Source organism: Lactobacillus equicursoris DSM 19284 = JCM 14600 = CIP 110162 (assembly GCF_001434815.1).
GTDB lineage: Bacteria > Bacillota > Bacilli > Lactobacillales > Lactobacillaceae > Lactobacillus > Lactobacillus equicursoris.
Genome location: NZ_AZDU01000011.1, coordinates 1 through 47,051, shown reverse-complemented (window position 1 = coordinate 47,051; position 47,051 = coordinate 1). Strand labels below are relative to the sequence as shown.

The 47,051-nt window shown below is 48.5% G+C and carries 33 protein-coding genes, 20 tRNA genes, 1 riboswitch and 1 other annotated feature; of the genes, 48 read left to right on the top strand and 5 right to left on the bottom strand.

Features of this window, described 5'->3' with window-relative positions; all coding sequences use genetic code 11:
• Positions 1-144 precede the first annotated feature (144 nt).
• The gene (locus tag FC20_RS03570; RefSeq protein WP_008460315.1) at positions 145-1,716 is read left to right on the top strand and encodes an amidohydrolase; all 1,572 of its coding nucleotides are present in this window, start codon (positions 145-147) and stop codon (positions 1,714-1,716) included.
• Between the two features lie 34 nt (positions 1,717-1,750).
• On the opposite strand, the gene FC20_RS03565 is transcribed toward FC20_RS03570, so the two are convergent.
• The gene (locus tag FC20_RS03565) at positions 1,751-2,470 is read right to left on the bottom strand and encodes a B3/B4 domain-containing protein (protein ID WP_008460316.1); all 720 of its coding nucleotides are present in this window, start codon (positions 2,468-2,470) and stop codon (positions 1,751-1,753) included.
• 82 nt (positions 2,471-2,552) lie between these two features.
• A complete protein-coding gene (locus FC20_RS03560; RefSeq protein WP_008460317.1) occupies positions 2,553-3,422 on the bottom strand; it encodes a DNA-binding domain-containing protein in 870 nt (289 codons plus the stop codon).
• 310 nt (positions 3,423-3,732) lie between these two features.
• Here FC20_RS03560 and argF point away from each other — a divergent pair, with 310 nt between their 5' ends.
• The 25 genes from argF to FC20_RS03435 all read left to right on the top strand — a co-directional run bounded on the left by argF (position 3,733) and on the right by FC20_RS03435 (position 13,768).
• Positions 3,733-4,734, top strand: coding sequence for an ornithine carbamoyltransferase (gene argF / locus FC20_RS03555; protein WP_008460318.1), 1,002 nt, complete (start codon positions 3,733-3,735; stop codon positions 4,732-4,734).
• Positions 4,735-4,752: 18 nt separating this feature from the next.
• The gene (gene arcC, locus FC20_RS03550) at positions 4,753-5,682 is read left to right on the top strand and encodes a carbamate kinase (protein WP_008460320.1); all 930 of its coding nucleotides are present in this window, start codon (positions 4,753-4,755) and stop codon (positions 5,680-5,682) included.
• Between the two features lie 178 nt (positions 5,683-5,860).
• Entirely contained in the window at positions 5,861-7,084 is a 1,224-nt protein-coding gene (arcA, locus tag FC20_RS03545; RefSeq protein WP_008460322.1) for an arginine deiminase, read from the top strand.
• A gap of 129 nt (positions 7,085-7,213) precedes the next feature.
• Positions 7,214-8,641 (top strand): basic amino acid/polyamine antiporter, encoded by a 1,428-nt coding sequence (locus FC20_RS03540; protein ID WP_008460323.1) that lies wholly within the window; start codon positions 7,214-7,216, stop codon positions 8,639-8,641.
• Between the two features lie 221 nt (positions 8,642-8,862).
• Positions 8,863-8,935: transfer RNA gene (locus tag FC20_RS03535), tRNA-Val, on the top strand.
• A 2-nt stretch (positions 8,936-8,937) separates the two neighbouring features.
• A tRNA-Lys gene (locus tag FC20_RS03530) sits at positions 8,938-9,010 on the top strand.
• 12 nt (positions 9,011-9,022) lie between these two features.
• A tRNA-Leu gene (locus tag FC20_RS03525) sits at positions 9,023-9,104 on the top strand.
• A gap of 13 nt (positions 9,105-9,117) precedes the next feature.
• Positions 9,118-9,190 (top strand) — tRNA-Thr (locus FC20_RS03520).
• 4 nt (positions 9,191-9,194) lie between these two features.
• A tRNA-Gly gene (locus tag FC20_RS03515) sits at positions 9,195-9,266 on the top strand.
• Between the two features lie 13 nt (positions 9,267-9,279).
• A tRNA-Leu gene (locus FC20_RS03510) sits at positions 9,280-9,365 on the top strand.
• 8 nt (positions 9,366-9,373) lie between these two features.
• Positions 9,374-9,447: transfer RNA gene (locus FC20_RS03505), tRNA-Arg, on the top strand.
• A gap of 6 nt (positions 9,448-9,453) precedes the next feature.
• Positions 9,454-9,527, top strand: a tRNA-Pro gene (locus tag FC20_RS03500).
• A 34-nt stretch (positions 9,528-9,561) separates the two neighbouring features.
• A tRNA-Met gene (locus tag FC20_RS03495) sits at positions 9,562-9,635 on the top strand.
• A 12-nt stretch (positions 9,636-9,647) separates the two neighbouring features.
• Positions 9,648-9,721: transfer RNA gene (locus FC20_RS03490), tRNA-Ile, on the top strand.
• Positions 9,722-9,733: 12 nt separating this feature from the next.
• Positions 9,734-9,807 (top strand) — tRNA-Met (locus FC20_RS03485).
• A 2-nt stretch (positions 9,808-9,809) separates the two neighbouring features.
• Positions 9,810-9,882 (top strand) — tRNA-Phe (locus FC20_RS03480).
• A 17-nt stretch (positions 9,883-9,899) separates the two neighbouring features.
• Positions 9,900-9,970: transfer RNA gene (locus tag FC20_RS03475), tRNA-Gly, on the top strand.
• A gap of 3 nt (positions 9,971-9,973) precedes the next feature.
• Positions 9,974-10,047: transfer RNA gene (locus tag FC20_RS03470), tRNA-Ile, on the top strand.
• Positions 10,048-10,049: 2 nt separating this feature from the next.
• A tRNA-Ser gene (locus FC20_RS03465) sits at positions 10,050-10,137 on the top strand.
• Positions 10,138-10,447: 310 nt separating this feature from the next.
• Positions 10,448-10,538 (top strand) — tRNA-Ser (locus FC20_RS03460).
• A gap of 6 nt (positions 10,539-10,544) precedes the next feature.
• Positions 10,545-10,618: transfer RNA gene (locus FC20_RS03455), tRNA-Met, on the top strand.
• Positions 10,619-10,766: 148 nt separating this feature from the next.
• Positions 10,767-10,838: transfer RNA gene (locus FC20_RS03450), tRNA-Glu, on the top strand.
• A gap of 2 nt (positions 10,839-10,840) precedes the next feature.
• Positions 10,841-10,913 (top strand) — tRNA-Val (locus FC20_RS03445).
• A 70-nt stretch (positions 10,914-10,983) separates the two neighbouring features.
• A riboswitch (SMK box riboswitch) is annotated at positions 10,984-11,071 on the top strand.
• Positions 11,069-12,265: a methionine adenosyltransferase gene (metK, locus tag FC20_RS03440; protein ID WP_054667929.1), complete on the top strand. Its 1,197-nt coding sequence runs from the start codon at positions 11,069-11,071 to the stop codon at positions 12,263-12,265. It overlaps the preceding riboswitch by 3 nt.
• 54 nt (positions 12,266-12,319) lie before the next feature.
• On the top strand, positions 12,320-13,768 hold the full coding sequence (locus FC20_RS03435; RefSeq protein WP_008462283.1) for an MDR family MFS transporter: 1,449 nt from the start codon (positions 12,320-12,322) through the stop codon (positions 13,766-13,768).
• Between the two features lie 59 nt (positions 13,769-13,827).
• Here FC20_RS03435 and FC20_RS03430 read toward each other — a convergent pair whose 3' ends face one another.
• Positions 13,828-14,493, bottom strand: a complete 666-nt coding sequence (locus FC20_RS03430; RefSeq protein ID WP_008462280.1) for a phosphatase PAP2 family protein — start codon at positions 14,491-14,493, stop codon at positions 13,828-13,830.
• A 64-nt stretch (positions 14,494-14,557) separates the two neighbouring features.
• Positions 14,558-14,748: a binding site (T-box leader), on the top strand.
• Between the two features lie 43 nt (positions 14,749-14,791).
• Between FC20_RS03430 and leuS the strand changes: the two genes are divergently transcribed.
• The 4 genes from leuS to FC20_RS03410 all read left to right on the top strand — a co-directional run bounded on the left by leuS (position 14,792) and on the right by FC20_RS03410 (position 23,086).
• Entirely contained in the window at positions 14,792-17,206 is a 2,415-nt protein-coding gene (gene leuS / locus FC20_RS03425) for a leucine--tRNA ligase (protein WP_008462279.1), read from the top strand.
• A 95-nt stretch (positions 17,207-17,301) separates the two neighbouring features.
• Positions 17,302-18,930: a putative polysaccharide biosynthesis protein gene (locus FC20_RS03420; protein WP_008462277.1), complete on the top strand. Its 1,629-nt coding sequence runs from the start codon at positions 17,302-17,304 to the stop codon at positions 18,928-18,930.
• 364 nt (positions 18,931-19,294) lie between these two features.
• Positions 19,295-21,709 (top strand): phosphoenolpyruvate synthase, encoded by a 2,415-nt coding sequence (gene ppsA / locus FC20_RS03415; RefSeq protein WP_008462275.1) that lies wholly within the window; start codon positions 19,295-19,297, stop codon positions 21,707-21,709.
• Positions 21,710-21,859: 150 nt separating this feature from the next.
• Positions 21,860-23,086, top strand: coding sequence for a hypothetical protein (locus FC20_RS03410; protein ID WP_008462274.1), 1,227 nt, complete (start codon positions 21,860-21,862; stop codon positions 23,084-23,086).
• A 161-nt stretch (positions 23,087-23,247) separates the two neighbouring features.
• Here FC20_RS03410 and FC20_RS03405 read toward each other — a convergent pair.
• Positions 23,248-23,331 (bottom strand) — tRNA-Leu (locus tag FC20_RS03405).
• A 107-nt stretch (positions 23,332-23,438) separates the two neighbouring features.
• Between FC20_RS03405 and FC20_RS03400 the strand changes: the two genes are divergently transcribed.
• The 10 genes from FC20_RS03400 to FC20_RS03350 all read left to right on the top strand — a co-directional run bounded on the left by FC20_RS03400 (position 23,439) and on the right by FC20_RS03350 (position 37,626).
• Positions 23,439-24,719, top strand: a complete 1,281-nt coding sequence (locus FC20_RS03400) for a serine hydrolase (RefSeq protein WP_008462271.1) — start codon at positions 23,439-23,441, stop codon at positions 24,717-24,719.
• 26 nt (positions 24,720-24,745) lie between these two features.
• Positions 24,746-25,612, top strand: coding sequence for an NAD(P)H-hydrate dehydratase (locus tag FC20_RS03395; protein WP_008462268.1), 867 nt, complete (start codon positions 24,746-24,748; stop codon positions 25,610-25,612).
• A gap of 11 nt (positions 25,613-25,623) precedes the next feature.
• On the top strand, positions 25,624-27,159 hold the full coding sequence (locus tag FC20_RS03390) for a Rib/alpha-like domain-containing protein (RefSeq protein WP_056945318.1): 1,536 nt from the start codon (positions 25,624-25,626) through the stop codon (positions 27,157-27,159).
• A gap of 458 nt (positions 27,160-27,617) precedes the next feature.
• On the top strand, positions 27,618-31,721 hold the full coding sequence (locus tag FC20_RS03385; RefSeq protein ID WP_008462263.1) for a SpaA isopeptide-forming pilin-related protein: 4,104 nt from the start codon (positions 27,618-27,620) through the stop codon (positions 31,719-31,721).
• 41 nt (positions 31,722-31,762) lie between these two features.
• Complete coding sequence (locus FC20_RS03380; RefSeq protein WP_008462260.1) at positions 31,763-33,391, top strand: isopeptide-forming domain-containing fimbrial protein; 1,629 nt, start codon at positions 31,763-31,765, stop codon at positions 33,389-33,391.
• A 12-nt stretch (positions 33,392-33,403) separates the two neighbouring features.
• Positions 33,404-34,219 carry a class C sortase gene (locus tag FC20_RS03375; RefSeq protein WP_008462258.1) on the top strand — a complete coding sequence of 272 codons (816 nt, stop codon included), beginning with the start codon at positions 33,404-33,406 and terminating at the stop codon, positions 34,217-34,219.
• A 27-nt stretch (positions 34,220-34,246) separates the two neighbouring features.
• A complete protein-coding gene (locus FC20_RS10740; protein WP_008462255.1) occupies positions 34,247-35,059 on the top strand; it encodes a hypothetical protein in 813 nt (270 codons plus the stop codon).
• The gene (locus FC20_RS10025; RefSeq protein ID WP_082610474.1) at positions 35,056-35,628 is read left to right on the top strand and encodes a sortase; all 573 of its coding nucleotides are present in this window, start codon (positions 35,056-35,058) and stop codon (positions 35,626-35,628) included. Before FC20_RS10740 ends, FC20_RS10025 begins: the two co-directional genes overlap by 4 nt.
• A 180-nt stretch (positions 35,629-35,808) precedes the next feature.
• Positions 35,809-36,507 (top strand): L,D-transpeptidase, encoded by a 699-nt coding sequence (locus tag FC20_RS03355; protein WP_056945317.1) that lies wholly within the window; start codon positions 35,809-35,811, stop codon positions 36,505-36,507.
• A gap of 207 nt (positions 36,508-36,714) precedes the next feature.
• A complete protein-coding gene (locus FC20_RS03350) occupies positions 36,715-37,626 on the top strand; it encodes a ketose-bisphosphate aldolase (protein WP_008462245.1) in 912 nt (303 codons plus the stop codon).
• A 478-nt stretch (positions 37,627-38,104) separates the two neighbouring features.
• Here FC20_RS03350 and FC20_RS03345 read toward each other — a convergent pair whose 3' ends face one another.
• Positions 38,105-38,965, bottom strand: coding sequence for an RluA family pseudouridine synthase (locus tag FC20_RS03345; protein WP_008462243.1), 861 nt, complete (start codon positions 38,963-38,965; stop codon positions 38,105-38,107).
• A 129-nt stretch (positions 38,966-39,094) separates the two neighbouring features.
• Here FC20_RS03345 and FC20_RS03340 point away from each other — a divergent pair, with 129 nt between their 5' ends.
• From FC20_RS03340 to FC20_RS10300, 8 genes are all read left to right on the top strand, one after another.
• Positions 39,095-41,179: a transglycosylase domain-containing protein gene (locus FC20_RS03340; protein ID WP_008462241.1), complete on the top strand. Its 2,085-nt coding sequence runs from the start codon at positions 39,095-39,097 to the stop codon at positions 41,177-41,179.
• A 46-nt stretch (positions 41,180-41,225) separates the two neighbouring features.
• Positions 41,226-41,579 carry a YlbF family regulator gene (locus tag FC20_RS03335; protein WP_008462239.1) on the top strand — a complete coding sequence of 118 codons (354 nt, stop codon included), beginning with the start codon at positions 41,226-41,228 and terminating at the stop codon, positions 41,577-41,579.
• Positions 41,579-42,793: a metallophosphoesterase family protein gene (locus FC20_RS03330; protein ID WP_008462237.1), complete on the top strand. Its 1,215-nt coding sequence runs from the start codon at positions 41,579-41,581 to the stop codon at positions 42,791-42,793. The genes FC20_RS03335 and FC20_RS03330 overlap by 1 nt, the downstream gene beginning before the upstream one ends.
• Positions 42,790-45,270 carry an ATP-binding protein gene (locus FC20_RS03325; protein ID WP_008462236.1) on the top strand — a complete coding sequence of 827 codons (2,481 nt, stop codon included), beginning with the start codon at positions 42,790-42,792 and terminating at the stop codon, positions 45,268-45,270. Before FC20_RS03330 ends, FC20_RS03325 begins: the two co-directional genes overlap by 4 nt.
• A complete protein-coding gene (locus tag FC20_RS03320) occupies positions 45,263-46,216 on the top strand; it encodes a 3'-5' exoribonuclease YhaM family protein (RefSeq protein ID WP_008462234.1) in 954 nt (317 codons plus the stop codon). Before FC20_RS03325 ends, FC20_RS03320 begins: the two co-directional genes overlap by 8 nt.
• 29 nt (positions 46,217-46,245) lie before the next feature.
• Positions 46,246-46,389, top strand: coding sequence for a hypothetical protein (locus tag FC20_RS10310; protein WP_154486820.1), 144 nt, complete (start codon positions 46,246-46,248; stop codon positions 46,387-46,389).
• Positions 46,390-46,487: 98 nt separating this feature from the next.
• Positions 46,488-46,694, top strand: coding sequence for a hypothetical protein (locus FC20_RS10305; protein WP_156402949.1), 207 nt, complete (start codon positions 46,488-46,490; stop codon positions 46,692-46,694).
• 3 nt (positions 46,695-46,697) lie between these two features.
• A complete protein-coding gene (locus tag FC20_RS10300; RefSeq protein WP_156402948.1) occupies positions 46,698-46,970 on the top strand; it encodes a hypothetical protein in 273 nt (90 codons plus the stop codon).
• Positions 46,971-47,051 lie beyond the last annotated feature (81 nt).

The following is a 47,051-nucleotide window of genomic DNA, read 5'->3' as shown; positions in this document are numbered from 1 at the left end:
AAAGTTGCCGCGATTATTAAAAAGTCCAGTTTAGTTGAGTCAAATTTGCGGCTGCGCTTATCCTAGTTTCCCAAAAAACACAATTAGCGGTAAAATTGAACCAGGAAAATATGTAAGCGGATTAATAGAAAATAGGTACACAAAATGCACAGCAAACGATTTATTAACGGAAAAGTTTTCCTGGGAACCAACGAAACTGCCTTTGCCGACTCTCTAACGGTGGTCGACGGCAAAATCGCACCTGACAACGCAGTTTCCGAGCCGGACGAAGTCATCGATTTACACGGGTCGACGGTAGTGCCGGGCCTGATCGACAACCACACCCACCCTAAGTATATCGCTGACGCCTTGCACGGCGCAGCCTGCACGCCGCCCCTGGTCAATAGCATCCCTGAAATGCAAGAGGCACTTAGACACACCCCGGAATATGGCAAAGGCGCCGATGTCTGGATCGAGGGCTGGGGCTTTGACGAAAGCAAATTAGCTGAGCACCGCAGCCCAAACCGAGACGATCTGGATCAGGTGTCCACCACCCAGCCGATTTTTTTATATCGCTCCGACTGCCACTCTTCGGTCGGCAATTCCCGGGCCCTGGAACTAGCCGGCATTGACGAAAACACGCCTGACCCAGTTGGCGGCAAGATCGAGAAAGACGAAAACGGCCGGCCAACTGGCTTCATGCGGGAAGTGGCGGCTAGCCAGCTGCTTATCCGGTCCAAGTCAGCCTTGAGCTATGAAAATGACGTAAAAAATCTGGTCAATTCCTCAGGGCACTACCTGGAAAACGGCATCGTGGCCATCGGCGAAATGATGGGCCGCCTCCATCCCTATGTCAGCCTCAAGCTTTATCAAGATGCCTACAAAGCAGGTTTTAAGCCTAAGTCCGCTATCTACTATGTCGCTGATGAAGTAGATGGTCCGCTAGAAATCGCCCAGACTGACCGCCTCCGCGTCGCCGGTCTCAAGGTCTTTATGGACGGCTCGATTTCTGGCGAAACGGCCTATATGAAAGCTGGCTTTCCTTCTGGCAAAAAGGGCGTCTGCCTCACTAGCCAGGCGCGGTTAAAAGAGATCATCGACTACGCAAGAGCTAACCACCTGCAAGTTGCGGTTCACGCCATGGGCGACGAGGCTGTCCAAAACGTGATCGACGTTTGCCAAGACCTTGACCCGTGGCTTGACGGCATGCCATCGGTTCGGATCGAGCACGCCTCCTTAATCAGTGACCAGATGTTTGAGCAGTTAAAAAAGACCAAGATCGGCCTCGGCATTTCCACCCAGCCAATTTTCTTCTTTGCTGAAGAAGACTCCTACCGGCAATTTTTGTCTAAGGACCAGCTAAAGCTGGCCTACCGGATCAAGACCATGGAAAAAGAAGCCCCGATTGTCAGCCTTAGTTCTGACGCCCCATGTACTCCGTGGGCAGAGCCAGACAGTCCATTTTACGGCATGTACGCTGCCGTTACCCGGAAAACGGCTGGGGGCGGAACGATTAACGCAGATGAAGCCATCTCCTTGCCGCAGGCGCTGCTGGCATATACGCGTGACGCAGCCATCATGGGCGGCTTTACTCAAAATGGGACGCTAGAAGCTGGCAAAGACGCGGACTTTGTCGTTTTAAACAAGGACCTGTTCAGCCAAAAAGCTGACGACTTAACTGCCGTGCACGCTGATCAAACCTGGATCGGCGGGGAACTGGTTTACCAAAGAAAATAAGCAAGAAAAAAGAGGACCTAACGGTCCTCTTTTTTTACTCGACAGCAACGGATGGACTGTCTTTAGTTAAAACGACGGCTTTGTCTGGGGTAACGCCGAAGTATTCCTTCAGTAGCTCGGTCAAGTCATTGACAGCCTCGTTAGCCCGGGCTGCTTGGTCTTGGTTGACGGATTCAATAACGATTACGCCCTTGGTTGAAGCTTCGTCCAGCATGGTTCTTTGAGCATCCCGCCAGTTCAGGCAGCGGCAAACCGCGCCATCTTCATCGTACCAGGCCATTTCACCTTCTAGCGTTGGCTCGTCAGTGTCTTTGCCCACGGCTTTAAAGGCCAGGCCTTCATGAACCAGACCCAGGTGCATTTCGCCAGCTAACTTTTCCTGGTCTTCAATCCCGATTGGCACGCCGTGAGACAAGGAAACAGAGTTGTAGACGTCAACTAACGGGGAAATTGGCTGCAAGTCTTCGCCCTTGTCCACTCGCTTGAGCAGGGCTTCAATTGAGGCCCGAACGCCTTTCTTCTTTTTAAACTGCTGGTAGGCCTTGCGCCATTCATCGATGACAGCGTTGCGGTTGAATTGGGCCGCCCCTAAAAAGTCTTCCGCCTTGTCTTCGGCTTCACTTAACAGCTTGCGGCGGGCTGACAGGTTGTCATCAGTGTCGTGGTTGTCAATGCCGCTGACCAGCATGATGTTGACTTGGGCATTTGGAAAGAGTTCCCAGAAACTAGGATCAACAGTTACTTTTGTTAACATTTTTGACCTTTCTATTTAAATTTTTTAGGAAAAAATGGACTTTTACTTACAATGTTAATTTTAGTTGAAAGCGCCGTCAATGTCAATTGGGTCGATTGGGTGCCAGCCGCTTGGCGCGGTAGCTCTCTTGGAGCAGGCCGTCAAAGAAGTGTTGAAGGGAGATTTGCCCTCTTTCGATCTCAGTGCCGTTTTGGTGGAGGATTTCCGCATGGACGTTTTGGTATTCAAAGAGGTTGTTAGCATAGTCCAGCAACATGTCGTTGTCCGGGTAGTCGATGCACATGGTAGCCAGGCTGACGATCCCAATATGGAGGGCCCGGCGGATGCGCTGGTAGATCACCTTCTTTTCCTTAGGATTGATGCCCAGGCAGTTTTCTAGGTCCACTTGGTCGAAGTTTTGGTCCTTGTCCACCATCAAGCGAATAATCCGCATGATATCGTCATAGCCCTTTTCGGCGGCAATGCCCAAAAAGCGGAGGGTGTCAGTGACAAAGTCGATCTGCTGGCGGTGAACTGTTTGCTGGCGGGCATAGGGGCTGTTCAAGCTGCCAGAGAGCTCGCTGATGACCCGCATGTTGCTAAGGAGGCGCAGCTGCGTGCTAAGGACCTTTGACACATGGGCAATCTCCAGGGCATTTAAAGGATGGTGCAGGAAAAAGTCGCAGCCCTTTTCGTAGGCGGCCGTCACCAAGGCATCAGAAGGCGTGTTGGCCGTCATGATGATTCGGGGCAGGATGTTGGCTTTTTTCAGCTTTTGGAGCAGTTCCAAGCCATCAAAGGGCGCCAAATCGTAGTCAGTTATTAATACGTCGACCCGCAATTGCCTGAGGTCATCATAGGCTCTCTGCGCATCGCTGGTCTGGCCTACGATGATGTTTTCGAAGTTGCTTTCTAGAGCATTACTGATAAATTGTATGTTCTTGTTGCTCTTATTGACGATATAATAGTACATTTTTGGTCATTTTCCTTCATTTTTGATGCTTATTGAAGTTTTGTGATTCTCAAAATCTATTTTAGCATTTTGAGGTCAAAATATAAAATAATGCATAATCTCCTTGAAACCGCTTCAGAAGATGCATAAGCACCTTTCTATGCATGGAAAGAATTCAATTATGCACTTAGGCGAAAAATAATAAAATAATTTCCGTCATCTTTTTTTAAATCTTTCCGGTTTTTGTTGTGGTTGCCTGTAAGCGCTTTCTATAATAATAATCGTAAACAAGTGAAAAACCAAAACATAAATGAATTAGGAGGAAGCTATCATGGCTTTTAATTTACGTAACCGCAGCTACTTGACTTTAGCAGACTTTAACACCCGTGAAATGGAATACTTGCTTGACTTGGCAGAACAACTCAAGAAGGACAAGTATGCCGGCGTTGAAAGGCCTCGTTTGAAGGGCAAGAACATTGCTTTGATCTTCGAAAAGGACTCAACCAGAACTCGTTGCTCATTTGAAGTTGGTGCCCACGACCAAGGCGCTCACGTAACTTACCTTGGGCCAAGCGGCTCACACTTTGGCCACAAGGAATCAGTTAAGGACACTGCTCGCGTATTGGGCGGGATGTTTGATGGTATCGAATTCCGTGGCTTCTCACAAGAAGCAGCTGAAACCTTGGCTAAGTACTCAGGTGTTCCAGTATGGAACGGTTTGACTGACGCTGACCACCCAACTCAAGTTTTGGCTGACTTCTTGACTGCTAAGGAAGTTTTGAAGAAGGAATACAAGGACATTAAGTTTGCCTTTGTTGGCGACGGCCACGACAACGTTTCAAACGCTTTGATGCTGGGCGCAGCCGTTATGGGTATGGAATACCACGTAGTAACTCCTCCAGAACTTAACCCAAGCGAAGAAACTTTGGCAAAGGCTAACGCAATTGCTGAAAAGACTGGCGCCAAGATTGTTGTTTCAAACGACATCAAGGAAGGCGTTAAGGGCATGGACGTAATCTACGGTGACGTTTGGGTATCAATGGGTGAATCCGACGAAATGTGGAAGAAGAGAATCGAACTCCTTTCACCATACCAAATCACTATGGACGTTTTGAAGGCTACCGAAAACCCTAACGTAATCTTTGAACACTGCCTCCCAGCTTTCCACAACCTGGAAACTGAAGTAGGCCGCGAAGTTTACGAAAAGTTTGGCCTGAAGGAACTTGAAGTAACTGACGAAGTCTTCGAAAGCAAGTACTCAGTGGTCTTCCGTGAAGCTGAAAACCGGATGCACACCATCAAGGCTGTCATGGTAGCTACCTTGGGTGACTAGTCTAGAAGAGGTGCTCTTATGTCAAAAGTTGTTGTAGCATTGGGCGGCAACGCCCTCGGCAAGTCACCAGCCGAACAATTAGAATTGGTTAAGAACACTGCTTCCTCATTGATCGGCTTGATCTCAGCCGGCAATGAAGTAGTCATCAGTCACGGCAATGGCCCACAAGTTGGACAAATCAACTTAGGCATGAGCTATGCTGCAGAACATGGTCAAAGCGCAGCCTTCCCATTCCCAGAATGTGGGGCCATGAGTCAAGGCTACATTGGCTACCACCTGCAACAAAGCCTGCAAAACGAATTGCACAAGCGCAGCATGAAGAAGGATGTCGCAACGATCGTTACGCAAATCGTTGTTGATCCTGAAGACCCAGCCTTCCAAAACCCAACCAAGCCAATTGGGGCCTTCTACAGCAAAGAAGAAGCTGACTCAATTGCAGCTGACAAGGGCTACATTTTCAAAGAAGACGCGGGCCGCGGCTGGAGACAAGTCGTTCCTTCACCTACGCCAAAGAGAATCGTTGAATTAAACAGCATCAAGACCTTGATCGAAGCTGGCGAATTAGTCATCGCTGGCGGTGGCGGCGGGGTGCCAGTTGTGGAAACCGAAGAAGGCCTCCAAGGCGTTCCAGCCGTAATCGACAAGGACCGGTCAAGTGCCCTTTTGGCAGCCAACGTTGGCGCCGACAAGCTGATCATCTTGACGGCTGTTGACTACGTAGCGATCAACTTCAACAAGCCAGACCAAAAGAACTTGGAAAACTTGTCTGTAGCTGAAGCTAAGCAATATATCGACGAAGGTCAATTCGCTTCCGGCAGCATGTTGCCAAAGGTTGAAGCCTGCTTGTCCTTTGTTGAAGGCCACCCAGAAAGAGAAGCCATTATTACCTCACTTTCAGGCTTAGACGCCGCATTAGCTGGGCAGTTGGGGACTGTTATCCACACTTAATCGGCATTGCCAATCAGTTTTTTAGTAAAAAATCTCTCTTTAAAAATAAACAACTAACAATTTACAACTCTCTAAATAGTTATGTAAGTTGAGCCAATATAGGTTATTGACTGCTTTTATAACCACTATTCATTAGGATTAATTAGAACAATATCAATTAGTATAGGAGTGAATTATCATGACAAGTCCTATTCATGTTACTTCAGAAATTGGTAAGTTAAAGACAGTTATGTTGCACAGGCCAGGGCACGAAATCGAGAACATTACGCCAGACTCCATGGAACGGCTTTTGTTCGATGACATTCCATACCTGCCAATTGCTCAAGAAGAACACGATTTCTTCGCACAAACCTTGCGCGACAATGGTACCGAAGTTATCTATACCGAAGACCTGGCTACGGAAGCCTTGGCTGACGAAGCTGTACGTAATGAATTCATCGAAAGACAAGTGGCTGAAGCAGGCTTTGTTGCCGGCGTAACCCACGACGCCTTGGTTGAATACTTGAAGGCCTTGACTCCTCGCGACTTGGTAACCAGAATCTACGAAGGTGTTCGCCGCGACGACTTGGAACTTAAGGCTTTGGACTTAGCAGCTGTATCAGAAAACACTGCTTGGCCATTCTTGATGGATCCATTGCCAAACGCCTACTTCACTCGTGACCCACAAGCTTCCATTGGCGAAGGGATGTCAGTCAACAAGATGACCTTCCCAGCTCGTCAACGTGAATCAATGATCACTGAATACATCTTGAAGTACAACCCTCGCTTTGCTGGCAGGGTTAAGGTATGGCGCGACAGAAATCACGCTAGCCACATCGAAGGTGGGGACGAATTGGTACTGAGCGACCACGTAGTAGCTATCGGTATTTCACAACGGACTACCGCTGACGCAATTCAAGACATCGCTAAGAGTTTGTTTGCAAATTCTGACTACGACACGGTAATTGCTATCTCCATTCCGCACAACCACGCCATGATGCACCTTGACACGGTCTTCACCATGATCAACTATGACCAATTCACGGTTCACCCAGACATCTTGACTGAAGATGGCAAGGTTGACAACTGGGTACTGTACCCAGGCAAGGATGGCGAAGTAACCTTCGAACACCACACCGATATCAAGGAAGTCTTGAAGAAGGCCTTGGGCAAGTCAGAAATCGACTTGATCCCTACTGGCAATGGCGACCCAATCGTTGCTCCTCGTGAACAATGGAACGACGGTTCAAACACCTTGGCAATCGCTCCAGGTGAAGTCGTAACTTACAACAGAAACTATGTATCAAACGCTCTGCTGAGAGAACACGGCATCTTGGTACACGAAGTTCGCTCAAGTGAATTGTCAAGAGGTCGTGGCGGCCCACGCTGCATGTCTTGCCCAATCGTTCGCGAAGACATCTAGCTTGATAGCGTAATACTTGTTTGAAAAAACACTAAAATTGCGGAGCTGGTCTATCGCTCAAAAGGGGTAGACTGTCTCCGCTTTTTTAGGTGAAAAGAATGTTTAGAAATAAAAATTGAGGTAATCAAAATGGAAGAGAAAGTAAACAAAAACGGGATTGGCCTGGTTGGCCTGACCGCTTTAATCGTTAGTTCCTCAATTGGGACTGGGATCTTCGGGATTACTAGCTCAGTTGCCTCCTCCGCTGCACCAGGGCCAGCGATTTTGGCCTGGTTGTTAACCGGTTTTGGTTTCTTGATGCTGGTTTTGTCACTTAACAATTTAACTGAAAAAAGATCAGACCTTAAGGGTGGGATCTTTGCTTACGCCGGGGCTGGCTACGGCCCACTTGGCGAATTCATTTCTGGCTGGGCTTACTGGCTGTCTGCCTGGCTAGGCAACTTGGCCTTCGCCACCATGTTGATGAGTGCGATCGGGACCTTTATTCCGGTCTTCAAGGGCGGCTCTAACCTGCCATCAATCATCGTTGCGATCATCTTCTGCTGGGCTTTGACCTTCCTGGTTAACAACGGTGTTGAAAGTGCCTCCTTCGTTAACACGATTGGTACTTTCTGTAAGGTTGTGCCATTGATCATGTTCGTGATCATTTGTATTGTTTCCTTTAAGTCAGGGATGTTTACCGCTGACTTCTGGGGCAGAGTAGCCAACAACCTGTCTAAGGGTACGACTACTGGCAGCGTTTGGACCCAAATGAAGGGGACCTTGATGACGCTCATCTGGGTCTTCATCGGGGTTGAAGGGGCCTCAGTTATGGGCTCTCGTGCTAAGAGCCTTAAGGAAGCTCAACAAGCAACCATGCTTGGTTTTGTCCTGCTCCTTGTCTTCTACATGATGATTTCTATCTTGCCTTACGGCATGCTGACCCGGGCTCAACTGGCTTCAGCAGCGCAACCAGCTTTGGGTAGCGACTTGAAGATGGTTGTCGGCAACTGGGGGATGATCCTGATCAACCTTGGTTTGATCATTTCTACTATCGTTTCATGGCTTTCCTGGACCATGCTGCCAGCAGAAACCATGCTTTTGCTCGCTGAAGACGGTGCTGCTCCTAAGTTCTGGGGCAAGCTGAACAGCAAGAAGGCTCCGACTAACTCCTTGATGACGACTGCAGTTTTGCAAACCATCTTCCTCTTCTCCTTACTGGTTACTGACAAGGCATACGAATTCTGCTACACTTTAGCTTCAAGTGCCATCTTGTTCTCCTACCTCTTTGTTGGTCTTTACCAAATGAAGTTCAGCAGAGAACGCAAGGAATGGGGGCAATGGTTCTACGGCCTTTTGGCAGCAGCCTTCCAATTTATCTGCATGGTTTTGGCAGGTTGGCAATACGTTCTGGTTGTATCTCTTAGCTACATTCCAGGCTTGATCATTTACTACCAAAACGTGCGTGAAAAGGGGAGAAAGCTCAACAAGAACGAAATTATTACTTACGTAGTCATTTTGGCTTTGTGCGTTCTGTCAATCGTTCTGATCGCTAACAAGACGATCGACATTATGTAAGGTATTTAGTAAATATTCTTTTCAAAAACGGTGGATCTGTATCCACCGTTTTTTTGATGCCGTCTTATTTGCTTTTTTATTTAAGAAAAAAGGGGATGAATGCCAGAGAAATAACGACTTGCAACTTTCCCTTTTTAAAAAAGTTGGCAAAAGGACTTGAAATTTGGGCTGAATAAGATATACTAGTATTTGTGCTTACGGCACAAGCCACAAAAAATTATGGAGGATTAGCTCAGCTGGGAGAGCATCTGCCTTACAAGCAGGAGGTCACAGGTTCGAGCCCTGTATCCTCCATCGAGTCGTTAGCTCAGTCGGTAGAGCATCTGACTTTTAATCAGAGGGTCGAGGGTTCAAGTCCCTCACGACTCATGGCCCTGATCTGCGGGTGTGGCGGAATTGGCAGACGCGCTAGATTTAGGTTCTAGTGTTTTCGGACGTGTGGGTTCAAGTCCCACCACCCGTATTTGAATATCTTTGCCGATTTAGCTCAGTTGGTAGAGCATCTGTCTTGTAAACAGGGGGTCGTACGTTCAAGTCGTATAATCGGCATCATGCGGAAGTAGTTCAGTGGTAGAACATCACCTTGCCATGGTGGGGGTCGCGGGTTCGAATCCCGTCTTCCGCTTTTTACCAAATATGCCGGAGTGGCGGAATTGGCAGACGCACAGGACTTAAAATCCTGCGGTTGGTTTCAACCGTACCGGTTCGACCCCGGTCTTCGGCATCATATTTGCACCCATAGCGCAACTGGATAGAGTGTTTGACTACGAATCAAAAGGTTGTAGGTTCGACTCCTACTGGGTGCATGGTTGCGGGAAGTGGCTCAGTTTGGTAGAGCACCTGGTTTGGGACCAGGGGGTCGCAGGTTCAAATCCTGTCTTCCCGATTTGCATGTTAATATATCCATGTTAATGCAACATGGCGGTGTAGCTCAGCTGGCTAGAGCGTCCGGTTCATACCCGGGAGGTCGAGGGTTCGATCCCCCCCGCCGCTATTAGACCTGCTTGGACCTTTAGCTCAGTCGGTTAGAGCAGACGGCTCATAACCGTCCTGTCGTAGGTTCGAGTCCTACAAGGTCCATTTTTTTAATATCGCGGGATGGAGCAGTCTGGTAGCTCGTCGGGCTCATAACCCGAAGGTCGTTGGTTCAAATCCGGCTCCCGCAATCGGCTCGGTAGCTCAGTTGGTAGAGCAAAGGATTGAAGCTCCTTGTGTCGGCGGTTCGATTCCGTCCCGCGCCATGGAAAAACGAATAGATGCGGGTATAGTTTAGTGGTAAAACCACAGCCTTCCAAGCTGTTGTCGCGAGTTCGATTCTCGTTACCCGCTTATGGGCCTGTAGCTCAGCTGGTTAGAGCGCACGCTTGATAAGCGTGAGGTCGATGGTTCAAGTCCATCCAGGCCCATTGGAGTAATACTCAAGTGGCTGAAGAGGCGCCCTTGCTAAGGGTGTAGGTCGGGGAACTGGCGCGAGAGTTCGAATCTCTCTTACTCCGCCTGATGAAAGAGCTGATTTTCAGCTCTTTTTTATTTTCTCGATAGTCAGTCTTTCTCTTTTTCTGGGTATATTTAAAGGCTTATAGCAGGGGAGAGAAAGATATCGAGAAAAAGTAAAGTTTTTGTCAAAAAAGACTTGTCAAATGGCCCATTTTTCGGTATTCTATTATTTGTTGACGCGCGAGCGTCGGTCAAGACTTCTGACAAGTTTAGTAAAAAGATCTTGACAAATAATTAACAATCAAGTATTATTTTAAGAGTGCTTGTANGATGTCGTCAGTTCGAGTCTGACAGGCGGAGTTTTTTTATGGAGTGTTGTCCGAGCGGCTGAAGGAGCATGATTGGAAATCATGTATACGGGTAACAACCTGTATCGAGGGTTCAAATCCCTCACACTCCGTATTATGGCGGTGTAGCTCAGCTGGCTAGAGCGTCCGGTTCATACCCGGGAGGTCGAGGGTTCGATCCCCCCCGCCGCTATAAGCAACCACGACTTCGGTCGTGGTTTTTCTTTTGCATTTTATTTTTTCATTTTACAATTTAGATTAGAGACTCAAAATAGCGTATTCTTTCATGAAATACTTGCAAAGCTAGAAAAAGTCTGTATACTAGAAAGAGTGCTGAAGACGGCCCGTTGGTCAAGTGGTTAAGACACCGCCCTTTCACGGCGGTAACATGAGTTCAAATCTCGTACGGGTCATTGGAGGATTAGCTCAGCTGGGAGAGCATCTGCCTTACAAGCAGGAGGTCATAGGTTCGAGCCCTATATCCTCCATTGTTCAGAGAGGATTGCCCGTAGGGTAATCCTTTTTTCTTAATCTGAACATGGAAAATTATTTTAATTTTATTGTTACAAGTCTTGTCCTGATAGGATTCACTACCAAGTGAAGATGCCTTGTAACCGTGTAGCTAGTCTATAGGGGGACACACATGGAAAAACATTTATTTACATCAGAATCAGTATCTGAAGGCCACCCAGACAAGGTCGCTGACCAAATCTCAGATGCCATCTTGGACGCCGTTTTAGCTCAAGATCCGCACGCCCACGTGGCTTGTGAAACTTCAGTTACGACGGGGTTGGTTTTGCTTTTTGGCGAAATCTCAACCACGGCTCAAGTCGACTACCAAAAAGTCGTCCGGCAAACCATCCGGGAGATCGGCTATGACGATCCAGCCTTGGGCTTTGACGCCGACAACTGCGCCGTTTTAGTAGCACTTGATAAGCAGTCGCCTGACATCGCCGGCGGGGTTAACGAAGCTTTGGAAGTCCGGAACCAAGATGACAGCGATGAGCTAGACCAAATCGGGGCCGGCGACCAGGGATTGATGTTTGGCTTCGCTATCGATGAAACGCCAGAACTGATGCCTTTGCCGATTTCTTTGGCTCACAAGCTCATGCACAAGGTGGCCAGCCTGCGTAAAGACGGCACCTTCCCGTGGCTGCGGCCAGACGCTAAAGCCCAAGTCACCGTTGAATACGGCGATGATGGGAAGCCTAAGCGGGTCGACACCGTGGTCATTTCCACCCAAACCAGCGAAGAAGTTACTAACGAAGAAATTCGCGTGGCGATGGTTCACGATGTAATTAAAGAAGTGATTCCAGCCAAGTACTTGGACGATGATACCAAATTCTTGATCAATCCATCGGGCCGCTTCGTCATTGGCGGTCCTAAGGGCGATGCTGGTTTGACTGGCCGCAAGATTATCGTTGACACCTATGGCGGCTATGCCCGCCACGGCGGCGGGGCCTTCAGCGGCAAGGATGCCACCAAGGTTGACCGGAGTGCTTCTTATGCTGCCCGCTATGTAGCTAAAAATATCGTCGCTTCTGGCTTAGCCAGCCGGTGTGAAGTCCAGCTGGCTTACGCCATCGGCGTGGCTCACCCGGTCTCAGTCATGATTGACACGGCCGGGACTGGCAAGGTCAGCGACCAGCTGTTAACTGAAGCAGTTCGGGCCACCTTTGACCTGCGCCCAGCCGGCATCATCAAGATGCTGGACCTGCGCCGGCCAATCTATCGGCAAACCGCCGCTTACGGCCACTTTGGCCGGACCGACGTGGACCTGCCTTGGGAAAAGACCGACCGGATAGAGCAGCTGCAGGATTTTGTGGCAAAGCACAAATAATTTTTACAACTGAATAAATAGACATAACGTAACATAAATTAGTTGGAGATAAAAATGAAGAAAACAAACGTGAAAATGGTCACGCTTGCCGTTTTTATTACGACCTTTATGTCCGCCATTGAAGGGACCATCGTATCGACTGCGATGCCAACCATCATTGCGGATCTGGATGGCCTGGCCATCATGAGCTGGGTCGTATCGATCTTCTTGCTGATGACAGCAGTCTCAACGCCGATTTATGGGAAACTGGCTGATAGTATAGGACGAAGGCCAGTTTTTTTATTTGGTATTGGAATGTTTGTCGTGAGCTCAGCTCTGTGCGGCCTGTCGCAGTCGATGGTGCAACTGATCATCTTTAGAATGCTGCAAGGGCTTGGTTCGGGGGCGATTCAGACGGCCGGCGTTACGGTATTAGCTGACATGTACCCGATCGACAAGCGGGCTAAGATGCTAGGGCTGACCTCGGCTTTTTGGGGCATGGCCTCGGTCATTGCGCCGCTTCTTGGCGGTTTTATCGTGCAGCAATTGTCCTGGCACTGGGTCTTCATGATCAACGTGCCAATTGGCTTATTCGCCTTTTTCCTGGTCGCTGCCTACCTGCATGAAGATTTTGCTAAAAATAACCTGACCATGGACTTAAAAGGCAGCATCAGCCTGGTTGTCTTCTTGCTGGCCTTGATGCTGCTCTTGCAAGAGGCGGAAAAAGGTTTGAACTGGACCTTACTGGTCTTTTTGCCAGTCGCCGCCGTCAGCCTCTTGGTCTTTATCAAGACGGAAAAAACGGCTGAAGACCCAATTATTCCTTTTTCCGTTTTAAAAAATCGGGAATTTTTGGCAGTCAACATCTTGCAGCTCTTGGTGTCCGGCGTCGTGATCGGCTTTGAATTCTACATCCCGACCTGGCTGCAAGGGATCGATGGGGTTAGCGCTTCGCTAGCCGGCTTCGCGATTACGCCAAGCTCTATCATGTGGACCGCGGGGTCCTTTTTGGCAGGAGACCTGATGGGCCGGTGGGGGACGCAGAAGTTCTTTGACGTCTCACTCTTTCTTTTGCTTGGGGCTGACCTGGCCTTTATCTTAATTCCGACCTATACGCCATTTTGGGTCTTCTGCCTGATCGCCTTTTTCAACGGGATCGGCTTTGGGAGCGTGGCAACGGCCAGTCAGGTTCGCGCCCAAATGGTGGTTGACGACAGCCAAGTGGGGATGGCAACGTCTTTTAACACCCTGATGAAGTACCTGGGCCAGACCATGCTGATGGTGGTCTACGGGCTGACCTTCAACGCGCTTGTGGCCAGTGGACTGAAAAAACACCCGTCCTTGACCAGTGAGATGATGAACAAGATCGTCTCCCCAGTTCAAGCTAAAAGTCTGGATCTAGCCGTTTTGGCCCCTTTGCGGGAGATTCTGCGTTCTGCCATGCGGGGAATCTACATCGTCTCTTTAATTGCCTTGCTTTTGTCTTTGGTCTTCAACCACATCTATCGACAAAAGAAGGACTAGTTAAAATGAATGCAAACAAAAATCTGCTCACGTCATGTGGGCAGATTTTTGCGATTAGCTTATTCTTTTTTCTCTTTCTCCTGCTTTTTATCCAAAACCCGGAAAAAGATCCAGCTGGCCAGGCAGCTGAAGGCCAGGCCCTCGCACCAGCCGCCCAAGACGTCGCTAGGCCAGTGGACGTGCAGGTACATTCTGGTAAAACCGATCGACAGGGTGAAGAAGACGCAGACGGCAATCAACCAGTATTTCAGCGGCTTCTTTTTGACCAAGACGACGATCAAGGCAATCAAAACCAGGGCTAAGGTCATTGACCCGACCGAGTGGCCAGATGGAAAGGAAAAGCCGTCGGCATGAACTGCCTTGTCCATCCTGGGCCGCTGGCGCTGGATAATGTTCTTGATGATCGAGTTGCAGGCATTTGCCGCAATCATGGTCAAGCTGGCAAAAACGGCATGGACGTAATTGTGCTGGTAGACTAGGAAAAGCACCAGAATCACCGTAAAGGCGGTGATCGTTAAGGTATTGCCCAACTGGGTCCAGTAGAAGGTCAGCTGTCTTTCTACTGGATTATTGTTCTTGATAGAATTATAGATTGCCGTGTCAAAAATCTTGATGAAAGGATTCTTGCTGGCAATCAAGTAGACCCAGAAGGCAAAAAAGATTCCGATTACTCCGCCAAAAATTAAAAGCGGCTGATAATTAACTTTATTTTCTTTCGTATTCAATTGTTTTTAATTTTTCTCCCTTGTAAAATTTTGGCCATGTGGTAAAGTATAATCGTTATAGAGAAAATAATAAAGGGCAGGGAGTAGTAGAATTTTTTCTTTCCTCAGAGAAGAGCCGGTTGCTGCGAGGCTTGAAAGGAAATTTTTGAACTCACCCGGAAAATGCCAAAGTGTTGTTTCGCTTTAAGAAACATTTGAGTGTCACGCCGTTTGGCGTGGAACTTAGGTGGTACCGCGAAATAACTCGTCCTATGTGTTTGCATAGGACGTTTTTGTTTTTTGGAAAGGATTACACAGAATGTACAACCACAAAGTTGTCGAAAAGAAGTGGCAAAAGTATTGGCTTGACCACAAGACTTTTAAGACTGGGACTGACCCAGAAAAGCCAAAGTATTACGTATTGGACATGTTCCCTTACCCATCCGGCAAGGGTCTGCACGTTGGCCACCCAGAAGGCTACACCGCTACTGACATCATGGCCAGAATGAAGCGGGCTCAAGGCTACAATGTCCTCCACCCAATGGGCTGGGATGCCTTCGGTCTGCCAGCAGAGCAATACGCTTTGCAAACTGGCAATGATCCGGCAACTTTTACTGACAAAAACATTGCCCACTTCAAAGAGCAGCTCCAAGCCTTGGGCTTTTCTTACGACTGGGACCGGGAAATCAAGACCACTGATCCTAATTACTACAAGTGGACCCAGTGGATTTTTGAACAAATGTACAAAAAGGGTCTGGCTTATGAAGCCGAAGTGCCAGTTAACTGGTCACCAGACTTGGGGACAGTTGTTGCCAACGAAGAAGTAATCGACGGCAAGACTGAACGGGGCGGCTTCCCAGTTTACCGCCGGAAGATGCGCCAATGGATGCTGCGGATTACGGCCTACGCTGACCGTTTGCTGGACGATTTGGACGACTTAGACTGGCCAGAACCAATCAAGGAAATGCAAAGAAACTGGATCGGCCGCTCAGTTGGTGCCCAAGTTACCTTCAAGGTGAAGGATACCGACAAGAGCTTTGAAGTCTTCACCACCCGTCCAGACACCCTGTTTGGCTGCTCATACACGGTTTTGGCACCAGAAAACGATCTGGTTAAGGAAATTACTACTCCAGAACAAAAAGAAGCCGTTGAAGCCTACATCAAGTCTATCGAATCTAAGTCTGACCTGGAAAGAACTGACCTCAACAAGGACAAGACTGGCGTCTTCACCGGGGCATATGCGATCAATCCAGTTAACGGCGAAGCTGTGCCAATCTGGATCTCTGACTACGTTTTGGCAACTTACGGGACTGGTGCGGTGATGGCCGTTCCAGCTCACGATGAACGTGACTATGCCTTTGCTACCAAGTTCCACCTGCCAATTAAGGAAGTAGTTGAAGGCGGCGACGTAACTAAGGAAGCCTTTGCCGGCGATGGTGCCCACGTCAACTCCGACTTCTTGAACGGCCTCCACAATGACGAAGCCAAGGAAAAGATGGTTGAATGGCTGACCGACCACGAAGTTGGCGAAAAGAAGGTCAACTACAAGATGCGTGACTGGAACTTCTCCCGTCAGCGCTACTGGGGTGAACCAATCCCAGTCATCCACTGGGAAGACGGCGAAACCACGCTGGTTCCAGAAGACGAATTGCCATTGACCCTGCCAAAGGAAACCAACATCCAGCCATCTGGCACGCCAGAAAGCCCACTGGCCAACTTGACCGACTGGGTCAACGTGGTTGACGAAAACGGCAGAAAGGGCAAGCGCGAAACCAACACCATGCCGCAATGGGCAGGTTCTAGCTGGTACTTCCTCCGCTACGTTGATCCGCATAACGACCAGGCCCTGGCTGACCCAGAGCTCTTGAAGCGCTGGATGCCAGTTGACCTTTACATCGGCGGGGCTGAACACGCAACGCTTCACCTGCTCTACGCTAGATTCTGGCACAAGTTCTTGTACGACTTGGGCGTTGTGCCAACCAAGGAACCATTCCAAAAGCTCTACAACCAAGGCTTGATCTTGAAGAACCACGAAAAGATGTCCAAGTCCCGCGGCAACGTGGTTAACCCAGATGACGTGGTTGACGAATACGGCGCAGACAGCTTGCGGACTTACGAAATGTTCATGGGGCCACTGAATGCTTCAATCGACTGGGACGACAATGGTCCTTCCGGTGTGAAGAAGTTCTTGGACCGGGTATGGCGGACTTTTGTCAACGACTTAGACCTCGACCCAATACCATCTGAAAAGGTGGTTGACGAAAACGACGGCAAGTTGGACAAGATTTACAACGAAACGGTTAAGACGGTTACCGAACACTTTGAAGACCTGCGCTTTAATACCGCGATTTCCCAAATGATGGTCTTCATGAATGCCTGCCAAAAGGTAGACAAGATTCCTCGCGAATACGCAGAAGGCTTCGTCAAGCTGCTGGCTCCAGTTGCTCCGCACATGATGGAAGAAATCTGGCAAGTCTTGGGCCACGACGAAAGCGTACAGCTGGCTCCATGGCCAACTTACGATGCAAGCAAGCTGGTTGAAAGCACCGTTGAAATGGCCGTAACGGTTAACGGCAAGAAGCGCGGCACTTTCACCATTGCTAAGGACGCAAGTCGTGAAGACGCTCAAGCTGCTGCCTTGGGCCTGCCACACGTTAAGGAATTCACCGATGGCAAGGAAATCAAGAAGGTCATCGTAGTTCCAAACAAGATCGTCAATATTGTTGCCAAATAATCTAAAATTTTCCTAAAAAAACAAATTGGGGTATATTTCGCCTAAAATCCGTAATATGATAAGAGGTTGAAGTATTTGAAGATTAGGGAAGTTTTATGGCAAAAACAAAATCACAGAGCAATTCGCAAGCCCAGCTCTTAAAAGGCTCGGCTTGGATGACTTTTGGCTCAATCCTATCGCGGATTCTGGGGGCAATCTACATCATCCCTTGGTATGCCTGGATGGGCCCTTATGGCAACCTGGCCAACTCGCTGACGGCAAAAAGCTACAACATCTACAGTCTCTTTATCATCATTTCGACTGCCGGCATTCCCGGGGCAATCGCCAAGCAAATTGCCAAGTATAATGCCTTAAACGAGTATGGGGTAGGGCAAAGGCTGTTCAAGCATGGCTTGAGCTTAATGGCGGTCTTTGGCATTATCTCGGCGGCCTGCATGTACTTCTTGGCCTTGCCGCTGTCTGGCTACAACCCGCAAGAAGTACCGGTAATCCGCAGTCTAGCCGTTGCCGTCTTGATCATCCCCATCCTCAGTATCCTGAGAGGGTATTTCCAGGGCTTTAACAACATGATGCCTAGTGCCATGTCGCAGTTTGTCGAGCAGCTGGCCCGGGTCATCTGGATGCTGGCAACGGCCTACATCATCATGCAGGTTCAGCACGGCAACTATGTGGATGCTGTTACTCAGTCCAACCTGGCGGCTGCTATCGGGGCGATTTTTGCCATCGGGATGCTGCTTTGGTTTTACCTCAGACAAAGAAGACAGCTGAGACCGCTCTTGGCGCATTCTAATAATGCTCTGCGGGTGTCTACCAACAGCTTGCTGTTTGAAATTATCCAGCAGTCGATTCCCTTTATCATCATTGACGCGGGGATCAACATCTTCCAGCTGGTGGACCAGTACACCTTCCACCCAATGATTGCCAGCTTCATGCATGGCGTGCACTATAACACGATCGAAAGTTGGTATGCCTTGTTCGGGCTGAATGCCAACAAGCTAATCATGATCGTGGTGTCTCTCGCCACTTCCATGGCAGTGACGGCAATTCCGCTTTTGTCAGCTGCTCATGCCCGGCGGGATTATAAGGACATCTCTAAGCAGATTTCCAACACTCTGGAGCTCTTCTTGTTTGTCTTGATGCCAGCGTCTTTGGGCATGGCTGCGATCGCTAAGCCTCTTTATACCATCTTCTATGGTCCGGATGCTCTGGGGGTCAAGGTCTTATACCTGTTTTCCTTTACGGCGATCAGCTTGGGCCTGTTCACGGTCTTGATGGCGATTTTGCAAGGCTTAGACGAGAACATGTACGCCATTCGCTACTTGATCATTGGCTTGGTAGTCAAAAGCATCTTCCAGTACCCAATGATTCGCCTAGCCAAGGTCTATGGGCCACTCTTAGCCACCAATATCGGGATGCTGGTCGTGATCTTCTGTGCCTTGAAGCACTTAAAGGTCAAGTACCGTTTTCAGGCGGACCGGACGATGCGCCGCTTTATTGGGATTGCCACTTTCTCTATCCTGATGTTTTTGGCGGTCAGCTTGACCGTTAAAGTGGCAGGGCGCTTCATTAGCCCAGACATGCGCTTCTCAGCCATGATCTTGTGCGGGCTGGGGGTCTTAGCCGGCGTCGTTGTTTACGGCGGCCTCAGCCTCAAAATGGGACTAGCTGAGCGAATTTTGGGCAGCCGGATTACCAGAATCACCCAGAAATTGCATCTGAATTAAGTAAATGCAAAAGCAGATATCTGTTAACTGACAGGTATCTGCTTTTTTATGCTCATTTTTGCCCAAAACTGATCGAGCATATTTTTGAAAAAGTGAAAAGTCCTTGTAAAGAAGCTTGATATCACGGGGCTAATGGCCAATAAAAAATATACAGGAAAAATTACCTTGTGAATAATATATTTAACATCTCATTTTTTATTATAGTTAAGATTTCTTTAAAATGCAACAAATCCGGCAAAGGAAACGGTTACAAAAAATCTTGGTAAAAATCCCCAAATCACCCTTGACTTTTTTTCACAAAAAGACAATAATAGACAGTGAAAAGTGAAAAGGCTTACAAGCCAAGTGATATGAGGTGAAAATAATGGAAGTTAATGACAAGAAAGAATTAACTCAAGAAGAACGTGAAAATGCATATGTTCTTTGGTTCAACCAACTGCGCCGGGCCGATGTGCCTCTGGTTGGCGGTAAATCATCATCATTAGGTGAATTGACTTCAGGGACTGACGTTCCAGTGCCTTACGGCTTTGCAACGACTGCACACGGCTACCGGCACTTCATGGAAGTCAACGGCTTAAACGACAAGGTAAATGCCTTGCTTGCTACTTTGAAGGACCCAGAAGATTCAGAAGAACTTCACCGGGTCTGCAGCCAAATTAGAAAGATCATGAGAGAAGCTCCAATGCCAGAAGATTTGGCAGAAGACATCGGCAGCTCTTATGACGCTTTGGCTAAGATGACTGGGCAAAACGAGCCATACGTAGCCGTTCGGTCAAGTGCAACGGCCGAAGACTTGCCAGATGCCTCCTTTGCTGGCGAACAAGACACTTACCTTAACGTTCGCGGCCGCAAGGACGTTATCCGCAAGGTTCAAGACTGTTACGCATCTTTGTTTACTGATCGGGCAACTTATTACCGGATCAAGCAAAACTTCCCACAAGAAAAGGTTGCTTTGTCAGCTGCTGTGCAAATGATGGCCTTCTCTAAGTCAGCCGGGGTTATGTTCACGGTTAACGTTGCTAACGGTGACGACACCAAGGTCATGATCGAAGGGTCATGGGGGCTTGGTGAATACATCGTTCAAGGGACGGTTACCCCTGACAACTTCGAAGTTGACAAGGACAGCATGAAGATCACCAGTAAGACGATCAACAACAAGAACATTGAATTGATCCGTCTTCCAGGTGGGGGCGTTGAACAAAGAGATGTTCCAGAAGATGTTGCTAAGAGTGCCTGCTTGACCGATGAACAAGTCATTGAATTGGCTGGCTACGCAAAGCAAATTGAAAAGCACTATGGCTGCTACATGGACATGGAATGGTCCCGTGACCAAGACGACAAGCTCTGGCTCGTTCAAGCCCGTCCAGAAACCGTTTGGTCCCAAAGAAAGAAGGAAGGGGCTGAAGAAGAGAACAAGGAGGTTACTCCAAGCTCCAACAAGGTTCTGGTTAAGGGTCTGCCAGCCAGCCCAGGCGTTGCTTCTGGTATCGTTCACGTTATCGACGACCCAAGCCACATCAGCGAGTTCAAGGAAGGCGAAATTCTGGTAACCTTGATGACTTCTCCAGACTGGGTACCAGCCATGAAGAAGGCGGCTGCGATTGTTACCAACAACGGTGGGATGACCTGCCACGCAGCGATCGTTTCAAGAGAAATGCAGATCCCATGTATCGTTGGGACGGCCAGCCGCGGGACTTTTGCAACTAGAATTTTGAAGACTGGCCAAGAAGTAACGGTTGACGCCAAGAACGGTGTCGTATACCAAGGCGTGGCTGACGAAGTGGTTAAGCCAAAGAAGGAAAACACCGGCGCGCCAATGGCTGCAGCTGAATACTTCCCACCAACCGCAACGAGAGTCATGATGAACCTGGGTGACCCAGACCTGGCTGAAAAGTACTCTACTTTGCCAGCTGACGGGATTGGTCTGATGCGGGAAGAATTCTTGTGGACGACTTACATCCACCAACACCCACTCTACCTGATTGAAACCGGTCACCCAGAAAGAGTCGTTAACGAATTGGCTAACGGCATCAGCAAGGTTTGCCGGGCCATGAACCCAAGACCAGTTGTCTTGAGATTCTCTGACTTCAAGTCCAGCGAATACCGGAACTTGAAGGGCGGGGAGAAGTATGAACCGCACGAACCAGCTGACCTGCTTGGCTGGCGCGGGGCAAGTCGCTACTACGACCCGAAGTACATTGAAGCCTTCAAGCTGGAACTGGAAGCTGTCAAGAAGGTAAGAAATGAATTCGGCTTGAAGAACTTGAACGTCATGATCCCATTCTGCAGAACCACTGAAGAAGCCGAAAAGGTTACGAAGATCATGGCTGACGAAGGCTTGGAACGCAGCCGCGACTTCAAGGTCTTCATGATGGCTGAAATTCCATCCAACATTATCCTGGCTGACAAGTTCAACAAGTACGTTGATGGCTACTCCATCGGCTCAAACGACTTGACCATGCTGATCATGGGGACTGACCGCAACAACGACGCTGTTTCTGCCCTCTACGATGAACGTAACTTGGCTGTAAAGCGGGCAATCCGTCACCTCATTAAGGTTGCTCACAAGGATGGCAAGACGGTATCAATCTGTGGTCAAGCTCCATCAGAATACCCAGACTTCACTGAATTCTTGGTAAGAAGTGGGATTGACTACGTCTCCGTAAACCCTGACATGGTTAAGGAAACCAAGCTCAACGTTGCACACTTTGAGCAAAGAATCATGCTTGACGCCGCAACTGGCTTAGGCAAGCAAGACACTGAAGACTACGACTGGTAATCTTTGCTGAATAGTTTTTAAAGGCTGCTCTCCATTTGGAGAGTGGCCTTTTTGTGAATTTCGAGCATTTTCTCTTAAAGTGAAGTAAAATTAATAGTGAATTATCGTATTTTTAACTAAGCATCACTAGAGATTTTTGAGGAAAAGACAATGGCACAACAATACTATTCAATGGATCAAATCGCTAAATTGGCAAAGGTTTCACAGCAGCAGGTTTATTACTTAATCAATATGAAGTTCAAGTTCAAGCCAACCTTGGTTGACCCAAAGGGCAATAAGTTCTACGATGAGCGAGCGGTAGGGCAGATCTTCCAGGATCTGGGCAAGGTCTTGCCCAAATCGGTGGTGTCGCCGGCGACGGACAATGGGCTCTTGGACATCAACGCCATCGCCGAAACAACCGGGATCGGCAAGAAGAAGCTGAGAGTTTTTATCAGAGAGCACAAGGAAATCAAGCCTGACTTCATCGACGAGAAGAACCACAACAAGAAGTACTGGGGGCCAAGTGCTATTCAGTATATCCACGACCATTTTGAAGCTGAAGAGGCGGCTAAGGCTAAACCTGAAGAAGCTAAAGCAGCTGAAGCAACAGTAGAAGAAAAGCCGGTAGAAGAAAAGGTCCAAGAAACAGAAGTTAAGGTAGAAGAAGCTCCTAAGGCGGAAGCCAAAGAAGAAAAAACTGAAGAAGCTCCTGTTATAGAGCCGGTCAAGACTGAAGAAAAGGTCGAGCTGCCTGAAGAAGTCAAAGAAGAGCCGGAAGAAAAGAAGGTAACCGGTCCAGTCTTCGTCAAGAAGGCGCCGCGGCCAGATGACAAGCTGAAGGAACACCCAGCGGTTGAACTGCCATTCAGCTTTGATGACCAAGAAGCTAAGCCTGAAGTAGACGAAAAGGCGGAAGCCGCAGAGACAACTGCAAAGGTTGAAGAAAAGACCGAAGCGGTAGAAACTCCTAAGGAAGTTAAAGAAGAAAAAGCGGAAGCAAAGCCTGAAAAAACCGAAAACGAAACTACTGAAGAAGATCATCGCGGCTTTGTCGTTCGCAAGCGCGATGATGAGTACCGCAACAACCGCCGGCAAGGCAGAAACAACCGGCAAAATGGCTACCACCAGAACAATCGTCAAGGCTACCAAAAGAACAATTACCAAAATAACCGCCAGCAAAACTACGCTAAGCGGCGGGAACTGTTTGAAGGCAAGTTTAAGCTGGTAACCGAAAAGGGCACCTTCTACACTGACCAGTTCAAGAGTCTGGATGAACTGGCTGAATACGTCTTGTCCTCAAAGGGCGAATTCATGAAAGTGGAAAAATACAACCGGGGTGAATTTGTGCCGGCTTACATTTCCACCAAGAGCATCATCGAATTTGAAGAAGCCTAATCGCAAAACTTGAACAAGATTTAAGCAGAAGTAAAAGAAAATTTAGAAAAAAGAAAACGGACTGCACACGCAGTCCGTTTTTCATTGGCCTTTTTGCACACCAGCTGCACATGAGAAAACAAAAAAGACAGGCAATGCCTGTCTTACTCCCGATTCATTCATGCCCACTAAAGGAGTCGAACCTTCACTCTGTTGCCAGAACAGCGACCTGAACGCTGCGCGTCTGCCAATTCCGCCAAGTGGGCTTTTCTTTTCCTGTGCCCTAAGCACATATTTAATAATACCAAAAATTTGGTAAAATGGAAGTGCTAATTGAAATTTTTTTACGATTTTTTTGAAGAGAGGCATTATTTTGTTAAAGAAACTCAAAAAACTGCTGCTCGTTTTGGCAGCTAGTGGACTATTCCTGACCGGTGCAGCAGGCTTTACCCAGCCGGCACAAGCAGCTGTATCCAGCTACCAGAGTCAAGATTTGAGCTTAGATATTAAGGCCGCCATTGCCATCGATGCAAGTACCGGCCAAGTTTTGTATGCGAAAAACGCCAATACCGCGCGCTCTATCGCGTCCATGACCAAGCTGGTCACGGTTTACCTGACCCTGCAAGCCATCAAGCAGGGCAAGCTATCCTGGGATACCAAGGTCAAGCCAACCAAGGCCATTGCTAAGGTCAGCCAAAACACCGAATATTCTAACGTCCGCTTGGACAGCACCCAAGACTACACGGTTAAGCAGCTCTACCAGGCAACCTTGATTGAATCGGCTAACGGGGCCGCCATGACCTTGGCCAAGGCAGTTTCTGGCAACCAAGTTGCTTTTGTCAAAAAGATGCGCGCCCTCTTAGCCAGCTGGGGGATCAAGGACGCCAAGATCTATAACGCTTGCGGTCTGGCCAACGGCAACTTGGGCAGCGCCGGCTACCCAGGCGTGGGCAAGAACGTGGAAAACGAAATGTCTGCTAGCGACATGGCGACGGTCTGCCAAAAGCTCCTAAGCGACTACCCAGAAGTTTTAAACACCACTTCCATTACCAAGCTGAACTTTACGGCTGGTTCCAGCACCCAGCAGATGACCAGCTGGAACTGGATGCTGAAGGGCTTAAACAGCTACTACTCTGACCTGCCAGTGGACGGCTTGAAGACCGGGACGACTGACAAGGCTGGGGCATGCTTTGCTGGGACCGTGAATAAAAATGGTCACCGGATCATCACCGTCGTTTTAGGGGCCAAGCATGCCAACACCCAAGACGCATCCCGCTTTGTCCAAACAGCCAAGTTGATGCACTATGTTTACAATAACTACACGGTAACCACCCTGAAGAAGGGAACCAGCATTAGCGGGGCCAGCACCATCAAGGTGCCAGAAGGCAAGAGCGAAACCAGCAGCGTTGTCATCGGCAAGACCACGACCATCTGGGTTAAGAAGGGAGCCAAACTACAAACTGCTTTGACCAAGACTTCTGTCGCTTCTCCAATCAAGAAGGGGCAAAAGGTGGCCAGCTACGGCTTTTCAACGTCAAGCGGCAAGTTAGTATCCCTTAGCGGGAAAAAGCTGACCACGACCGCCGTCGCCACTGCCGACAACGGTACAGCCAACTTCTTCGTCCGCCTGTGGCGGAGCTTGTTTGGCAAGTAATTATCTAAAAAGAAAAGATCTGACCCATGAAAATCATTGATGAAGATCTAGCATCCAGGGTCGTTAGGCTAAGACCGGGAAAAAGCCACAAGGGGACCTATGGCCGGATCCTCTTAATTGGCGGGTCGAAGCAATACGGCGGTGCCATCCTCATGGCCGCTGAAGGGGCCGTGATGGCCGGTGCGGGTCTAACCACGGTGGCTACTGATCCAAGTAACGTTACGCCCTTAAGAACCCGCCTTCCCGAAGCCATGGCTATTGACCTCTATTCGCCAGCACTTTTTGACCAAGTCGCCAAAAACGACGTGATTGTGCTGGGGCCGGGCCTGGGGACAGATGAGCAGGCCAAAAATATTTTTGCTAAAGTTTTAGAAACGGTATCTAAAGAGCAGACCTTGCTTATCGATGCCAGTGGCTTGACCCTGCTGGCCCAGAATCGGGAATTAATTTCTCGGATCAAGGCCGGCCTAGTGGTCTTAACCCCGCACCAGATGGAATGGCAGTGGCTAAGCAGCATTAAGATTGCTGATCAAAACGATCAAGAAAACCTTAAGGTGCTGGCAAGTTTGTTTTCTGAAAAAGTAAAGAATGTTATACTGGTACTGAAAAGTCATCGCACGCGGGTGTATGATTTAGCAGGTAGAGTTTACCAAAATTCCGCCGGCAACCCCGGCATGGCGACCGGAGGGATGGGTGATACGTTAGCCGGGATCACGGGTGCTTTTTTAGCCCAGTTTGGTCCAAGGCTGGAAAGCGTCCTAGCGGCGGTTTACTGCCACTCCTTGGCTGGCGATGACCTGTATCAAGATAACTACCTAGTTTTACCGACCAAAATTTCAGAGCACTTACCGCAGGTAATGAAGCGGCTGAGTTTAAGCAGTAAAAATAGGTAATGGAGGCAAATATGAAGAAATCAAAGTATATTACAGCCCTGTCAGCAGCGGCTATATCCTTGCTCTTATTTAGCGGAGCCAGTCAAACTTATGCGGACACTAGCACTACCGATACTAACAGCAGCACTAGTACCACTGACAGCACGAGTCAAAAGACCCAAGCTGACAGCGAAGTCCCAACTGGTCAAAGCGTAACGACCACGGTGGGCACGACGCCAGACGCTAAAAACGCCATCAAGAACGCATCTGACTTGACCAATGTCCAAAAATACACTTGGAAGACGACTCCTGATGTAACGACTGCCGGCACTAAGAAAGCAACTGTGGTTGTGACTTACACTGACGGTTCAACCGACGAAGTTGACGTTAATGTTGTAGTTAAAACTTACGCTAGCCAAAATACGCCAGTAGCTAAGTCTGGCTGGTCAGTCAAGGTGGGCGCTGCCGTTAAGGCATCAGACGGCATCAGCAACAAGTCTAGCCTGAAGAACAACGTAAAGAGCTACGCCTTTAAGTCAGCTCCATCAACGGCTAAGCCCGGCACAGTCAAGGCAACCATTGTCGTAACCTACACTGATGGGTCAACTGACGAAGTGCCTGTTTCCATCAAGGTCACTTCAGTTGTGACGACCAAGACTAGCACCAAGAAGTCGACTAAGAAGGAACACCTGACTAAGACCAGAAAGATTGTTTTGGACCGCCCTGGTAAAAACAAGACCATCAAGCAAAAGGCCAAGCTGGTAAGAAAGGTAACTACGACCACTACCACGATTAAGACCTACAAGGATGGCAAGTTGACCAAGACTTCCACTAAGTCAAAGAAGACTTACGGCAAGTGGTCCAAGGGCAAGTGGGCCAGATACAAGGTTCCAGCGATCAAGAACTACAAGCGGAGCAAGACCACCATTAAGGCCAAGACGGTGACCAGCAAGACCAAGAACCAAACGGTTAAGGTAACTTACAAGATCACCCGCCACAAGCCTGCTAACGCTCCATACTACGACCCAGCCGACATGCGGGCTAAGACTGGTCAATACTACTTCAAGTCCAGTGAAAAGCGCGCATATCCAAACCTGGCCAACTACAAGAACGTTTGGCTGAGAGTGTCCATCTTGGGCAACCGGGTTTACGTGATGAGCGGTAAAAAGGTGATCTACACCATGTACTCTTCAGCTGGCCGCTTTGAAATGACCAATGGCAAGTACCAAAGCGATACTCCACGTGGCACCTTCCACTTGTTATCAGCTTATGGTGGTTCCTTCATGTCAAGCGATGGTGTTGGGGCAAGATACTACATGGCTTACCATGGCAGTGATTACCTGATCCACTCTGTTCCAATCAATAATTACAATTCAGGAATAAGTCACGGCGGCTTCCACTACGGTTATGGCGGCGTGGGCAGCACGGCTCACCTGACAGTTTTGGGGACCAAGCCTGACTCATCCGGCTGCATCCGCTTGTCTCTAAGCGATGCGCGCTGGCTGTATGGTCAAAGAACTTCCGGTAAGCTAAAGGTCGGCACCAAGATTGTCATCAAGTACAAGTAGCTCTTAAGTTTTAGTGATAAATAATTAAGAGTTGTTGATAAAAAATATCTAAGAAAGACTTTCTCTGTTTTCAGAGAAGGCCTTTTTTATTTACCTAATTATTGCCCATGATCATTGGATTTAATTGCCACAATAATTAAAAAGCAATCATTTCATTATTCATAGTTCTAAATCATTTTTAAAAAGTAATAACTTTTTTTAGATTTTATCTTGAATTATCAATACAATTAGCTTATAATAAAGGAGTAACAAATCGTTAAAATACTGGTAGAATAAGGTTGTTTTTTAAAACAAGCATAGTAAAAACAACTGTTATTAATCAGCTTTTTGAAATATATCAATCAATTACTATCTATAGCAATCGTGTTTTAGCTGAAGATAAAAATTATACAATGTAGATTGTGCGTTGTTGATTTTATTATCGAAACTTTGTGGCTGCAATGTAGGTGATGTGAAAGATGAGAAAGCATAAGGAAAAAAAGTTAATAAGGCTGGCCCACTTATTTGCTGCATTGATTTTAACTCTAAGCATCTTGGCGCCAAGCTTTGTCGAAGTTGGCAGCAGCGTTTGGACTGCCAATAGCGCTATTGCCGCAGAAAGTACTGCTGACCTAGCTGACATGATTACCAGCTTAGACATTAAAACTAAGCAAAATGACCAGTGGGTTGCTGTTGACAGCTCAAAGCCTTTAGCTGATGGGAGTAATGTTAAAGCCGAACTCACTTTTGATATTCCGATGGGCAGCTTGACTGGCAACGGCTCAAAGCTTACCTACCAATTCCCAGATGGTTTTAAGATTGATAAAGGGCAAAAGGGTGACTTTTCTGTTGATGAAAAAAACGGTTCCAGCAAGGTAATAGGGACTTACACCATTTCAACTGATGGGAAGGTTGAGATCACTCTTAACGAAAACTTTGACCCCAAGATCGCGTACAAAGATAGTCATTTAAGTGTTAGCGGTACTCTGGAAAATTCCAGCAGTTCAAGCGAAAAGGCCCTGAATTTCCCAGGGTCTGGCACAACCATTAAGATCCAGAAGAAGGATAATGGTGATACGGACCACGACATTAAAGTCGAAAAGCATGGTACCGTTGCTGGTGATAAGAAGAGTGTTAGCTATACCGTTAAGGTGACGACAACTAAAGGTACGCCTGATACGGTTAAACTTGAAGATACGCTGACCTATGTCAATAACGCAACAGGCAGCTATGACAAGGGTAGCTTCAAGATTGTAAAAGAAGATGCTAGCGGCCAGAAAACCGAATTAAGCACTAGCCAGTATCAGCCAACGTTCAGTACCAATAGCGGTAATCAACCTACTTTTACAATTGCAGGTCTGCCAAAGCTGGATAAGGGTGAGTCTTACGAAATTACCTATTCAGTAAAGATTGATCCTAAAGATGGTACCACCGGCGAAGAAAGTATTGGCAACTCGGTTCACGCTAAGTCAAAGGACAAGGAAGCTTGGGGCGGCGACAATAAGCAGATTTCTAATCGCCTAATCCACAAATGGGGTAACTACAACAATGGTCAAATTGATTGGACTATCTACGTCAATGAAGCCCAAGCGGATATCAGTCACTACCAGTTGACCGACAGCCTGCCAGACAATGCCAGCTTGCTGGATGATATCAAGCTAGTTGATACCAGTACTGGTGAAAAATATGATATAAGCTCTTTGATTGTGAAGGGCAAGAAGGGTGATAAAGAAATCAGCATTGATTTCTCTAAGTTGCCTGACAAGTATAAAAAAGACATTTTTAGAATCACCTATACAACGAAGGCCCCTGAAGCTAGTGACAATTCTGTAGATGTTAAAAACTCAGTTGATTTTCACGATTCAACTCACCACTATTCAGACAGCGCTAAAGTTGCGGTTCCAGCTGCTAACTATGGAATTGATAAAAAGTATGATGGTGACGAAGCAATTAGTGGCAATAGTGAGGAAAAGCGATATAACTGGCACTCAACCTTTAAGTTAAGTGGGAAAGAGCTAGACACTCTTGATTATACGGACTCTATCCAAAAGGCTACTAGCACCAATGAACACGATTCAACTGCTAAAGAACAGGATGAAGAAAGTCACTATGGTGTCGCTAGTGAGCTATATAAGGAACTAACTGATCCAAACAAGCAGGAATTGCTTGTTGAAGAGGGCCCACAGGTTACTAAGAAGTATGTCTTAGGAGAGCACTATGAAGTTAAGCTCGAGTTCTTTGATAAAGACAATAATCAAATCGATAAAACAGACAGTAAAACGCCAGTTAGATACTTCCAATTACGGGTAGTACCTAAGGATGGTAAGACGATCAAACCAACCAAGTTTGTCATCCACTATTCAACTCATGCCAATATCGGCAAGGTTAATCCAGGTGAGACTTGGACCTACAAGAATGTTGGTGACTTTAGCTACTTCAACAACGAAAAAATTGCTGAAAGAGGCAGTGATTCCCACAGTTACAAAAAAGAGAGTAAATTGGTTAAACAAGCTAGTTTAACCGGTATGGGTAACAGCTACCAAGGCGCCGACCAAACAGCTGATTTTGATAAAACTGACGGGACAATTTACTACCGGATCTTGCTAACGATTCCGAAGGATTCCACTGGAAAAATTGATGTAACGGATATCTTGCCTAAGGGAATGACCTATAAAGACGGCAGTCTTAAGGCAGCTTTTTATCACAAGGACTGGACAGATTCTAAGCATGACTGGTGGGATGGCAGCAAGCATACTTATGATTTAGCTGGAGATCAGAAACCAAATGTTTCAACGACGAAACAAGCTGATGGCACGACCAAATTAAATGTTGTTTTGCCAGATGGCTACCACAGTTCAGACAGCAACTACAACACTATTCAGCTAACCTACACGGCATCGGTTAAGGATGATGAGACTTGGCTGGATATGAATAATACCAAGAAGTCTTACACCAACACCGTTAGCTGGAATGGCTACACTGACCGGCAAACGACTACCGAAACAAGAGAGGTTTCGGCTTTGAAGAAAAAAGGCGTTCAGATCAAAGATTCTTATGGCAACCCAACCAATGTGGTTGGCTACCAAGTTGACATTAACCCGCAGGGCTTGGACCTGAATCCCGATGGCGATACGGTTGTCTTGAACGACCAGTTGTCTTTATCTAAAGATGGGATGGATGCTTACCTAGACCTGCAAAAGACCAAGCTTTATAAGTATGATCCCAAGGCAGAAAACCATATCGGGGATGAGATTGATCACAGTTTGTATTCACTGAAATACGACAGTGATACCCATCAGATCAAACTAGAATTGCCAGACAAGACTGCCTGCGTTTTGGTCTATCAATACAGCTTTGATACTGATAACTATACTAGTCCAACGATCAGCAACAAGGCTTCCTTAGCTGGCAAGTATTCAAGCAATGAATCAACCCAGTTGACTGATAGTTCATCTTCTGCCCATACAACCGAGCAAAAGATTTCCGTTTATAAAGTTGATAGCGATGACTATACCAAGAACCTGCCAGGTGCAGGATTTAGCTTAGAAAAGCTCAATGGCAGTTCTTGGCAAAAGGTTGCAGCTAAAGACGTTAATTTTGACGGCAAGCTGGTAACTGATAAAAACGGTAAGCTTGATTTGACAAACCTGGCCAATAATACGGTTTACCGTTTAAAGGAAAGTAAGGCGCCAAGTGGTTACAGCCTTAATAGTAAGTATTATTACCTGGTTTGGCTGAAGGGTGAGGAGACTTCAAGCGAGATCTACAATGGCCTGAGCGATACGGTCAAAAACGAAATTGGCAAGCAAAGCAACATCCACTTCTTCAAGACAGCCGGCGGTGCTATCTATGTGCCAGACGATTACTCCCAGCTGACAGTCACTAAACACTGGATCAACTCAGATGGCACGGCTGCTAAGCCAGGTGCGTCTAGTGTTAAGGTTGACCTTTACCGGGTTACGAAGAAGCTGAATGCAGTCAAGGTCAAGGTTAAGGTGGTCGATGTCAACAACCAGACTAAGTTTGAAAAAGAATGTTCAATCGCGAAAGGCAGCTCCTTCGCAATTGATTGGGGGCAATACGGCATGGAAAGCCAAGGCTTTGACTGGATCAATGTCAATGGTATCTCGCAAACTTTTGCCAAGACTGATACCTCATTTACCTTGTCAGCTGTCAATAGCGACACTACCATTCAGATCAAGACCAAGGGCTGGTCTAACACACCAGACGTAAAGTACCAAGACCCACAGTCAATGATCGATCAATCGACCAAGACCAAGGTGGAAACAGTCACCTTGGACGCATCTAACAACTGGCAAAAAAACTGGAACAATCTTCCTCACGAAGATGAGTATGGCAATACCTACTACTACTACGTCGAGGAAGAGTCAGTACCAGGTTACAAGACCAGTTACCGCAACAATGACGGCGTCAAATATGGTCAAATTGATGTCATCAACCAAGAAGAGAATGAATTTTATCACTTGCCACAATCAGGTGGCAGAGGCCTTTATGCACTCCTGGTGTTGGGGACTGCGATTGTGGCAAGCGGTCTGGCTTTTCGCCGGAAAAAGTTTAATTAGTTAATCTAAGTAAGAGAGAAAAAAGAAAGAGGTAAAAACGAATGTCTAAATTCGGACACAAGCTGAGTCACTTATTCAGTGCCTTAGTATTATTGCTCAGTGTGTTTGTGGCTCTGCCCGGCTTAGCCAAGGCGGACACCGCTCCAGAAACCATTAAGTTAACCATCAATGACAAGGCTAAAGACTTTAAGTACAACGGCTACCGTATCATGACAGCTGAAGTTAACGGCCAAGACAAGGATGCCGTTAAGTATACTTTGAATGACAAGTATGAAACGGCTGTTTTAGATGCTGCCAAATCAGTAGATTCAAGCGTAAAAGACTTTACGTCATTTAAGGCTTTTTTGAATAAAGAAGAAAATAAAAAGTCAACCAACTCAACCACTGGTGAAAGCAGCGAGATGAGAAAGTTTGCTGACCAGCTGTACAAGAACATCCAATCAGCAAAGCTTGAACCAGATAAGACTTTTAACAGTGGTGACAACACTGTCAACGTTGACAAGGAAGCTGGTTACTACCTGCTAGTTGACGCCACTGCTGACAATACTGACAACCCACACAACTACTCAGCAACTTTGCTTACCGGTTTGGTAAATAAGGACGTAACTTTGAACGTTAAGTCTAGCACTCCAATCGTTCACAAGAAGGTCTTGGAAGGCGACAAGGACAAGAGCGCAAGAAGCTACGTTGACGCTACTGACTATGCTGCAGGCGACACCATCCCATACATGATCACTGGGACCATCTCCAGCCAAATCAAGTCATACGACAACTACACCTACTACTTTACTGACGAACTGCCAAAGGGCTTAGACTTAGACGAAAGCTCAATCGATGTTCAAGCTGAAAAAGTAACTAGCGGCTACGCTAAGGGGATTAACGCTACTAACGCAACTAAGCTGACCAAGGATACTGATTGGAAGGCAACTGTAACTAAAAATAACGATGGTACGACTTCTTTGAGAGTTGACTTGAAGGACCTCAAGAAGCTGGTTGAAGATCACAAGATTTCAACTGATGACACGATCGTTGTAACTTACAACGCTAAGTTGAACAAGGATGCCGTAATCGGTGCAGCCGGCAACGTCAACAACGTTCAATTGCACTACTCCAACAACCCAACTAGTGGTGGTGAAGGTAAAACTACCAACAAGAACGCCAAGGTTTACACTTACGAATTAGACGTTAACAAGGTTACTGGCCAAAAGGCTTTGGCCGGTGCTGGCTTTACCCTGTACAAGAAGGATGCAAACGGCGAATACAAGGAAGTTAAGGTCTTAACCCCAGACGATGCTGTTGCTGGTTCTGATTCAAACGTGAAGAACAAGTACGTCTTCAAGGAATTGGACCAAGGCGAATACAAGATTAGCGAAACTACGGTACCGAAGGGTTACCACAAGGCAGATGATGTGACCTTTAAGATTACTGCAACTTTTGAAGGCCAAAACACTGCTGGTGCTGCTTTGAAGACTTTGAGTGTAGACAACAACAGCTTAACTGCTGACACCAAGAGCGGTATTGTTTCAACTAACGTTAACAACGTTTCCGACACTGGCTTAGTTTTGCCAAGCACTGGTGGCATGGGCCGCTACATCTTCTTAGCAGTTGGTGCCCTGGTGGTTGTTGCCGCAGTTGCCTTCCCAAGCCTCAAGAAGAAGAAGCTGCAATAATTAGGAATTTAAGTGAAAAAGAATAAGTCATTAATCATTCGTTTGATCATCATCCTGGCCGGTTTCACTATCCTTTTTTACCCCATGATTGCCGACTATCTCAATAACAAAATGCACGGGACGGTCGTTAACAACTATGCGGGGATCGTGAAAAAGACCAGCCAGCAAGACCTGACGAAACTTTTGACACAAGCCCATCAGTATAATCAAGAACTGGCTAATAACCCCGCTGCTTTTTACCATCCAAGCCTGATCCCTGGATATAATAAGCAGCTCCGCCTTTCAAGTACCGACGTGATGGCCTTCATCGACATCCCCAAGATCAAGGTCCACCTGCCAATTTACCATGGCACCTCCGAAAGCATCCTGGGTGACGGAATTGGCCACCTGAAGGGCACTAGCCTGCCGGTTGGGGGCAAGTCGACCCACTCGGTCTTAGTCGGCCACCGAGGCCTACCGAGTGCCACCTTGTTTACCGACCTAGACGAGATCAAGAAGGGCGACTATTTTATGGTCACGGTCTTAAATAAGAAGCTGACTTATAAGGTAGATACAATACATGTCGTTAAACCTCGCAACACGAAATACTTATATATCGTAAAGGGGAAAGACTATTGCACGCTCTTAACTTGTACCCCATACGGCATCAACACTGAAAGAATGCTGGTTCGGGGCCACCGGGTCAAGAACTTGCCGGAAAGTAAAAAAGGCAGTTCAAGATTTTACTTACCGCTGAAAAAAATTATATACTATAGTGTAGTAACTATACTTGTTCTGATTGTGCTTTTCTGGCTGTTTAGAATTGTTAAGCACTCCAGAAAGGCTTAGCCTCTTAAGTAGAGAGAGGGTGATTCCTTGAGAGAAGTTAAATCTCATCCACTTTGCAGCTTTTTCCTGGCCTTGGCCATGCTCCCTTGCTTGCTTTTACCTGTTTTTCAAAAAGCAGACAGGGTTGACGCGGCCGATGTTAGCAACATCACCATTCAGATGCACGACCTGCAGACCGGCGTTGCAATCAAGGGCGGCAGCCTGGTGGTTTACCAGGTCGCTAAGAAAGACAGTGCTGGCAAGTTCCAATATACCAGCCAGTTCAGCTCCGTGACTAAGTCTATCTCCTCTTTGAGTCAGGACCAAATCATGACCGCCGACTTTGCCAATACTTTGGCTTCGTACGTGACAGCCAACCAGGGCAAGCTGTCTGGGGTCAGCGCGCAAATCTCTGATTCTGGTGAAGCCAGCGTCAATGTGGAAGGGGATGCCGTTTACCTGGTCACCCAGGACACGGCAGCCTCTGGCTATGAGAAGATGAATCCCTTCTGCGTCGTTTTGCCGTACACCGTTGACGGCAAATCCATGAGCAACATCATTGCTCAGCCCAAGATGAAGAAGAAGATCACTTCCTTGCCAAAGTACCCGACGACGCCGACTACTCCAAGCAGCAACAAGACGCCGTCGACGCCAAGCACCAGTAAAAAAGTGAAGTCCAATCCCCGACACCCTGCTGTTCCAACTATTAAGGAAAACAAGAAGACGCCATCTGCCACTAACCGCGTGGTCAAGAGCCTGCCGCAGACTGGGCAGCTCAACTGGCCAATCCCGCTATTGGCACTGCTTGGCTTAACCTTCTTTACTTGGGGCTGGGCTGCCCAGGAGAGCAGCGAGCGATGAGAAAAAAAGGCAGAATCAGGATGCTGCTAGGGGTCATTTTGATCGTGATGGCTGGACTGTTACTCGGCCACAACCTGATTGAAGACCACCTAGCAGGCTCATCTGCCAAAAAGGTCGTCACTTCCCTGAAAGCGTCGACCGGGACCAAGGTTGCCAAGCCTAGCTTAAAGAAAACGGCCAAGGTAAATGGCACCGCCTATAGCGGCTACCTGTCTTTTCCAAGCCTCGGCTTGTCTTTGCCGGTAGCTGCCAAGTGGCGCTTTAGCCAGCTGGAAGTGTCGCCGGCGACTTACTACGGCAAGCCCGAGAACCGGGACTGGGTGGTGGCTGGCCACAACTTCACCACTCAGTTTGGCAAATTGACCAACTTGAATATCGGCGACACCGTCAACTTTGTGGGCACCAGCGGCTACACCTTCGTTTACCGGGTCGCCAAGATGGAAATCATCAAGCCGACCGCGATTAAAAAGATGGTGGATAATAAATACGACCTCAGCCTTTTTACCTGCAACTACGATGGGACCGCCCGCTATACGGTTCGCTGCAGCCTGGTCACGGCTAAGAGATAATGACTTAAGAGAACGAAAGCTTTGCTTTCGTTCTTTTTTAATAAAACTTAAAAGCGGTCCACTATCTTTTTCATGTTTTTTGCTAGATAATAGTAAATAAGAAATACTGAAAATTGTCATCTTTTTGCTAGGCAATTTTTGAAAAAAGTAAAAGACAAAAAAGAAGAGAGAAGAATAGATATGAGTAAGGCCCATAATCTGCTAGGGATGGGACTAATTGGCATTATTACCTGCTTGATGCTAATCCCGGTTTTTGAGCCGCAGCCAGAAGCAGGTGGGACTGGCCACGTGCGCCGGCCTGCCCAAAAAATTGAGAAAAAAGCTTCAAAGAAGACGCTGCTGCCGTTTCCGGATCCCGCTGACATGCGGGCCATGAGTGGAAAATATTACCTCAAGTCTAGCGAAAAGCGGGCTTATCCAAACTTGAGTAAGTACAATAAGGTCTGGATCCGGGTGTCGGTTTTGGGCTCTCGGGCTTACGTGATGAGCGGCGACAAGCCGGTTTACACCATGTACGCGTCTGCTGGCGCCATTAAAAATGGCAAGTCCAACACCCCGGTTGGCACTTACAAGATTCAAGAAGAGGGCGGGGAAGTTTTTTATAATAATAATGGGGTTGGGGCACGGTACTACATTTCCTACCACGACCACGGCGTTTACCTCTTCCACTCGGTGCCAATCAACAACTTTAAGTCCGGCGTCAAGGTCGGGAGCTACTACTACGGCTATAAGGGCGGCACCCACCTGACTACTTTAGGCAAGAAGCCAGACAGCCACGGCTGCGTCCGCCTCAGCGTTAGCGATGCCAAGTGGCTGTATGAGCAGCGGATGAATGGCGGACTGCCGGTTGGCAGCCGGGTCGAAATTAAGATGAAATAACTTGTTCATTGTTAAACGAGCAGTCAGCTGGTTGCCTGAGGCGGCCAGCTTTTTTCACGGAGATTTTTGTAAAAAAATCCGCAATTTTTACGCAGAGTTAACGGAAACAAACAATTATCATATAAAACGCTTACAGTCAAGATTTTATTTGCTCAATTATTCATTATTGGGTACAATATAGATGTAAGAAGCTTAGGAGGTAATTTTATGGCTTATTTCGTTAACGGTAATGACATTTTTAAGAAGGCTCGTAAGGAACACTACGCTGTTGGTGCCTACAACACTAACAACTTGGAATGGACTCGCGCACTTCTTCGTGGTGCTGAAGAAACCAGAACTCCATTGTTGATTCAAGTTTCAACTGGTGCTGCTAAGTACATGGGTGGCTACAAGCTCGTTAAGGACTTGGTAGAAGACTCAATGGACTCAATGAACATCTCAGTTCCAGTTATCTTGAACTTGGACCACGGTGACTACGACTCAGCTGTTGAATGTATCAAGCTTGGCTACTCAAGCGTTATGTTCGACGGTCACGCATTGCCAACTGAAGAAAACTTGGCTAAGACCAAGGAAATCATCAAGCTGGCTCACGAACGCGGCATTTCTGTTGAAGCTGAAATCGGCAAGATTGGTGAAAACCAAGGTGCCGGCGAACTTGCTTCAGTTGAAGACGCTAAGGCTTTCGTAGCTGCTGGCGTTGACAAGCTGGCTTGCGGTATCGGCAACATCCACGGCGTTTACCCAGAAGGCTGGAGCGGCTTGAACTTCGACCGTCTTAAGGAAATCGCTGAAGCTGTTCCTGACACTCCACTTGTTTTGCACGGTGGTTCAGGTATTCCTCAAGACCAAATCGAAAAGGCAATTTCTTTGGGTATCTCAAAGATCAACATCAACACTGAATTCCAACTTGCATTCCAAGAAGCTACTCGCAAGTACATCGAAGAAGGCAAGGACCAAGACAAGAGCAAGAAGGGTTACGACCCACGTAAGCTGCTCTTGCCAGGTACTGAAGCTATCACTGACTCAATGAAGGAAATGATCAGCTGGATGGGTACTCCATCAATCGACGACAAGGAAGCTGACGCTTCATTCGACAGAAGCTCACTTAACGAAGAATAATCTTCTGTTAGCTGCAAAAAAGATTTCTAGCTTTGCTAGAAATCTTTTTTCTTTTGTCTTGGATTTTGGTGGAGGTGGTTTTCCCTAAAATATGCAACGACCAGCTAAAATGTCCCAAAAGTCTGCAACGGTCGCTAAAAAAGTCCCAAAAGTCTGCAACGGTTGGTAAAAAAGTCCCAAAAGTCTGCAACGGTTGGTAAAAATGTCCCAAAAGTATGCAATAGATGACTTTATAGGTCCCGAAATTTTTTAATCAAAGCCAGAACTCTATGCAATATCAGCAAGCGTATAGTTTATTTAATGCTGAAAAGCAAATGTGCAGGAAAAATTGGATGAAATTGAGAAGTCATGCATAATTTTAGGGGGAAAATCTGGAGTGTTGCATAGAAAAGGGAAATTTTTTTGTCGTCTTGCATAGTTTTGGGATATTTTTTAAAAAAGGACTCGGTCAACCGACAGTTTCCCTAAAAATAGGGAATTAACCCTGATCCGGCAAGACCACGGTCACCCGGTCAAAGGAAAAGGGCTTGGTGAAAGACAGCCGCCAGGCCGTCAGCTGCAAATCTTCATCTGAGCCCGCGGCCAAGGGGTTATAAAGCGGGTCCCCGACAATTGGCCAGCCAGACGCAGCCAGGTGTACCCGAATCTGGTGGGTCCGGCCCGTCTCAAGCGACAGGGCGACTCGCGCCCGCCGCTTGGCCTCATCTACCGCCAGCACCTGGTAGTGGGTAACGGCGCGCAGGCCGTCTTCCCGCACCATGCGCTTTCTCTGGTCATCCGGATCCTGTCCAACCTTCAGCGAGATCGTGCCCGCCGCGCCCACGTTAAGCGGCGACAACAGGTCTACCTCCGCCACGTAGTCGCGTTTCAGGGTCTTCGAAATCAGCTGTCTGTTCAAGATCGGTACCACTGCCGGATTTTTGGCCACGAGCAAAAGACCTCCGGTCAGCATGTCCAGGCGGTGGACGATGTAGGGACTATAACCCAGATAGGTGGCGCAGTCGTTTAGCGCCGTCCCGTTTTCCCCCTGGTTGGGGTGGGTCTTTTGCCCCTTAGGCTTGTTGATAATCAGGATGTTGTCGTCTTCATAGACGATGTCCGGCATGCTGCCGCTCGCCGGGTAGTCCCCTTGAAGAGACTCCACCTGGTTCAGGTCCAGCGTCACCGTGTCGCCGGGCTTAACCAGCTCGTTGAAGTTCAAATACTGTCCGTTCACCAGGACCTTTTTTTCAATGCGTAAAAAATGCCGCCACTTACGAGGAACCAGGAGCTCCCGCAGCAAATCGCTGACAGATGCCGCCTCCCGGTCCGGGTAAATCAAGGAAAAATGGTAGTTCATCTGCGCCTCTTTTCTAAAAATTTCTTTGCCTTATCACAGTTAAGAATTGGATAACTTGCTAGTCCTCTATTGCATTTGTGTTAAAATCAAAGTGTTTAAACTTTGACTCACGGAGAAGGAGCAATTTAAATGGAAAACCGGCGCAATCGCCAATCTCAAAAAAAGTTGAATAATAATCGCCGCGGCTTAGGCGGCTGGATCAAGTACTTCCTGCACCGTTTCCAGATCATTCGCTGGATCATTTTGCTGGGCTTGACCTTTTTCTTAGGCATCTCTACTTATTATACCTTTGTCGTCAAGACGGCCAACCTATCTAACCTGGAGGCCTCCTTGTCGCAAAAAACGATCATTTACGACCAAAATAGCAAAAAGGCCGGCTCCGTGTCCTCGGGCAAGGGGACTTACGTCTCCTTAAGCAAGATTTCCCCGAACGTGCAAAAGGCCGTCGTCGCCACTGAAGACCGGACCTTCTGGACCAACCTGGGGGTTAGTCCTAAAGGGATCGCCCGGGCCGTTTTTAGCTACCTGATCCACTTTGGCCATATTTCTGGCGGTGGCTCGACGATTACCCAGCAGCTGGTTAAAAACTCGATCTTATCCCAAAAGCAGACCCTGTCCCGGAAAGTCGCCGAATTTTTCTACGCCATTCAGGTTACCAAGGTCTATTCTAAAAAGAAGATCATGGCCATGTACCTCAATAACGCCTACTTTGGCAACGGGATTTACGGGGTGCAGGATGCCAGCAAGAAGTATTTTGGCAAAAATGCCAGCCAGCTGACCGTGGCTGAAGGGGCGACCCTGGCCGGGATGCTCAGAAGTCCCGCCTTTTATAACCCCTTGTACTCGGTGAAAAATGCGACCTCAAGACGGAACGTGGTGCTGCAGCTGATGGTGGATAATCAAGCCATCAGCCAGTCCACGGCTAATGCTGCTAAAAAGCAGGGGATGAACCTGGTTGACAACTATCAATCCAATTCCGGCTACAAGTACCCATACTACTTTGATGCCGTGATCTCTGAAGCCATCTCAAAATACGGCTTAACGGAAACCGAGATCATGAGCAAGGGGCTCAAGATTTACACCAGCCTGGACCAAAATTACCAAAAGTCCATGGAATCCAGCTTCAAGAACAAGTACAACTTCCCGTCTAACCCGTCAGGAAGCGCCCGGGCCCAAGGGGCCAGCGTGGCCATGGACCCTAAGACTGGGGCTATCAAGGCTTTAGTTGGCGGGCGCGGCAAGCACGTCTTCCGCGGCTACAACCGGGCGACCCAGATGCGGCGCCAGCCAGGGAGTTCCATCAAGCCCCTGGCGGTTTACGCCCCGGCTCTTGAGAATGGCTACCACTATGATTCAAGCCTGTCTAACAAGAAGCAGGCTTTTGGCAAAAATAACTATACGCCTGTCAACGTCGATGGCCAATATTCAAGCACCATTCCAATGTACACGGCCGTGGCCCAGAGTAAAAATGTCCCAGCGGTCTGGCTCTTAAACAAGATCGGGGTGTCAACTGGCGTAAGCTATTTAAAGAAGTTTGGCATTACCGTTTCTAAGTCGGACCAAAACCTGGCCCTGGCCCTGGGCGGTCTGTCTACCGGGGTCAGCCCGGTCCAGATGGCCCGGGCCTACTCCGCCTTTGCCAATTCCGGCAACTTGCCAAACAATTCTTACCTGATCACCAAGATCACCGACGCTTCTGGCAACGTGATCGCCGAAAATAATGACACAGGAACCAGCCGGGTGATCTCTTCGTCAACGGCCAAGGAAATGACCAGAATGCTGCTGTCCGTCTTTACGACGGGGACGGCGGTCAACGCTAAGCCGTCTGGCTACTCCGTGGCCGGCAAGACCGGGTCAACCGAAGTTTCCTTTGCCTACGGCACCAAGGACCAGTGGATCGTTGGCTACACGCCTGACGTGGTCGTCGCCACCTGGGTCGGCTTTGACACGACCAACAAGACCCACTACATGCAGGGGATTTCCGAAACCGGGATTACCACGCTCTATAAAGCTGAGATGGAAGGAATTTTGCCATACAGTAAGCAGACCCAGTTCACGGTTTCAGCCGCTGAAACCAGCGCCAACGACTCGTCCAGCTCATCGTCGTCATCCAGTTCTGGCTTTGGCCAAAAGATCAAAGAAGCTATCGATGATGGCTTCAAGAATGCTGAGTCTAGCTTCAAGTCATGGTACAATAAGATTACTGGAAATTAAGCTGATTTTTACCTAGTTTTTTTAATTAGAGAGGAAAATAGAAAAAATGATCAACATTTACGACACCGCCAACCAAATGGCTGAAGACCTCCGCCAAACCCAACAGTTTGAAGCCTTGAAGGCTGCCATGGACAAGGTGAAGGCGAGTCCTGAAAGCCTCGCCTTGTTTAAGGAATTGGACGCAGCACAAATGGAAGTCATGGAAGCCCAAAGCGCCGGCAAGGAACTGAGCCAAGAACAAAAGGACCACTTTGCCAGCCTAAACAGCCGAGTATCCCAAGACACTACCTTGCAAGGGATGCTGCTGGCTGAACAAGGCGTTTACGCTTTGATGAACGACTTGCAAAAGTCCATTAGCCAACCGCTGGCAGATGCTTACGAAGATTTGAGAAAAGCCTAATGAAATTCATCCATTTAGCTGATGCGCACTTAGATAGTCCATTTCGTGGGCTATCTTTTTTGCCAAAAAGCGAATATCAAGAAATTAAAGATGCGGCTAACGAGTCTTTTACCCGGATCATCGATTTGGCCGTGAGAGAAGCCGTCGACCTGGTCTTGATCGCTGGGGACACTTTCGACTCTAACAAGCCAAGTCCCGCCAGCCAGGTCTTTTTTAAAAAAGAGATCGACCGCTTGACCGCGGCCGGCATTCAAGTCGTGATGATCTTCGGCAACCACGACTACATGCGAAAAAGCGACCTCTTGGTCAAGGAGGGGCCGCATTTTACCCTGCTTGGCGACGGCGAGCAGATCGAGCGCAAGGACTTTACTACTAAGTCCGGCTTTGCCTACAATGTGACCGGTTTTTCCTACGCCCACAACCACATTGAAGAAGACCTGCTCATGCAGTTCCCGGAAAAAGCACCAAGCTTTACCATTGGCCTGATGCATGCCGGGCAGGCCGCCGGGCAAAACAACGTCTATGCGCCTTTTACCCTGGAGCGGATGCGGGAACTTGGCTATGACTACTTTGCTCTAGGCCATATTCACGCCCGCCAGACCCTGCTGGCTAAGCCGCTGGTCGTTTACCCTGGCAACATCCAGGGCCGGGATATCGGCGAATTAGGGGCCAAGGGCTGCTATTTGGTCGAGGTGGACGAAGAAAGCGGGCAGAGCCAGCTGACTTTTTGCCCAACCAGCCAGATCGTCTGGGAGCAGGCAAATCTGGTTTTGGACGCTCCATTGTCAGCCAGCGACTTGGCAGACAAGATTGCGGCGACCCTGCGGGCTCATGAGAGTGCGGGCGTTAAGACTTTTGTCAGTTTGAAGCTAACGGGTTCAGAATACCTGACGCCGGACCAGCTGACATTTTGGCAGGACCCAGCGGCCTGGGAAGAAGCGTCAAGCCAGGCAAATTCGGCCCGCCTAGTCGACTTCCGGGTCAAGGTGAGAGGGTTAGTCCAATTGTCCAGTACCGACCAGGCGGCCTTAGACCGGGCCAAGGTGGAGATTTTGTCTGAAGAAAAGATTAAGCAGCTGGCAGCTTCTTGGATTAAAAAGGATCCTGAAGCCCGGCGGCTGGCGGAGAACCCAGAATTTTTGGCCCAGGTCAAGGAACTGGTTTCCGTTAAACTAGCTGACCGCCTGCAAGACATTGGGGGGAGCGGAGAATGAAGTTAAAGCAAATCCAAATTTATAATTTTGGTCAATTCAGCGATGAAATTTTTGACCTCCCTGATGGCAACCTGGCAGCCTTTTTTGGCGAAAATGAAGCCGGGAAGAGCACCACGGTCGCCTTTATCAAGCAGATCCTCTTTGGCTTCAATTTGAAAAATACCGCGTCTAGCTTTTTTGAAGATTATGAGCCCCTGTCAAAGGCCTACCCCATGGGGGGCAAGCTGGTCTTTGCCGGCGACGGCGACTGGGAAATCGAGCGGACCTATTCTAAAGGCGACAAGAGCAAGGTCGGCGCCGTCAAGGTTTGGCACCGGGGCCAGGAAGTGCCGGAGATCCTTTTTTACGACCAGATTCAAAATATTGATGGGAATTTCTACGCCGACAGCTTTATTTTTAACGAAGATCTGATGCGCCAGCTCGCCTCCTTGTCTGAAGAAGAGATTCTGGAGAACATCTACTACCTGGGGGCGGCCGAATCGAGCAAGCTCCTGTCTATCCGGAGCGACTTTGCTAAAGAAGCCAAGGACCTTTTTAAGGCCAGCGGGAAAAAGGCCCCGGTCAACCAGGACCTGATCTTGCTGAACGAGAAAAAAGAGCAGGTGGCCGCTAACGAGTCGGCCTTTGACGACTACCAAAAGCTAGAAGCAGCGCGCCTAGCCAAGCAAAAGCAGCTGGCGGACCTGATGGCCATTCGCAAGGGGCAAGAAGCCGAGCTCAAGCAGTGCGAGAAATTGCTGGAGCAGGCGCAAAATTATGAGAACTACCTGCGCTTAAAAAAGGCGCAAAAAGACGTGGCCTTTGACCCCGATCTTTACCAAAAGGCGGTGGACTTAAACGCCCAAATCAAGGCCTTGAAGACGGCTGCGGCCAAGGAAGTGGCCGAGCCAGTCGACCTGACTGACCTGTCAGGGGCCAAAGCCCAGCTGGCCAATTTTAAAGGACGGCTAGAGGACTTGACCCGGACCCTGCAGACGAGCCAGCTCCAATACGAGCAGCTGGAAGACAAGCAGCGGAATATTTTGGAATTTTCGCCTGACCTAGCCGATGTTAAGGACATGCCCGTGGCCGACTTCCAGCAGCTGCAGGCTGACTGGGAAAAGGTGAACGCCGAAAGCCAGGCCGAAGCAGTAGATGAGGCACCGCTGTCCAAAGGGTTGCCGCTTGCAGGCGGGATCTTGCTGGCAGCTGGGCTGGTGATCCTTTTTGCTAATCGGACTTTGGGGATCCTTTTGCTGCTGGTTGGTGCCGGCCTTTTGGCCTATGCCTTTTACCAAAAGGGGCAGGCGGGGCAAGAAAAGGCAGCTGCTAACGATTTGAAGCAGGATTTTGCCAAGAAGTACGTGTTTAGCAGCAGCGTCAAGGTGGACAGCCTAGTCACCCCATACCGGGACTACTCTTTAAATCGGAAGAGTATGGTCAGTCTGGACCAGCAGATCCAGGAAAGAGAAGCCGAGCTGGCTGACCTGGGTCAGGAAGTGGCCCTTTTTGCCAAAAAGACCCCCGAAAATGAACCAGCCTTAATCAACAAGCAGCTAGCCGGCGCGGAAAAGCAGCTGGAGGATTTGGCTGACCAGCAGCGGGTTTACCGGCAAAAGCAGGAGGCGCTTTCTGGCTACCAAAAGCAGATTGCTGATCTGGAAAAGCAGCTGTTGACCATCTTTAACCAGGCTAAAGTTGCAGACTTAGCGTCTTACCAAGCACTGGCTGCTGCTAAGCGCGAGCAGGACACGGCTAAGGCGCAGATCGAGGCCCTGGCCAACAGCCTGGGCGACCAGCTGCCACTTTTTGAAAAAGCCGGCTTTGACTTAGCAGCCTTGAAGGGCAAGATGGCGGGCCTCAGCCAGCAGCTGGCTGATAGCGACCGCGACCTGGCGGCTTTGCAGCAAGAGTCAGCTAACATTAAGGCTGAAGAGCGCCAGTACGCCGACTCCAGTCAGGTTTACGAGGGCAAGCAAAAGCTGGCCCAGCTGGAGGAGAAGTTTGCCCGCGACAGCCAGAACTACCTGGCAACGCTTTTGGCCGGCGAAGTCATCGGCCGGACGCTGGATCTGGCGTCAAACGATCGCTTCCCCAAGATGCTGGTCTTGGCTAAAAAGTACTTCGCCTTGCTGACTGGCGGCCGCTATCAGGACATCCTTTTGCCAGAAAAAGTGTCCAAACGGACGCCGATGAAGGTGGTTAGAAGCGACAAAAAGAAGCTGGCCGTCCAGTACCTGTCAAGAGGGACGCAGGAGCAGCTCTACTTTGCCTTGAAGCTGGCTTTTGTCATGCAGATTAGGGACAAGATTGATCTGCCAATCTTGATCGACGACTCCTTCGTCAACTTTGATGGGCCAAGAACGACCAATATCGTGAACCTCTTAAACGAGCTGAGCAAGAACAAGCAGATTCTGGTCTTTACCGCTCGCGAGGACTTGGCCAAGCAGGTTTCCGAAGTCCCGTACCGCTACGTGAAGGAGGCCAGCCATGCTTAAACATTTACTAGACTACAATGAGGGCGAAGAGTTTGACTTGACCTTATTGGTGAAAAATTCCCAGCTGCGGCAGGACAAAAAGGGCAAGCACTATTTGCTCTTGCAGCTGGCCGACAAGTCAGGGGCCGTCCGGGCCAACTACTGGCAGGCTGAGCCAGAAGACGCCAAGCGTTTTGAGACGGGAACGATCGTGGAAGTGGCGGGGCTGCTCGAGGACTACCAGGGCCGCGACCAGATCAAGATTTTTTCCATTCATCCGGTTAGCGCCAGCGAGAACGTGGACGTGAGCCAACTCGTCGCCGGCGCTCCGGAAGGAGAGAAGCAGATGCGGCGCGAGATTGGGCAGTTTGTGGCGGAAATTAAGGAAGAGAACTGGCATAAGCTGGTCAAGTACCTGCTGAAAAAGTGGGATGCGCGCTTTTTCAGCTATCCGGCGGGCAAGTCTAACCATCACGCCTATGAAGGCGGGCTGGCCTACCATACCCTGACCATGCTGAAAGACGCGCGGGGCCTGGCCGACAACTACCCGGCGGTCAACCGGTCGCTTTTGTACGCGGGCTGCATCCTGCACGACATGGGCAAGGTGCTGGAGTTGTCGGGGCCGGTCCAGACCAAGTACACGGCTGAAGGCAACCTGATCGGGCACCTGGTCTTGATCGACGAGCAGCTGGTTTTGGCGGCTCAGGCGCTGGGGATCGACCAGGAGAGCGAGGATCTGCTCCTGCTCCGGCATATGGTCTTGTCCCACCACGGCAAGTACGAGTACGGTTCGCCGAAATTGCCGGCACTGCTAGAAGCGGAGCTGTTGCACCGGATCGATGACTTGGACGCGGCAGTCAACGCGATTACGCGGGAGCTGAGCGCGACCAAGCCGGGCGACTTCACCTTGCCGCTGTCTTCGCAAGATGGCCAGCGCTATTACCGGCCGAAAAAAGAATATCAGTAAGAAAACCGACCGCGAGGTCGGTTTTTTGTGTGATCTGGGTCGGGTGTGGCCCCCGAAGTATGTCAACTAGTGTGGATTTTTGGCTAGGATCGCCCCCAAAATATGTCAACCAGTCTGATTTTGGTTGGGATCGCCCCCAAAGTATGTCAACCGGTGTGGATTTTTGGCTGTGATCGCCCCCAAAGTATGTCAACCGGTCCGATTTTTAGCGGGAATTGCCCCCGAAATATGTCAACCGGTCCGACTTTTTTGCGAAATTTGCCTCCGAAGTATGTCAACCGGTCCGATTTTTTGCGGAAATCGCGCCCGAAGTATGTCAACCGGTCTGATTTTTTGCGGAAATCGCCCCCAAAGTATGTCAACCGGTCCGATTTTTTGCGGAAATCGCCCCCGAAGTATGTCAACCGGTCCGATTTTTAGCGGAAATCGCCCCCAAAGTATGTCAACCGGTCCGATTATTGGCGAAATTTGCCCCTGAAATATGTCAACCGGTCCGATTTTTAGCGAAATTTGCCCCCGAAGTATGTCAACCAGTGTGATTTTTAGCGAAATTTGCCCCCGAAGTATGTCAACCAGTGTGATTTTTAGCGGAAATCGCCCCCGAAGTATGTCAACCAGTGTGATTTTTAGCGAAAATCACCCCCGAAGTATGTCAACCGGTCCGATTTTTGTCGGAAATTGCCCCCGAAGTATGTCAACCAGTCTGATTTTTGCAGAAAAAAGCCCCCGAAGTATGTCAACCAAGCCCGGTTGAGTCAAATCGGGGGCAGAAAACGGGAAAAATTAGCTTGGTTGAGTCAAGTTGGGGGCAAATATTTAGAAAAAGTGGTCCGGT

Excerpts from the sequence above, each read along its gene's own strand:
- FC20_RS03320 (WP_008462234.1), top strand. The coding sequence starts at position 45,263 with ATGCTTAAACATTTACTAGACTACAATGAGGGCGAAGAGTTTGACTTG.
- FC20_RS03325 (WP_008462236.1), top strand. The coding sequence starts at position 42,790 with ATGAAGTTAAAGCAAATCCAAATTTATAATTTTGGTCAATTCAGCGAT.
- FC20_RS03330 (WP_008462237.1), top strand. The coding sequence starts at position 41,579 with ATGAAATTCATCCATTTAGCTGATGCGCACTTAGATAGTCCATTTCGT.
- FC20_RS03380 (WP_008462260.1), top strand. The coding sequence starts at position 31,763 with ATGTCTAAATTCGGACACAAGCTGAGTCACTTATTCAGTGCCTTAGTA.
- FC20_RS03350 (WP_008462245.1), top strand. The coding sequence starts at position 36,715 with ATGGCTTATTTCGTTAACGGTAATGACATTTTTAAGAAGGCTCGTAAG.
- FC20_RS10305 (WP_156402949.1), top strand. The coding sequence starts at position 46,488 with ATGTCAACCGGTCCGATTTTTTGCGGAAATCGCGCCCGAAGTATGTCA.
- FC20_RS03560 (WP_008460317.1), bottom strand. The coding sequence starts at position 3,422 with ATGTACTATTATATCGTCAATAAGAGCAACAAGAACATACAATTTATC.
- FC20_RS03355 (WP_056945317.1), top strand. The coding sequence starts at position 35,809 with ATGAGTAAGGCCCATAATCTGCTAGGGATGGGACTAATTGGCATTATT.
- arcC (WP_008460320.1), top strand. The coding sequence starts at position 4,753 with ATGTCAAAAGTTGTTGTAGCATTGGGCGGCAACGCCCTCGGCAAGTCA.
- FC20_RS03395 (WP_008462268.1), top strand. The coding sequence starts at position 24,746 with ATGAAAATCATTGATGAAGATCTAGCATCCAGGGTCGTTAGGCTAAGA.
- ppsA (WP_008462275.1), top strand. The coding sequence starts at position 19,295 with ATGGAAGTTAATGACAAGAAAGAATTAACTCAAGAAGAACGTGAAAAT.
- FC20_RS10300 (WP_156402948.1), top strand. The coding sequence starts at position 46,698 with ATGTCAACCGGTCCGATTTTTAGCGAAATTTGCCCCCGAAGTATGTCA.
- FC20_RS10025 (WP_082610474.1), top strand. The coding sequence starts at position 35,056 with ATGAGAAAAAAAGGCAGAATCAGGATGCTGCTAGGGGTCATTTTGATC.
- FC20_RS03420 (WP_008462277.1), top strand. The coding sequence starts at position 17,302 with ATGGCAAAAACAAAATCACAGAGCAATTCGCAAGCCCAGCTCTTAAAA.
- FC20_RS03335 (WP_008462239.1), top strand. The coding sequence starts at position 41,226 with ATGATCAACATTTACGACACCGCCAACCAAATGGCTGAAGACCTCCGC.
- FC20_RS03540 (WP_008460323.1), top strand. The coding sequence starts at position 7,214 with ATGGAAGAGAAAGTAAACAAAAACGGGATTGGCCTGGTTGGCCTGACC.
- FC20_RS03565 (WP_008460316.1), bottom strand. The coding sequence starts at position 2,470 with ATGTTAACAAAAGTAACTGTTGATCCTAGTTTCTGGGAACTCTTTCCA.
- FC20_RS03385 (WP_008462263.1), top strand. The coding sequence starts at position 27,618 with ATGAGAAAGCATAAGGAAAAAAAGTTAATAAGGCTGGCCCACTTATTT.
- arcA (WP_008460322.1), top strand. The coding sequence starts at position 5,861 with ATGACAAGTCCTATTCATGTTACTTCAGAAATTGGTAAGTTAAAGACA.
- metK (WP_054667929.1), top strand. The coding sequence starts at position 11,069 with ATGGAAAAACATTTATTTACATCAGAATCAGTATCTGAAGGCCACCCA.
- FC20_RS03435 (WP_008462283.1), top strand. The coding sequence starts at position 12,320 with ATGAAGAAAACAAACGTGAAAATGGTCACGCTTGCCGTTTTTATTACG.
- FC20_RS03410 (WP_008462274.1), top strand. The coding sequence starts at position 21,860 with ATGGCACAACAATACTATTCAATGGATCAAATCGCTAAATTGGCAAAG.
- FC20_RS03390 (WP_056945318.1), top strand. The coding sequence starts at position 25,624 with ATGAAGAAATCAAAGTATATTACAGCCCTGTCAGCAGCGGCTATATCC.
- FC20_RS03570 (WP_008460315.1), top strand. The coding sequence starts at position 145 with ATGCACAGCAAACGATTTATTAACGGAAAAGTTTTCCTGGGAACCAAC.
- FC20_RS03345 (WP_008462243.1), bottom strand. The coding sequence starts at position 38,965 with ATGAACTACCATTTTTCCTTGATTTACCCGGACCGGGAGGCGGCATCT.
- FC20_RS03340 (WP_008462241.1), top strand. The coding sequence starts at position 39,095 with ATGGAAAACCGGCGCAATCGCCAATCTCAAAAAAAGTTGAATAATAAT.
- leuS (WP_008462279.1), top strand. The coding sequence starts at position 14,792 with ATGTACAACCACAAAGTTGTCGAAAAGAAGTGGCAAAAGTATTGGCTT.
- argF (WP_008460318.1), top strand. The coding sequence starts at position 3,733 with ATGGCTTTTAATTTACGTAACCGCAGCTACTTGACTTTAGCAGACTTT.